Origin of the sequence: Spirosoma aerolatum, from assembly GCF_002056795.1 — a bacterium.
Classification (GTDB): domain Bacteria; phylum Bacteroidota; class Bacteroidia; order Cytophagales; family Spirosomataceae; genus Spirosoma; species Spirosoma aerolatum.
The window spans coordinates 2427476-2485146 of sequence record NZ_CP020104.1 but is presented as its reverse complement, the minus strand read 5'-3'; the positions used below and the strand labels follow the sequence as shown (position 1 = coordinate 2485146).

The 57671-nt window shown below is 49.1% G+C and carries 41 protein-coding genes (2 of these 41 running past the window's edge); 27 read left to right on the top strand and 14 right to left on the bottom strand.

What is annotated here, in order from left to right:
* Positions 1-456 carry the 5' end (the start) of an endo-1,4-beta-xylanase gene (locus B5M13_RS09945; RefSeq protein WP_080055532.1) on the bottom strand. 639 nt of this gene lie to the left of the window's left edge, so the window shows 456 of its 1095 coding nt (coding positions 1-456); its start codon is at positions 454-456; its stop codon lies beyond the left edge, outside the window.
* Positions 457-1059: 603 nt separating this feature from the next.
* Between B5M13_RS09945 and B5M13_RS09940 the strand changes: the two genes are divergently transcribed.
* The 8 genes from B5M13_RS09940 (at position 1060) to B5M13_RS09905 (ending at position 13612) form a co-directional block, all read left to right on the top strand.
* Entirely contained in the window at positions 1060-1797 is a 738-nt protein-coding gene (locus tag B5M13_RS09940; protein ID WP_080055531.1) for an IclR family transcriptional regulator, read from the top strand.
* 195 nt (positions 1798-1992) lie between these two features.
* Positions 1993-4989, top strand: coding sequence for a SusC/RagA family TonB-linked outer membrane protein (locus B5M13_RS09935; RefSeq protein ID WP_080055530.1), 2997 nt, complete (start codon positions 1993-1995; stop codon positions 4987-4989).
* A gap of 74 nt (positions 4990-5063) precedes the next feature.
* Positions 5064-6515, top strand: a complete 1452-nt coding sequence (locus B5M13_RS09930) for a RagB/SusD family nutrient uptake outer membrane protein (protein WP_080055529.1) — start codon at positions 5064-5066, stop codon at positions 6513-6515.
* 189 nt (positions 6516-6704) lie between these two features.
* Positions 6705-8612, top strand: coding sequence for a fibronectin type III domain-containing protein (locus B5M13_RS09925; protein ID WP_080055528.1), 1908 nt, complete (start codon positions 6705-6707; stop codon positions 8610-8612).
* A gap of 68 nt (positions 8613-8680) precedes the next feature.
* Positions 8681-10057, top strand: a complete 1377-nt coding sequence (locus B5M13_RS09920; RefSeq protein WP_080055527.1) for an endo-1,4-beta-xylanase — start codon at positions 8681-8683, stop codon at positions 10055-10057.
* Positions 10058-10159: 102 nt separating this feature from the next.
* Positions 10160-11500, top strand: coding sequence for an endo-1,4-beta-xylanase (locus tag B5M13_RS09915; protein WP_080059868.1), 1341 nt, complete (start codon positions 10160-10162; stop codon positions 11498-11500).
* A 27-nt stretch (positions 11501-11527) separates the two neighbouring features.
* Positions 11528-12718, top strand: coding sequence for an enolase C-terminal domain-like protein (locus tag B5M13_RS09910; protein ID WP_080055526.1), 1191 nt, complete (start codon positions 11528-11530; stop codon positions 12716-12718).
* Between the two features lie 114 nt (positions 12719-12832).
* Positions 12833-13612 carry an SDR family NAD(P)-dependent oxidoreductase gene (locus B5M13_RS09905; RefSeq protein ID WP_080055525.1) on the top strand — a complete coding sequence of 260 codons (780 nt, stop codon included), beginning with the start codon at positions 12833-12835 and terminating at the stop codon, positions 13610-13612.
* Here B5M13_RS09905 and B5M13_RS09900 read toward each other — a convergent pair.
* Together B5M13_RS09900 and B5M13_RS09895 are read right to left on the bottom strand one after the other, a co-directional pair.
* Positions 13594-13989, bottom strand: a complete 396-nt coding sequence (locus B5M13_RS09900; protein WP_245859911.1) for a PIN domain-containing protein — start codon at positions 13987-13989, stop codon at positions 13594-13596. The genes B5M13_RS09905 and B5M13_RS09900 overlap by 19 nt on opposite strands.
* Before the next feature lie 104 nt (positions 13990-14093).
* Positions 14094-14279 (bottom strand): hypothetical protein, encoded by a 186-nt coding sequence (locus tag B5M13_RS09895; protein WP_080055523.1) that lies wholly within the window; start codon positions 14277-14279, stop codon positions 14094-14096.
* 18 nt (positions 14280-14297) lie between these two features.
* On the opposite strand from B5M13_RS09895, the gene B5M13_RS09890 reads away from it, so the two are divergent.
* From B5M13_RS09890 to B5M13_RS09870, 4 genes are read left to right on the top strand one after another with little or no spacing between them, the layout of a single operon-like run.
* Positions 14298-17213, top strand: a complete 2916-nt coding sequence (locus B5M13_RS09890) for a glycoside hydrolase family 2 protein (RefSeq protein ID WP_080055522.1) — start codon at positions 14298-14300, stop codon at positions 17211-17213.
* Positions 17214-17215: 2 nt separating this feature from the next.
* Entirely contained in the window at positions 17216-18472 is a 1257-nt protein-coding gene (locus B5M13_RS09885; RefSeq protein WP_080055521.1) for a spinster family MFS transporter, read from the top strand.
* Complete coding sequence (locus tag B5M13_RS33870; RefSeq protein WP_218919487.1) at positions 18469-20124, top strand: SMP-30/gluconolactonase/LRE family protein; 1656 nt, start codon at positions 18469-18471, stop codon at positions 20122-20124. The genes B5M13_RS09885 and B5M13_RS33870 overlap by 4 nt, the downstream gene beginning before the upstream one ends.
* Positions 20125-20149: 25 nt before the next feature.
* Complete coding sequence (locus B5M13_RS09870) at positions 20150-20893, top strand: RraA family protein (protein WP_080055520.1); 744 nt, start codon at positions 20150-20152, stop codon at positions 20891-20893.
* Between the two features lie 216 nt (positions 20894-21109).
* Here the strand turns inward: B5M13_RS09870 and B5M13_RS33390 are convergent, their stop codons facing one another.
* Both B5M13_RS33390 and B5M13_RS09865 read right to left on the bottom strand, forming a co-directional pair.
* Positions 21110-21259 carry a hypothetical protein gene (locus B5M13_RS33390; RefSeq protein WP_155297224.1) on the bottom strand — a complete coding sequence of 50 codons (150 nt, stop codon included), beginning with the start codon at positions 21257-21259 and terminating at the stop codon, positions 21110-21112.
* Positions 21260-23302 (bottom strand): tetratricopeptide repeat-containing sensor histidine kinase, encoded by a 2043-nt coding sequence (locus tag B5M13_RS09865; RefSeq protein WP_170061113.1) that lies wholly within the window; start codon positions 23300-23302, stop codon positions 21260-21262. It abuts the gene before it with no gap.
* Positions 23303-23570: 268 nt separating this feature from the next.
* Here B5M13_RS09865 and B5M13_RS09860 point away from each other — a divergent pair, with 268 nt between their 5' ends.
* The 4 genes from B5M13_RS09860 to B5M13_RS09845 all read left to right on the top strand — a co-directional run bounded on the left by B5M13_RS09860 (position 23571) and on the right by B5M13_RS09845 (position 29231).
* Positions 23571-24680, top strand: a complete 1110-nt coding sequence (locus B5M13_RS09860) for an alcohol dehydrogenase catalytic domain-containing protein (protein WP_080059866.1) — start codon at positions 23571-23573, stop codon at positions 24678-24680.
* Positions 24680-25471 carry an alpha/beta hydrolase gene (locus B5M13_RS09855; protein WP_080055518.1) on the top strand — a complete coding sequence of 264 codons (792 nt, stop codon included), beginning with the start codon at positions 24680-24682 and terminating at the stop codon, positions 25469-25471. Before B5M13_RS09860 ends, B5M13_RS09855 begins: the two co-directional genes overlap by 1 nt.
* Positions 25472-25604: 133 nt before the next feature.
* Positions 25605-26837 carry a DegT/DnrJ/EryC1/StrS family aminotransferase gene (locus B5M13_RS09850; RefSeq protein WP_080055517.1) on the top strand — a complete coding sequence of 411 codons (1233 nt, stop codon included), beginning with the start codon at positions 25605-25607 and terminating at the stop codon, positions 26835-26837.
* A gap of 30 nt (positions 26838-26867) precedes the next feature.
* Complete coding sequence (locus tag B5M13_RS09845) at positions 26868-29231, top strand: hypothetical protein (protein WP_080055516.1); 2364 nt, start codon at positions 26868-26870, stop codon at positions 29229-29231.
* 182 nt (positions 29232-29413) lie between these two features.
* Here B5M13_RS09845 and B5M13_RS09840 read toward each other — a convergent pair whose 3' ends face one another.
* The 5 genes from B5M13_RS09840 to B5M13_RS09820 form a co-directional block, all read right to left on the bottom strand.
* A complete protein-coding gene (locus tag B5M13_RS09840; RefSeq protein WP_080055515.1) occupies positions 29414-31483 on the bottom strand; it encodes a caspase family protein in 2070 nt (689 codons plus the stop codon).
* Between the two features lie 101 nt (positions 31484-31584).
* Positions 31585-33696, bottom strand: a complete 2112-nt coding sequence (locus B5M13_RS09835) for a CHAT domain-containing protein (RefSeq protein ID WP_080055514.1) — start codon at positions 33694-33696, stop codon at positions 31585-31587.
* A gap of 28 nt (positions 33697-33724) precedes the next feature.
* Positions 33725-34612: an IS3 family transposase gene (locus B5M13_RS09830; protein WP_012931202.1), complete on the bottom strand. Its 888-nt coding sequence runs from the start codon at positions 34610-34612 to the stop codon at positions 33725-33727.
* Positions 34613-34617: 5 nt separating this feature from the next.
* Positions 34618-34929 (bottom strand): transposase, encoded by a 312-nt coding sequence (locus tag B5M13_RS09825; RefSeq protein WP_012931201.1) that lies wholly within the window; start codon positions 34927-34929, stop codon positions 34618-34620.
* Positions 34862-36535, bottom strand: a complete 1674-nt coding sequence (locus B5M13_RS09820; protein WP_080055513.1) for a tetratricopeptide repeat protein — start codon at positions 36533-36535, stop codon at positions 34862-34864. Before B5M13_RS09820 ends, B5M13_RS09825 begins: the two co-directional genes overlap by 68 nt.
* 66 nt (positions 36536-36601) lie before the next feature.
* Here B5M13_RS09820 and B5M13_RS09815 point away from each other — a divergent pair, with 66 nt between their 5' ends.
* The gene (locus B5M13_RS09815) at positions 36602-39385 is read left to right on the top strand and encodes a CHAT domain-containing tetratricopeptide repeat protein (RefSeq protein WP_170061112.1); all 2784 of its coding nucleotides are present in this window, start codon (positions 36602-36604) and stop codon (positions 39383-39385) included.
* Here B5M13_RS09815 and B5M13_RS09810 read toward each other — a convergent pair.
* Together B5M13_RS09810 and B5M13_RS09805 are read right to left on the bottom strand one after the other, a co-directional pair.
* Positions 39382-40077 (bottom strand): hypothetical protein, encoded by a 696-nt coding sequence (locus tag B5M13_RS09810; RefSeq protein WP_080055511.1) that lies wholly within the window; start codon positions 40075-40077, stop codon positions 39382-39384. The genes B5M13_RS09815 and B5M13_RS09810 overlap by 4 nt on opposite strands.
* Before the next feature lie 6 nt (positions 40078-40083).
* Positions 40084-40629 (bottom strand): RNA polymerase sigma factor, encoded by a 546-nt coding sequence (locus B5M13_RS09805; protein WP_170061111.1) that lies wholly within the window; start codon positions 40627-40629, stop codon positions 40084-40086.
* A gap of 190 nt (positions 40630-40819) precedes the next feature.
* Between B5M13_RS09805 and B5M13_RS09800 the strand changes: the two genes are divergently transcribed.
* The 3 genes from B5M13_RS09800 to B5M13_RS09790 all read left to right on the top strand — a co-directional run bounded on the left by B5M13_RS09800 (position 40820) and on the right by B5M13_RS09790 (position 42670).
* A complete protein-coding gene (locus B5M13_RS09800; RefSeq protein WP_080055509.1) occupies positions 40820-41014 on the top strand; it encodes a hypothetical protein in 195 nt (64 codons plus the stop codon).
* Between the two features lie 79 nt (positions 41015-41093).
* Positions 41094-42029 (top strand): RNA polymerase sigma factor, encoded by a 936-nt coding sequence (locus B5M13_RS09795; protein WP_080055508.1) that lies wholly within the window; start codon positions 41094-41096, stop codon positions 42027-42029.
* Positions 42026-42670 (top strand): hypothetical protein, encoded by a 645-nt coding sequence (locus B5M13_RS09790; protein ID WP_080055507.1) that lies wholly within the window; start codon positions 42026-42028, stop codon positions 42668-42670. The genes B5M13_RS09795 and B5M13_RS09790 overlap by 4 nt, the downstream gene beginning before the upstream one ends.
* Here B5M13_RS09790 and B5M13_RS09785 read toward each other — a convergent pair.
* Positions 42663-44237: a hypothetical protein gene (locus tag B5M13_RS09785; RefSeq protein WP_155297223.1), complete on the bottom strand. Its 1575-nt coding sequence runs from the start codon at positions 44235-44237 to the stop codon at positions 42663-42665. The two genes, B5M13_RS09790 and B5M13_RS09785, sit on opposite strands and share 8 nt — an antisense overlap.
* Positions 44238-44433: 196 nt before the next feature.
* Here B5M13_RS09785 and B5M13_RS09780 point away from each other — a divergent pair, with 196 nt between their 5' ends.
* The 7 genes from B5M13_RS09780 (at position 44434) to B5M13_RS09750 (ending at position 56935) form a co-directional block, all read left to right on the top strand.
* Positions 44434-45225, top strand: coding sequence for a hypothetical protein (locus B5M13_RS09780; protein WP_155297222.1), 792 nt, complete (start codon positions 44434-44436; stop codon positions 45223-45225).
* Positions 45226-45230: 5 nt separating this feature from the next.
* Positions 45231-48893 carry an eIF2A-related protein gene (locus B5M13_RS09775; protein ID WP_080055504.1) on the top strand — a complete coding sequence of 1221 codons (3663 nt, stop codon included), beginning with the start codon at positions 45231-45233 and terminating at the stop codon, positions 48891-48893.
* Between the two features lie 66 nt (positions 48894-48959).
* The gene (locus tag B5M13_RS09770) at positions 48960-52730 is read left to right on the top strand and encodes a caspase family protein (RefSeq protein WP_170061110.1); all 3771 of its coding nucleotides are present in this window, start codon (positions 48960-48962) and stop codon (positions 52728-52730) included.
* A 181-nt stretch (positions 52731-52911) separates the two neighbouring features.
* Positions 52912-53616, top strand: coding sequence for a hypothetical protein (locus B5M13_RS09765; protein WP_080055502.1), 705 nt, complete (start codon positions 52912-52914; stop codon positions 53614-53616).
* Positions 53617-53712: 96 nt separating this feature from the next.
* A complete protein-coding gene (locus B5M13_RS09760; protein WP_080055501.1) occupies positions 53713-54156 on the top strand; it encodes a hypothetical protein in 444 nt (147 codons plus the stop codon).
* An 85-nt stretch (positions 54157-54241) separates the two neighbouring features.
* Positions 54242-55219 carry a porin family protein gene (locus B5M13_RS09755; RefSeq protein ID WP_080055500.1) on the top strand — a complete coding sequence of 326 codons (978 nt, stop codon included), beginning with the start codon at positions 54242-54244 and terminating at the stop codon, positions 55217-55219.
* Between the two features lie 258 nt (positions 55220-55477).
* Complete coding sequence (locus B5M13_RS09750; protein WP_080055499.1) at positions 55478-56935, top strand: PKD domain-containing protein; 1458 nt, start codon at positions 55478-55480, stop codon at positions 56933-56935.
* Between the two features lie 145 nt (positions 56936-57080).
* Here B5M13_RS09750 and B5M13_RS09745 read toward each other — a convergent pair whose 3' ends face one another.
* Positions 57081-57671 carry the 3' portion of a glycoside hydrolase family protein gene (locus tag B5M13_RS09745; protein ID WP_080055498.1) on the bottom strand. The gene runs 327 nt beyond the window's last position, so 591 of the gene's 918 nt are visible here — the last part of the coding sequence; its start codon lies off the right edge, out of view; it ends in the stop codon at positions 57081-57083.

Sequence of the window (57671 nt, the reverse complement as noted above, 5' to 3'; positions counted from 1 at the left end):
GCCTTTGTAGCGGCTCACGACATCCGTAATATGCCGTTTCATACGCGCCAAAAGCACATCTTTCGTCACTTGCTTTCCTGCCGAATCGGTAAAGAACCATCTGGGCGTTTGATTATGCCAGCAGAGTGTATGGCCCCTCACCCGGATACCTTTCTGGCTGGCAAAGTCAACAATGGCGTCAGCATCGTCCCAGAAGTACCGATTCTCCTGGGGGTGAATAGGCCCCATTTTCATCGCGTTTTCAGGGGTAATGCTGCTGAATTGCTGTGTAATTAAGTCAGCTTCGGGGCCTTTAAGGTTTCGTGGGGCCACAGCGACACCCACTGGAAAATAATTTTTATAAGCCTCTTTCAAAGTCCGATCCTCAGCCGGATTCATCGGCTTGAACTGTAAACTAATCAGGCAAATACCAACCAGAATAACACTATAAAAGATTGATTCTTTGATCGATAACATAGTTTTGAATTAGCTCTGGTGTTAATACACTACTCTTTTTTCCTTCGGACTTACTTGTTTTCTCTTATCGCCCGATCGGGGCGCCTTAGTTTACTTTTTTCAGACCTCTACTCAATAACCTATAGCATTCGCTAATGAATACGTTCAGCTTAACAGAAGTGTCTTTTTGACACTTTTTCAGGTAAAAAAATTAGCTATTAAAACATAGCCAACTGCTGTAACTACTCATGTATGGAGCTTCTTATTGGTTAACTACGGCCTGGCTTTAAAATGACGAATCTGCTTACTTTGATTAATAATACAATTTTACAGCAATATAATTATAACACCCAAATAATTTCAATAAAAAACTGATGTTGTTTAACATTCCCTTAACGTTGTTCAGCCTGTGTTAGGTAAATAAGTCTTTCCATTACAACAAATCTACACTCAATGGCTGTGCCCAGCCTGCATAAAACTCATAATCACCAGCCTCATCGATCATTGCTTTGGCCTCGCCTATTATTAATTCTTTCAACTCTATGCAGTTCTGTCAATCCAACATAAGAAAAACTTTACTTTGTCAATTGTTACAATAATTTTGCATTATAAAATTATAGATCAATGATTCAAGTTATCAATCGGGCGCTGGACCTGCTGGAATTAATTGCCAATGAGCCTGAACAACCTAAATCCCTGGGCGAATTGGCCGATGGGCTCAGTCTGAATCATGGTACCTGCGCCAACATTTTAAAAACCCTCGTAGCCCGTGGTTACGTTGAGCAAATTGGTACAAAGAAAGGCTATCTATTGGGTGCAAAATCGTATACATTGACGGGGAATGAAGCCTACCAGAAAGACTTGCTCGAAGCAGCCCGCGAACCTATGGAGGTCCTAACTCAATCGATTAACGAGAACTGCTTACTAGCTGTACTCAAAGATAATCAGCGTGTTGTCATACACAGGACGTTAGCCGAGCAGGACTTACAGGTCCGTACAGCCGATCTGAAACCGGTATATGATTCAGCTTCAGGGCGGCTCCTGCTGGCTATGCTCCCCAAAGAAAAAATCCTGCGCTTTGTGGTCAAATATGGTCTTCCTGTAGGTGATTCATGGCCCGAAATTCAGTCCGAAGCTCAGTTGCATGAAGCCTTATCGTTGATAAGTCAGGAGAAGCTAGCCCTGCAAACCATTCCTAATCGGCATGTTATAGGACTTGCTGTGCCAATTTATAAAAATGAACTTGTGGTATCGAGTCTGAGCGTTTACCTGCCTGAGTATCGTTACATGACCATGGACAAACGTAAGCTGGTGCTTTCCCTTCGAAAATGCGCTGATGACATTAATAATAGACTGAAATAGAGACACATAGTTATAATTAACGGAAAGGCTTCGGCCTTTTTTTTATACCTAGCCAATAGGCTCCTTCTCAATTGAACCAGATTTTTTATGAAAAATCAAGAAAGAATTTGGAGTTAATCCATAAACACCCTTACTATTGTAATAAAATAAAATTAATTTTTATAATATAAAAATTAACCTTAAACCTTACTCCTAATGAAACAATGTATATGCAGATGGATTAGTGTCTGCTTAACCACTCTGCTTGGCTGCTCGGTCGGGTGGGCCCAGTCGGTTATAACAGGGAAGGTAACTGGAGCAGGCGATAATGCCGTTCTACCCGGTACCACCGTATCATTGAAAGGAACCACTACCGGAACGACCACCGATGCCAATGGGACTTACCGGATTTCGGTCGGGAGCCAAACCGACGGAATCCTCGTCTTTTCATCGGTAGGTTACCTGTCAAAGGAGGTATTGATCGGCAATCAGTCGACTATCAATGTTGAACTGACTACGGATAATCGACAACTGGACGAAGTGGTCGTAGTGGGTTATGGTACAATCCGTAAATCAGATTTGACGGGCTCATTAGCTCAGGTAAAAGGAAAGGAGATCGACGCCTTCCCGGCAACAAACGTGTTGCAGGCCTTATCGGGCCGGGCACCGGGTGTACAGGTGACGCAAAATACCGGGGCTCCAGGCGCTGCGATTAGTGTGCGAATTCGGGGAACCAATTCTATTCAGGGAAGTAATGAGCCTCTGTATGTGGTAGACGGTTTCCCTACGTCGGGTAGCAATCCAACTATTGTGAACAACTCGGATATTGAGAGTATTGAAATCCTGAAAGATGCGTCGGCAACAGCTATATATGGTTCACGGGGTGCCAATGGCGTAGTCATTATTACAACGAAACAGGGCAAAGCCGGTAAAATGACTGTCGATTACGAAGGAAGCTATAGCATTCAGTCACTTCGTAAAAAGCTTGACCTGATGAATGCCAAAGAATATGCAACCTTCTACAACGAGCAGGCAGCCAACGACAAAGTAGCCGCCTATTTTACGCAGGATCAGATCAACAGCTTTGGAAATGGCTACGACTGGCAGAATCTGGTTTTCCAGAAAGCACCCATGCAAACCCACAACCTGACCGTTAGTGGGGGCACCGAAAAAACGCGGTTTTCGGTCGGGGGAAGTATCTTCAATCAGGATGGTATTATCAAGGGCAGTAATTACAAACGCTACTCACTACGGGCTAATATATCGACAGATGTGAGCCGAAAGTTTAACCTGACCTATGGCGCTACGTTGACCAAAATCCTGACAGGTCGCCAGAATTCAGGCGGTGGAAACCGGGGGGGTACGCTGATATCAGCGGCTATTTCGGCCCCTCCAACACTAACCCCGTACAATAGCGATGGCTCATACCGGGTTCTGGCAACGGCCTATCCATTCATTTCCAATGTATTAATCAATCCACTAAATTATCTGGAGCAATTTTCCGACAATGTAGACGCCAATCGCATACTAGCCAATGCAGCTCTGACCTTCAAACCGTTCGAAGGCTTAGCCATCAAGATTTCGGGGGGTATTGAAAACAGTGACGACCGCACCGATACATACACTACCACCAAATTTATCAATTCGCAGGGTAGCGCCAGTGTATCCTCTACACGGGGGATGAGTCTGCTAAGTGAAAATACCATTAGCTACATTAAAACGATTGCCCAGAAACACAGTATCTCGGCAGTAGCAGGCTTTACGTATCAGAATTTCATGAATAAAACCCTGAGTGCATCGGGGGTTGGCTTTCTGAGCGACATTACCGAAACGGCTAGTCTGGGCTCGGCGGCTACCCCCGGTATCCCCGGTACAAGCTATTCGTATAGCACCCTATTGTCGTATCTGGGTCGCATCAATTATAGCTTTAACAACAAGTACCTGCTCACGGCCAGCATCCGGGCAGATGGTTCGTCAAAATATAGTGAAGGCAACAAATGGGGCTATTTCCCATCGGGTGCACTGGCCTGGCGGGTGTCGGAAGAAGATTTCATGAAAAACGTAACGTTCATGACCGATTTGAAGGCGCGGGCAAGCTGGGGCTTAACGGGTAGTCAGGCGATTGATGCCTATGCTACGCAGAATAACCTCTCGGCCGGAAAAACCGTCTTCGATGATGCCCTCTACAATACATTCGCACCGGGAACCCAGCTACCCGGCAACCTGAAATGGGAAACGACGGAGCAGCTAGATTTTGGCGTTGATGCCGGATTCCTCAATAACCGCTTCCAGCTAACGCTCGATTATTATATCAAGAACACCCGCGATCTGCTCAATACGGTGCAGTTGCCCAGTGGCTTTGGTTTCACCAGCACCATCCGCAACGTAGGCCAGATTCAGAACAAGGGGCTGGAAATCTCGCTGTCGGCCAGGGCCATCGACAAAGCATTCAAGTGGGACCTGAGCGGCAATATTGCTTTCAACCGATCGAAGGTAGTGAAGCTCAATGGTGGTCAGGATATTCTGGGGGGTAGCGTAGGGGTTACGCTGATCAGCGACGCTGCAAACCTCCTCCGCGAAGGGCAGCCTATGAGCGTATTCTACGGCTATGTGGAAGACGGCTATACCGATCAGGGTCGGGTGAAATACAAAGATCTAAACGGCGATAACGCGATAAACCAACTCGATAAAACCATTATCGGCAACCCAAACCCCGATTTCATTTATGGTCTGAACTCGGTCATGTCGTTCAAAGGGTTTACGCTTACGGCTTTCATACAGGGCACGCAGGGTAATAACCTGGTCAACGTCAGCTCGATCAACAACACACTCGACTACGGGTTTGGCCTGAATATGCCCCGTGAAGTATACCTGAATCACTGGACACCCACGAACACCAACGCCAAGTATCCGGTTATTTCCCGCGCTAATAGCTATAACTATTCGAACCGATTTGTGGAAGACGGCTCTTATCTCCGCCTGAGAACCATTCAGTTAGCGTACAATCTGCCGTTGCAGGCGCTGAAAGTGAACTGGATGCGATCGGCGCAAATCTACGCCAGCGGTCAGAATCTGTTGACCCTCACGAAATACTCCTGGTGGGACCCCGAAGTAAACTCGCAGGGAAGTGCGAACTCCATCGGTCAGGGTATCGATCACTACAGCTACCCAACGTCGAAAGCCATCACGTTTGGAATCAGAGTTGGGTTTTAATGAGCGAATTAGTGATTGAGTGAATAAAATCAGGCGTCAGCTATTCACTCCATCGCTCAACCACAATTAGAAAAATGAAAAAGATACTATTCTTCCTCCCGGTGCTTTGTCTGCTTCAATCCTGTCAGGAGGAGCTGATTGAAAAGCCCAAAGCCGTAGCTGTTGAAACATTCTATAATACAGCTAGTGAAGTAGAGTCGGCGGTTAATGCGGCCTATGCCCAGCTCCGGGCGACTAATGGCATAACAGGTCAGTTAGGCGCCCAACTTGAAGCGTACACTGATTACAGTTACGGTCGGGGTAGCTATCAGGTACTGAGCGACTTTCAGGGCCTGAACAGCACCAACATCCCACGTACCGACGAAGGCTGGCGGTTGTTTTACCTGACCATTCGGAACGCGAATCTGGTGATCCAGAATGCGCCCAAGGGGAAAAGCATTAGCCAGACCGACATAACCAAATATGTGGCCGAAGCCAAATACCTGCGGGCCTTTGCTTATTTCTGGCTCGTTCGGAACTGGGGCGGGGTTCCTATCCGTACCGAAGCGCAACTAAACGAACCCAATGTAAAACGAAGCACCGTTGAAGAGGTATATACGCTGATTCTGAACGATCTGAAGGAGGCTGAAACGAACCTGCCCGATAAAGGTGCACAAGTTGGCCGTGCTACCAAATGGGCCGCGAAAGCGGCTTTGGCCGAAGTCTATTTCACCCGAAATCAATACGCCGAAGCCCGCGACAAAGCCGATGAAATTATTAAATCCAATGCGTTTTCGCTGGTTCCGGTAACAACGGCAGCTGAGTTTGATACGAAGATTTTTGGTCCTTCGGTCGTTACATCGACTGAAGAGGTTTGGTATCTGAAAGAAACCCGACAGGCTGGGCAGGGTATGTACCTCGCTATGTTTGCCCATCATCCGGGTTCAAAACTACATGGCGCTGGCGGCTTCTATGCCCACTATAGTGATACACAAACCAATCCGGTTATCAAAAACTGGGATGATAAAGACCTGCGGAAAACGGCCTTCTGGTATAGCTGGGATATTGGTCTGGGGAAAAATACCATTTTGTGCAAGAAATTCTCCGATCCATTAGCCGCTACGCAGGATGGGGCGGGTAACGATTTCCCGATTTACCGGTATGCCGATATTCTGTTGCTCTATGCCGAAGCCGCCAGTCGGGCGGGGAATGGCCCTACGGCTGCGGCCATGGAAGCCCTGAATCAGGTGCATCGGCGGGCATATGGAAAAAATCCCACCACCGCTTCGGACGTCGACTTTAAACTGACCGATTACAATGCCACCACCTTCAACGATCTGGTACTGAAAGAGCGGGGCTACGAAACCCAGTACGAAGCGAAACGCTGGCTCGACCTGAAACGGCTGGGGATACCCAAACTGAAAGAAATCATCAAGGCCGCAACGGGCAAGGATGTAGCCGACAAACACCTCTTCTGGCCCATTCCGGTATCGGAGTTGAATTACAATACGTCGCTTGCCCCTACCGATCAAAATCCGGGGTACTAGGGTAATGGATAATGAACAATGGGAAGTTATACAGACTGAAAAAAAAAGACATTATTCATTTTCCATTTTCAAATAGGTTGGTTGGTCAGGTAGTTGACCCATGTTGGCTACCTGATTGTCATCATTTTTAGGATTGAGTACGTGATTGATAGGTAGTCGTATAGCCTTTGGCCTCAAGCTCCAGTACGTATGAACGTAAAATTTGTCAATACCATATTCTGCTTGCTTTGGGTCCTGACTAGCAAAGCAGATGCCTTTACTCATTTTATTACAAGAGAAGGCGACCAGTTAAAGGATGGCAATAAGGTATTCCGGTTCATCGCGGTAAATACGCCAAACATTACGGGTCATTACGATGGCTATAAAAACACGAATCCGGCGAGTGGCTATAGCTACGATCCTATGGAGCTATCCTATGAAATGGAGGCTCATTTTAAGGATATGGTTCAGATGGGCGTAACAACCATTCGGACCTGGGGCATTACCGTTGACGACGGCTCCGGCGAATTTGAAGCGCTGGTTAATGGCCCTCGCTCGTATAATGAGACAGCGTTCAGGCGCATTGATAAGATGCTGGAATTATGTAATAAGTATAAAATCAGGGTAATTCTTTGCCTGGTCAAAGAGAACAAGATTTTTGGATCGACTACCTCTTTCAGTACGCTTTACGGAGGGGGCGATTACTACGATACGCCGGCCGTTAAAGAGGGATTCAAAGATTTGCTGCGCGTGTTTGTTAACCGAAAAAATCAATTTACAGGACAGGTTTACAAAAACGATAAAGCGATTCTTGCCTGGGAATTTGGGAACGAAGTACCCAACAATAAGGGAGCTTGGATTGCGGAAATGGCCGATTATCTGAAACGTATTGACCCCAACCACCTGATTGCTGACCCTCGTCGGGCAAACGGTGTGGATCAGTTGAAAGAGATCATAACTGATGTACTGGCACATAACGATAAACTAGATATCGTAAAAACCCGGCAGTATCCAAACTATCGAAACAGCGTAACCGAACTCTGGAACGAATGCAAAGGGAAGCGTCCCATGATTGTCGATGAGTTTCAACGACTGGAAGGGTTAACGGATGTACTCGAACAGGTTTACAGCACGGGCACCAGTGGAGCCTTACTTTGGAGCCTGATGAAGCCGCAGTATACTGGTGGCCTGGGTAGTCATGCCCTGTTTCATGCCTATTCCTGGGGCGGCAGCCGCTGGCCTGGCTTCGATAGCGGTGACTATTTCAAAGAACGGGAAAACCTGATGCTGATCCGAACTTACGGGTATAAAATCAGAGGAGAACAAGAGCTGTCACTGCCAGCTCCAACCGATGCGCCGTATTTATATCCAAGTGTAGAGACCAATGCAGTGGCGTTAAAATGGCGCTGTTCACCAGGAGCCAGATACTATGTCGTAGAAAGAGCCACGTCGGCAAAAGGTCCCTGGCAGACTATTAGTAGTGATTTGGACATCAGTTATCACCTCTACTTTTATCCGTTGTTTACCGATACCAGCATAGTACCCGGCCAGTCATACTATTACCGGATTAAGGGCAAGAATGAGTCAGGTATTTCGCCCGCTTCGAATACAATCGGTCCATTAACCCCTGAAACCAGTATGGTCATGGATAACCTAAAGGACTTTTCAATCGCCTATTCACACACTGAAAACCTTAAAATTAGTACCGAAACCTGGCCCAGGCTCAGGCAAACAGAAGAGGATTTCTTTCAGGCGGAACGAGTCGCAGGGAGTAGGTCGGGCGAGTTAGTGTATAGGGGCGAGCGTTTAAAATGGATTGATGTTTTCGCATTTAGCGACAAGGTAGACAGTATTGAATTACTTTACTCGATTGATGGAGACTCCTGGAAGCCATTACCTGAGGGGGCAATTATCAAACGCCATCGACCAGCCTATCCAAGCCCAATTTCAAAGGAAAAAGATAATCCGATTGATAAGTATACGTACTCTGTTCCTGTACTACCGTATCGAACGATCGCAGTCAAGATCGTAACCGGAAATGCTCAGGCAGCGAATACGTATCCGTGGATTGCACGGGTTCATATCGGATTCAATGGAGCGTTAAAAACAGCAAAATAGACGCAATTCAGCAACAGATTTTTTGAGGCTAACTAATCTGTCAATTGCAGGCAGGTTGATACAGTAAGATGAAACACATTGTTACGGCTACATTACTGACCTTGTCGGCACTTCAGACGTCGGCCCAGCTTTCCGACGACTATAAAAATCAATGGAGCGATCCGGCGATTCAACAACGCATTACCGACGGTATTCGCGAAAATCGGATGGGCGCTTTTACGATTCAGTTCACCGATAAAGAGGGCAATCCGATTTCACCGGGCGAAGTTGCTATAACTCAAACCCGCCACGATTTTTATTTCGGGGCCAATGGCTTTATGACGAAAGGGTTTAAGAACCCGAAAGAAGATGCGCTCTACGAAGAGCATTTTACAAAGCTGTTCAACTTTGTGACGATTCCGTTCTACTGGCCCGAACTGGAGCCAGAACCGGGTAAACTACGCTTCGGCAAAGACAGTCCGTACAGCTACCGTCGCCCGGCCCCTGATGTTGTGCTCGAATTTGCCCGAAAAAATAACATCACCCCCAAAGGGCATACACTGGTGTGGGATAACCCACGTTGGTCGATTCCGACCTGGCTACCGAAGGACGAAAAAATCATGGAGCAGAAAATAAGTAAGCGCCTTGGAGAAATCGCGGAGCGGTATGGGCACGATATTCAGATCTGGGACGTGGTCAATGAAGTAACTGACCGCCATCCAGACGTGCTGATGCCCAAAGATTTTGCCTTCAAAGCCTTTAAGGAAAGTGAGCGCGTTTTTCCGGGTAGCAATGTATTTACGCTGAACTTTACGACCAGCATCTGGAACCGCAGCAACAAACGCGAATACAATGCGGACTACCTGCTGATCGAAAATCTGCTGCTTCGTAAGGCTAAAATCAACGCCATCGGTCTACAGTTCCACAATTTCATTGAACCCGAATACGAGCAGATTCTGAAAGGGAAAGCCATGACGCCCAGCACGTTGTTCAATACACTCGATCTGTATTCTGACTTCGATCTGCCGCTGCACATTACCGAAATTACAGTGTCGGCTTTATCCGAAAAAGGGCCTGAATACCAGGCGGTAATGACTGAAAATTACTACAAGCTGTGGTTTAGTCACCCGAAAGTTGAGGGCATTATCTGGTGGAATCTGGTCGATGGAACGGCGGCCCCAGCCGGTATCAAATCGGACGGCACAGTTGTTCCCGGTGAAGACAAATGGAAAGGTGGGCTCCTGAACCGCGATTTCACCAAAAAACCAGCCTACGATGTACTGGATCGGCTTATCAATAAAGAATGGCGTACGAACGTAACAGCCTCACCTAGAAATAATGCAGTAAGCTACCGGGGTTTTTACGGTACCTATAAAATCGTTACCCAACGAAACGGAAAGAAATACGAGAAAGAAGTTCAGTTCCCGAAAAGCGGTGCCCGTACCCAGGTCATCGTGTTAGATTAAAAAATTAATGGGCAATGAAAAATGGATAATTAATAATAGTCTAATTATCAAGTGATGGCCATTTTCAATTATCCATTGTCCATTATCCATTTCCATAAGCCTATGCGTTATCTGCTAATAGCTTTACTGTTTGTTACGGTTCAAAGTATGGCCCAATCGGCTCGCTACGATTCGTTATGGAGCGACCCGGCTATTGAAGCCCGTATTCAACAGGGTATTGAAACCCACCGGAAAGGCGATTGTACGCTTACCCTGGTTGATAAACAGGGTAAGCCGATCCGCAAAGCAACCGTCGACATCCGACAGACCAACCATGCGTTTCTGTTTGGCGCAAATATCTTTATGCTCAACGGGTTTCCGACAGCGCAGGAAAACGAAAAGTACGAGTCGTTTTTTACGTCGATGTTCAATCTGGCAACCATTCCGTTTTACTGGAAAACGCTGGAACCTGAGCAGGGAAAGCCGCGCTACACCGCCGATAGTAAACCCATTTACCGCCGACCACCCACAGATGTCGCGCTCGATTTTTGCCGTAAACACGGCATTACACCCCGAGGCCATACCCTCGTTTGGGATGAAGCTATGTTTGCCATTCCTGACTGGATGCCAACCGATACATCGAAAATGCAGCCGATCATCGATCGGCATATTCAGGAACTGGCGCAGCGCTACGGTGAAACCATCAAAACCTGGGACGTAACCAACGAGCTACTGATTTCGCGCTATAAAGTGCCCATGCCTCCCGACTATGCCAGTAAAGCCTTTCAGGCAGCACAAGCCTATTTTCCAAAAAGTACGCGATTGTTTATCAATGAAAATACACCCAGTTCATGGCAGGGATACCGACGGGAGTTTACGCCCTATTACCTGCTGATTGAGAACCTGAAACTAAAAGGAGCCCGTATCGACGGTATTGGCATGCAGTTTCACTTATTCGAACAGCCCATGTTCGATAATACCATGAAAGGCATGGCTCTCACCCCTACTGAACTGTTTCGGGCTATGGATTTGCTCGGTTCGTTCGGCGTTCCCCTGCATATATCGGAAATTACCTTCCCGACGCTGCCCAACAACGAAACGGGTTTGCAACAGCAGGCTAAAATGACCCGAAACTTCTATCGGATCTGGTTTAGCCATCCGGCAGTAGAAGCCATTATTTACTGGAATACCGTCGACGGTACGGCGGTAGCAGGTGAAGACAAATGGAACGGCGGGCTGCTCAATCGCGATTTTTCGCCCAAACCAGCGTTTACTGCGCTTACTAATCTGATTAATAGGGAATGGAAAACCGCGTTCACGACATCCCTAACCGATGGAAAACCGATCACATTTCGGGGTTTCTACGGCGACTATACCGTAAAAGTGACCGTAGGCAAGAAAACCATCGAAAAGACCTTTACACTGGCAAAGGGCCAGTCAACTACAGTACAACTTGACTTATAAACAGAAAGCCCGAAAGCTCTTTCGCTTATGAAAATTATTGACATCCGCACTCGTTGCGTCGCTATTCCCCTCAATGCGCAACTGCGCCATAACACGGGCGTGCATCCCGGTTATTTCCTGCGAACCATTCTCGAAATCTTCACCGACGAAGGAATCGTTGGATTGGGCGAGGTGGGCGGTGGCGATCAGCGAGGGACTCTGCAAAAATTAAAACCGCGTATCATCGGCGAAGATCCGTTCCATCTCGAAAAGATCAAGCTGAAAGTACTCCGGAGTATTTACTACCTGTCTAATGCCCGCTTGTATGCTGCCATCGAAATGGCCTGCCTCGATATTCAGGGCAAGGTATTGAATCGGCCCTTAAGCGACCTGTTGGGCGGGCGCATTCGCGATGAAGTACCGTTTATTGCCTACCTGTTCTGGCGGTATGACCGACCCGGTGGCGGAAACGACGAAACGCCCGAAGATATGGCCGATTTCTGCGTCGAGCTGCATGAAACCCTGGGCGTAAATTCGATGAAGCTGAAAGCGGGGGTAAAATCGCCAAAAGAAGAAGCGCGGGTGCTGGAACTCTGCCGCCAGAAATTGGGCGATGATTTCGGGCTACGCATTGACCCCAACGGGCTATGGTCGGTGCAGACCGCCGTACAGATCGGGCGTCGGCTGGAAGACCTGAACATCGAGTATTTTGAAGATCCATCCTGGGGCTTGGAAGGAAATGCAGCCGTCCGCAAACAGATACGGATTCCGATTGCCACCAACATGTATCCCGCCAAATTCGATGACCTGGCTCCCGCCATTCGCATGGGTTCGGTCGATATTATCCTGACCGACATTCATTACTGGGAAGGGCCTCGCGGGGTGAAAGAGCTGACGGCTGTTTGTAATACGTTCAATCTGGGCGTAGCCATGCACTCAGGGGCAGAATTCGGCATCGAACTGGCAGCCATGATCCATACGGCCTCAACCATTCCACAGATGAACTTCGCCGGTGACGCCCATTACCACTACCTCACCGACGATATCATTGAAGGTGGATTAATGAAGTACGAAAAGGGCTGCATCAAAGTCCCGACCGGCCCCGGTTTAGGTGTGTCGCTGGACGAAGACAAGATGAAGCATTACGAGAACTATTACGAAGAAAAAGGCGATTACTACGCCCGTTTCCATCAGGACCCTTACCGACCCGACTGGTATCCGACAGTGGGGGGCATGTGATTTTTCTTTCGACAGGATTTAGAAATTCCCTGACAGGATTTACAGAATTGACATGATTTGTTTTGAATAAATAATCCTATTCATCATGTAAATCCTGTCAGAAAAAAATACAAAATGAAAAAAGCATTAGTCACCGGCGCATCGCAGGGCATTGGACAGGCCATTGCGATTCGCCTAGCCAAACTAGGTTGCGACGTAGTGGTGCATTACCACGAAAATCGGGCAGATGCCGAATCGGTGGCGGAGACTATTCGGCAGATCGGACCTAAGGCGTATGTACTTCAGGCTGATTTGCAGGACACCGCACAGGCTATCCAACTGGGCGAACAAGCCTGGGCCGTGGCGGGAACGCTGGATATTCTGGTGAATAATGCTGGCGTATCGTACAAAAAGCACTTTCTGGACGTAACCGAAGCCGATTTCGAGCAATTCAACGCTGTCAACTTTCGAAGCACCACGTTTCTGACACAGACCGTTGCCCGAAACATGGTGAAACATGCCATAGCGGGAAATATCTGGACCATCACATCGGTAAACGGTATTCGGCCCGGGTTGGGACTGAGCCTATACGGAGCGACCAAAGGAGCACTGGAAATACTCATGAAAGGTGTGGCTATGGAATTAGGCCCGCATAACATTCGGGTCAATACCGTAGCGGTTGGGGCTATTCAAACCGACATCAATCGGGCCGTTTGGGAAAATCCAGCCTTACTTCAGGACGTAAATGAGGGTATACCTGCCGGGCGACTGGGGCAACCCGACGAAATCGCTGCCGTATTGGTCGATTTGATTGGATCGGGCACCTATATGACTGGTTCGACCATCACCATCGACGGTGGTTTGCTATTGATGCGCGGTTACGGGAAGCCGAAGCCTTACGAGACAGGGCAATGAGTATCCAAGGCGTCAAGGCTGTCAATAAGGACAACCCCCTTGCGGAAAAGTACTTGAAAACCAGAACTATAGGAACCCACAAAAGAAATATTCGCAGTCAGGCAATGAGCCAGAATAAGTACATCGTTGGGCAACATATTGTAGGTCGTCATCAATCGGATCACCTCCTCCGTTTTGGGGTATTTGTCTGTTACCTGGTCAAACAAATTGAACAACGCAAGCGGGGAGTGATTATCAAGTACTGTAGGAATGCGATTAGCCTCTTTCACAGTTCGGGGCGCCTTTTGTCCATAATGTCCGAGGGCGTGATAGATAAACTCTGTAGTAGCAATAACATTGTAAACCAGTTGGTAACTTCGGCTCAACAGCTCACTCATCAGTTCTCTTTTATTCCCTTTCGAGTATTCGATCAGACTGGAAGAGTCAAGAAAAATTCTTATTCCTGCGTATACATTTCGTCCTCAAAATCTGGTCCCGGCTCTCATTTCGGGAAAGACCTTTCGTATTTCTTTAGAATCGCCAGTTTTTCCTCGACCGTTAGTTCAGGTTTGAGTGACGGTTCTTTTTTCAAAACGATGACTTCCACCTCCTGCTCCCGGTATGATGGGGGCATAGGTAACACTAATGTATCATCCGTGACGCGCTGTATAAACTGAAGTGCTTCCATAAGCCTAGCCTTTTAACGATGAAAAGTAGACACATTTCCTTATTACTCCTAGTAACGTTGCTGAGCGCCACCGGGGTTTCAGCGCAAGGAACAACAGCGGTATCAACGCCCGATAATCCGTTCGCCGAAGAGAAAAATAAACTCTGGCAACCGTATCGTATTACGCCCCGAACCGGTGCGCAACATGTATCGCTGTCGGGCGATGGCTGGGAATTGTCGCATACCAATGCCCCCATAACCGACCTAAAGGCTCCGCGTACCGATCCGTTTCAGACCAGCATTCCGAATTCGGTGCACTGGTCCTATTACAAGGCGGGCAAATTACCGCACCCGTATTACCATAAAAACTCCGACCAGTATAAGTTCATGGACGAGAAGGCGTGGTATTACCGAAAAACCTTCCCCACGCCCGCCAGCGCAAAACCTGGCAACTACGTATTCTTGTGCTTCGATGGAGTCGATTACTTTTCAAAAGTCTGGCTGAACGGCACATTGGTAGGTGTTCACGAAGGCATGTTCGGCGGTCCCTCGGTCGAGATTAGCAAGCTGCTGAAATCTGGCGATAAAAACGAACTCCTGGTAGAAGTGCGGGCCGGAAACTGGGGCAACAAAGCCACTGATTACGAAAGCCTTCCCCGCAACAGCAACGGCGAATACATGATTGAAAAGCGGCAGGGCTACAATCCCCGCGCCAGTGGCCGGATCATCAAACCGTGGGTAATTTCGGGCAGTTCGGGTTGCGAAATGTTCTTCAGCGTGGGAATGTGGCAGGATGTCCGGCTCGAAATTGTACAGCCCTACCACCTCGAACGTCCGTATCTGACCACGACCTCGATCCAGAACGGGAAAGCGACGCTTCACTTCGCAAGTGAAATCCTGGCTGATACCCATTCATTGGGCTATCAGTTGCACCCCTGGAAAAATGCGCAGATGCACCATTACGACGGTCGCGTACCCGGTACGACACTATCCACTGCTACCCTGTCCGTTTTGGTCGAACTGGTCGATCAGGCTGGCAAGATCGCCTTCACGCAGGAAAAACCGTTTAAAGCATTCAAGGGGCGCACCTGGTTTGAAGATGATTTAACCGTAACGAATCCGAAGCTCTGGTACCCGAACGGTCTGGGCGACGCCAATCTGTACACGGTTCGGGTCGTACTCAAAAAAGACCGTCAGGTAGTCGATCAGATTCAATTCCCGTTTGGGATACGAACCATCGAGCGGATTGCGTCGGCTGGTCCGCGCTACGCCGACCGTTGGGAAAACTGGCAGTTTGTGGTCAATGGTCGGGCGTTTTTTGTGAAAGGCATGAACTTTACCCCCCAGGACGTATTGCTCGAAACCTCCAAAGAACGCTATCGCTGGACGCTTGAAGCCGCCAAGAAAATGGGGGTCCAACTGATTCGTATCTGGGGGGGTGGCCTTCTGGAATCCGAGCATTTCTATACCATCTGTAACGAACTGGGCCTCATGGTCTGGCAAGATTTCCCGATCGGCAATCAGGACACACCACTCTATCCACAAGACATCTGGGAAGCCCAAGTGGTACAGAATATTGTCCGGTTACGTAACCATCCGTCGCTGGCGGTCTGGTGTGGGGGTAATGAATTCAATCCTTACTCCTACGGCAATGCGGCTACAATGGGCATTCTGGAACGCAATCTGGATATTTTCGATAAGTCCGTGTCGACGGCCGCGCGGCTCTACGTCCGCACCACTCCCGACGACGGCAGCCTGCATACCTACCCCGATATGGACCCAACCTGGTATGGCGTTGGCTATCGCTACGAACCCTGGATTTCGGAAACGGGGATGCACTCGATGCCCGAAGCCAATCTATTCTACGAAACGGTTGACAATAAGGAATTTACCGGACTGGGACGCATGTGGGACAAGGCGTTTTATAAAGACCACCCGCAATTCATTCACCACTTCACCGAGTATGGCCCCAGCCGCGTACCCCGTATGTTGAGTCGCGCGTCGCACATAACGGATATGACTGACCCAACGATTGAAGCCGTTACCGAAGCGTCGCAGGTGGGAGCCGGGGAGTTCTACCAAGTGTTTTCCGAAAAAATGCAGGGCAATTATCCCGTTACGTCGGGGCTGATGCCCTGGGTTTTCAAACGACACTGGCCGGTTATCGCCATTCAGATGATGGACTGGTTTGGCAACGCCGGAGCACCCTATTATTTCCTCAAACGAACGTATGAGCCAACACACATAGCCATCGACCTATCCCGCCTGCTCTGGAAACCCGGCGAACGAATCAAGCTGCCTATCAAGATAACCCACTCATTAACTGGGGCCATTCCCGCTGCGACGGTTTCCGTACAGGTATTTGATGATACCTTCAAACCGCTTTGGAAGCAGGAACAAAAAATAGCCGTTGCGGCTGGCACATCGGTGAGTTCGGCTAATCTGGGCGAGTATGCGATTCCAACGGATTACCGCGACCGTTATGTGCTTTTGGTTGCCGAATTGCACGATGGTTCGGGTAAACTGTTGTCACGCTCATTTTATTACCCACGCAGCCTGTCGATGCTAGAAGACCAGGGCTTTTACCAAAAATACATCAGTGATCCCATCCCCTGGCCAACGCTGGAAAAAGGGCCGTGTCTGAAACCAACGGTAGCAAAAACGACTACATCACTGACCTCATTAGTAGTCAGTCAGAAACCGACGGGTACCGATCAAAGTCAACTTCGGGTCAAGGTAACCAACACAGGTAAAGTACCTGCCTTCATGGCCAAAATCGACATCACAGGCACCAAACGCGCCATTGTCGCTTCGGACAATTTCACCTGGATAGCGCCCGGCGAAACGCAGGTAATCGACCTGGACGTGATCTGGCGCGAGCCCTCCACCCGGCCAAACGCCAAGCTGACCGTTAGTGCCTGGAATGCCACATCCACAACCGCCAAAATCCCTTAACGATGGTTGAATCACCACCTTCGATTACCCAAAAACCGACTGGATTCCGATGGGAGTTACTGGCCCTGCTCTGGCTGGCGTTCTTTCTGAATCAGGCCGACCGACAGATTTTCAGCGTCGTATTGCCTCTCATTCGGAAAGACCTCGGCCTGACCGATGCCGAACTGGGCCTGATTGCCTCTGCACTGGTCTGGACCTATGGCCTGCTGGTGCCCATTGCAGGATTCATCGGTGATCGGTTTTCCCGCCGGAATATTCTGGGTTTCTGTCTGCTGTTCTGGTCGTGCGCTACGTTGATGACCGGTTTTTGCTCTAGTGTCCTGCAATTCATTGTATTGCGGGGAGTGGCAACGGGGGGCGGAGAGGCTTTTTACGCCCCCTCAGCCAACGCGCTGCTGGGTGAGACGTATAAAGAAAGCCGTTCGTTTGCCCTTTCCATTCACCAGACGGCTGTTTACTTTGGCATTATCCTGAGTGGCCTTATTGCCGGATACATTGGCGAACAGTACGGTTGGCAGAAGGCATTTTATGTATTTGGTAGTTTGGGCGTTGTGCTGGCATTCGTCTTTTTCAGTCGTATCCCCAGAGACTCGGTGAAAGCTACCGTTGAAACCCGCCAGCCGATACTCGCTGAAATGGGTGAAACGGCTCGTATCGTGATTCGTAAGCCAACGGTGATTATGCTTACGCTGGGCTTTGGTTGCATGGTGTTTGTCAACGTTGGCTACCTGACCTGGATGCCGTCGTTTCTGGTCGATAAGTTCGGCATGAGCCTAACCGATGCCGGGTTTTCGTCGCTCTTCTATCATCACCTCGGTGCCTTTTTGGGTGTATTGTCGGGTGCCAGAATCGCAGATCACTATGCCAAAGTCAATCCCCGAAGCCGACTCGTCGTGCAGGCACTGGGCTTATTGCTTGGTGCTCCATTCATCTACGGTATCAGCATGAGCGACACGCCGATACTTACTTATATAGCGCTGTTTTTGTTTGGTATTTTCCGAGGCTGGTACGACTCCAATATTGTTGCCTCGCTTTACGAAGTGGTGCCGCCCAAAATCCGATCGTCGGCTTATGGCCTGATGCTGGCCTGTGCTTTTCTGATTGGCTCTATTGCACCTTATCTGCTGGGCGTTCTGAAACCGACACTGGGCCTGACAATTGGCCTGGCCAGTCTGTCGGGTGTGTATGTGCTGGGAAGCCTGTTCCTCTGGGCTGGGGCCTTCCTGTTTTTTGACCGAGACAAAGAAGCAGTCCTATGAACCGACGCCATTTTATCGCGCAGTCAACCTTACTCAGTAGCCTGATGATGAACAACCTAACACACGCTTCATCCACAAAATCGGATTTACTGGCTATCCCGAATTTACTGTGCCTTTGGGATTTTGCTGGAAAGCAACCCCTGCGTTCCAAAGGCAAATACCCGTATCTATTGCAGGAGCCTACCGGGCCGATTTCGATGCTTAACGAAGGTGTTTTATCGGATCGTTCGCTCGACATTCGGGAACACGAATACCTGACCATTCCCCGCGCTGATTGTCCCGGCCTGAATATTCGCGGCAAACAGGCGCAGGTAACTGTGCTGGCCTGGGTGAAACGGCAGGTCAAAAGCCGGGACAATGCCGAGTGCGAAGCCATTGCCGGAATGTGGAACGAAACCCAGAAAAAAAGGCAGTACTGTCTGTTTCTGAATATCCGGTTACACGATAGCAAAAGTCAGGTCTGCGGACACATTTCGGGCGTAGGCGGCCCTACGCCCGGCGAAAAATGGTGTGTCGATGTATCAATTGGACAAACGCCGGTTCGGTACGATGAGTGGACATTCGTCGCCATGACCTACGACGGTCATTTTATTAAATCGTACCGCAATGGCCAGTTCGACGCCCGTACCGACCGCAACCCATACCCCTACGACGAAGGCATTTTCGATGGCGGGGAAGATGGGGCCGACTTTACGGTTGGGGCTGTTCATCGGTTAGGGGCCATCGGCAACGATTTCGTCGGGCAACTCGGTGGGTTAGCCGTGTTCGACCGGGCGTTGTCAGCCGATGAAATTGCCGGGATTCACGCGCATCATCCACTCCCCGGCTCATCGTCAGTTGCCAGCATAGCCACCGGGCTCAACTTCCCCGAAGGACCTGCTTTTGCCGCTGATGGTAGCCTATGGGCGGTTGAGCTGAAAGGCGAATGTCTGGTTCAGTACAAAAATGGGAAATTAAAACGCTACCATGTAGGCGGAGGCCCCAATGGCATTGCCATCGACAAACAAGGGCACGTCTGGTTTTGTGATTCCGCACAGCGAGCCATCCGTCGGTTTGATCCCATGGCCGAGACAACAGAAACGATCCTGGACAAACTGGACGGTGAACCCCTCAACAAGCCTAACGACCTGGCCTTCGATGCCATGGGCAATCTGCTGTTTACCTGTCCCGGCGATTCGCGTCAGGAACCTACGGGTTACGCAGTCGTTCGGATGCAGGATGGCACCGTAAAGAAATTTACAGCCGACAAATACTTCCCTAACGGACTAGCATTCGGCGCCGACGGCAAAACACTAGTACTAGCCGAAACCTACAAACATCGACTCTGGAAAGGCGAGTGGAACCCTAACACCGGCGAATGGACGAATGCGACTGTCTGGGCAACCGTTGAAGGGCCACAAGGGCCGGGCGGTCCCGACGGTATGGCATTTGGCGACGATGGCAATCTGTACGTTGCGGTGTATGGTACAGGCTACATCCACGTCATTGCTCCCGAAGGGAAGGTTATTCGTAAACTAAATACAGTCGGCCAAAACCCAACCAACTGTGCCTTCGATCCAACTGGCAAACTCGGCCTAGTTGTTACCGAAGCCGAAAAAGGGCACTTGAAAACCAGAGCGACAAACACCAAAGGAGTCACATTATTCAATTGATTATAAACTAGCTAAACGAAAAATCATGAGTGTCGATCAGTATAAGAAAGAAGTCGGATTGATGAATCTGGAGAAGTTGATCGAAAAGCGTGAAAGCGTTTCCGACACCACGTTCCCCATCCCGGAAAAAGAATTGCTAGAGCGTTTTGAACAACTTTACACGGGGGCCGTCAACGACGTCATGCGAGAGTTCTGTCTGTTGAATCAGGCATTGCCTGGCCATATTCTGCCCCTACGCGAGTATCGAACGGTGGCAGGGTTTGCCTATACCGTAAAAAGTGCTCCCAATGCCATGATTCGGGGGGAGATGGAATTCCGCACCCAAATGCTCGAAGGGATGCACGAGGATGCCTTTGTGGTTTGGGATACGACCAGCGATACTAAAGCAACACTTTGGGGAGGGGTTATGACGGCCACCGCCAAAGGCAAAAAAGTAAAAGCGGCCTGTATCGACGGAGGCATTCGGGATACGCACCAGATTCTGGAGGCCGATTTTCCGGTGTTCTACAAATACCGGATTTCGAATGGGAGTCTGGGCCGCTGCCTGATTACGCACTATCAGGTCACGATTCAGATTGGCGATGTGACCATCAAGCCGGGTGATGTTATACTGGGCGATATTGACGGCGTACTGGTGGTTCCGCGTGACATCGCTTATTCCGTATTGATGCGGGCCGAGGAAATCATTGCCAACGAGAAGATGATTTTCAACTGGGTTCACGAAGGTCAGTCAATCCACGAAATCACCGAGAAAGGCGGTTATTTCTAAACAAACGTTAAGGAATATTCGCTACTCTATGCCTTTCAACATAATGAATAATCCAGGCAGAGCCCAACTTTATGGGAACGGAGTGACACATCAGCAATAGTAAAACTAGCCATAACTTGTGTTTTGTATCCTTACTACTCAACACAAGTTATGGCGAATCGCACTTTTCCTACCTTTAGTTTCCGGTCACGATGCCCGAGATGTCGGTCTATAAAATTAGTTCGTTTGCATCGGGAAGGGTGGCTCCGACGAATTCCTTTCGCCAAACTGTACTCCTGTCAGCGATGCCGTAAACACTTTTTTACCATTTCCTTTGCCTCTTCCCAAACCGAAGCTGAGTAAACTTTCCGGCAATATGTAATTCATTCAGGCAGGTACTTCGATCCCAATGCAGGCTCCATTACCGGGCGAACTTTCCAGTTTATACCTGCCTTTTAAGGTTTCGACACGAGCGGTGATGTTCCGCATCCCAATGCCATTGGCTTGTGATGTAGGCGAAAAGCCCACGCCATTATCACGTACGGTTAAACGGATCTTTTTGGGCTGTTGCTCCAGGTCAATACGAACCTGATTGGCCTGCGAATGCTTAATGCTGTTGTTGACCAGTTCGAGAGCGATGTAGTATAACTCCGATTCAATTTTTGCCGTTGCCCGCTTTTCTGTCCCGCTGATGTTCAACAGAAATTGCATGCTGGGATTGAAATTGAGTTTATCCGTCAATTTCTGTAAGGCAGAAGCCAGGCCATGCGTCTGCAATTCGGTAGGCAGCAGGTTATGCGAGATCAACCGAACATCCGAGTACACATCTTCGAGCATCTGCACCATGCCCTCGTGCATAACCCGATCCTCCTCACTATACTCCGCCACGTCCCAGGCCTCCATCCGCCAGCGTAACGCTGCCAGTTTGGTATTGAGGTTGTCATGCAATTCGGAGGCTACCCGCTTTCGTTCAATGTATTGCCCTTTGAACAAGGCGTCTTCGATTTCCTGATTCTTTATGACTAACTCCTCGTTTTTGGATTTCAACTTCCGGTTCGACCAAAAGATCAAGCCAGCCAAAAGGGTAGTCAGTACTGAAATCGCGATCAGAAAATTACGAGCCTGGGTCAATTTATCGTTGGTTAGTGTTTGTAGATTTAGTTGGGCCTGTTGCCGCTGCTTATCAAATGTATAATTCATGGCCGAAGCGGTGGCTTTCTGAACCGATTCTCGGTTGAGCAGTGAGTCTGAATCCGCTTTGTATTTTTTATAATGCAGCAATGCCTTATCCAACTGACCGATTCCTTCGTAAGCCTGGGCCAGAATCGAATGGTATTCTGACGTTTCGGCCAGTAACGGCGGATCAGACTCATCAGCCCATGTCAACCCTTCGGTGGCATACGTAACAGCCCGCTGGTACTGGTGCTGAGCCAGGTAAATCTTCGCATAATTGATTTGAACCAGATGATCCAGGAAATCGTCTGATTCGGTCACATCCTGAAACAACTTATCGCCCAGCTGGGTATAGGTTAAGGCTTTATCGAATTGCTTCTGTTTGATATATACCCTACCCATTCGAAGGTAGGTTTTGGGTAGCCAGTAGGCGGCCTTCGTCGCTTTATGGATGGCTACAGCTTTTGCCAAAACCCCTAAAGCGGCATCGTAATGGCCCTGTTTTTCGAGTATTTCGGCCCGTTGATTCAATAAGAAAGCCTCCAGCACCTTATCGTTTCGCTGTTTAGCAACCCGTTCGGCCTCGTCGAATGTTGTCAACGCTTCCTGATACAACCCTAGCGCAGCATAGGCTACACCAAGGTTCGGCAATGTTGATCGAAGAGCCGCCAGGTCATTGGCTTCTTCCTGAAGCTGACGAGCTTTTAGAAAAAACGCAATGGCCTTGCTGAAATTCCCGGTCCGGGCGAAGAACTGCGCTTTTTCGCCATATACCGTACCCTGCCACGACTTCTCTCCCAGTTCGGTAAAGATTCTCTGCGCTTTATCGAAAAGGGGCATAATTTCCCGCTGGCGAGTCAGGTTGGTTTCCAGCAACTGCGCTTTGCGGATGTAGGCTACCGCTTCCATATGCCGGTCTCTCAACTTAGCGGCTATCTGCAGAACGGTATCAATCTGTGTAAATCCGCCGTCAAAATCGACCATTCGGTCAGCTTCAATACGCACCAATTGCAGTCGGGCTTTCCCTTCGCCGGGTAAAAAAGCAAGTTGTTTGGCCAGCTTTGCCGATTGGCTACAGTACAAAACCGCCAGCGAATCATTCCCGCTAAGCCAGTAGGTGTATCCCAGTTCATACAATACCCGTACCCGCAACGTATCGGGCCGGGCAGTTCGGAGTTGCTTTAGCAACGAATCAGTCGATTGCGCCTGAAGGTTCAGCGTAAATCCCAGAAAAAACAGCAGTAAACGGTTCGTCACAACGGTCGGAATAGTCAGATCAACGGAAAGGTTTGTGGATATTTTTTGCCGTAAGCTTAGGCACAGGCGTGGCAACAAGTTACTCATAAAGGCTCAATAAATAGCGAGCGTTCTGGCCAGACATTTTCCGAATCAATACGGCCACCTGACAACATGAACTTTCTACCTGGAACGAGAATTGAAAGCAGTATCAACCCGGTTATTCTTTCTTTATAAACCGGGAAAGGCCGATTTTTACCTCCTTTACCAGCTAGTCCCCCCTTCACCTATGACTGAATGCAAAGCCGCCATCGCTGATGGAAACGGTAGCTACTCCATCGAACCCATTTCAATTGCCGACCCACAGGGCGACGAAGTGCTCATACAAATCAAAGCGGCTGGCATCTGCCACACCGACTGGGATTCTCAATCCTGGGCCAAACCACTGGTTATGGGCCATGAAGGAGCTGGCGTAGTGGTCAAAACGGGTAGTCAGGTACGCAGCTTACAACCCGGCGATCCGGTCATGCTGAACTGGGCCATACCGTGTTATGAATGTTTCCAGTGTCAGGAAGGCAATCAGCATATCTGTGAGCGAAATTCAGCCGTAACAGCAGGCAATAAAGTGAGTGGTGGCCACGCTACGCTTGCGTCGACGCAGTATAAAGGTATGCCCATTGAACGTGCCTTTGGCCTGGGCACTATGGCCGAATACGCGCTGGTTCGCGAAGCCGCTTGTGTAAAGATTCAGGTCGAGATGCCCTTTGCATCAGCGGCCATTGTAGGCTGTGGTGTTATGACAGGCTATGGCTCGGTAGTCAATGCAGCCCAGGTCAAACCCGGCCGTTCGGTTGTGGTGCTAGGTACTGGAGGAGTTGGCCTCAATGTGATTCAGGGAGCCCGTATTGCCGGAGCCAACCCGATCATTGCCATCGATGTGAACCCATTACGGCTCGAAATGGCCCGTGTCTATGGCGCTACCGATACGGTCTTGGCCGATAAAGCCGACGAAGGGCTAGCTCAGGCAGCGTTGCAGGTCAAATCCATGACCAATGGGCGCGGGGCCGATTATGCCTTTGAATGCACGGCCATTCCGGCCTTAGGGGCTGCTCCCCTGGCTATGGTTCGTAATGCGGGGGTAGCCGTTCAAGTCAGCGGTATCGAGCAGGAAATCAAGATCGACATGAATCTGTTTGAGTGGGACAAGCTCTATATCAATCCTTTATACGGAAAATGCCGTCCCCGAATCGACTTCCCCATTTTACAGCATCTATACGCCAAAGGTGATTTATTACTCGATCAGATGGTGACCCGAACCTATCCATTGACGGATTTGCATCAGGCTTTTGCCGATATGCACGCGGGCAAAAATGCCAAAGGCGTTATTGTATTCAACTAATGAGCCGTTTTTTTACCACCGAGTTGGCCGAACAGACCGGATTGCAATTGATTACCGTCAAAAGCAATGCCCTGAAACGCCGAGCCGACCTGACCGTTTTTCAGCCGAAAGGCTCTGAACACAGCCTGAATATTCCCGTTGTTATTCTGCTGCATGGCGTATATGGTAGTCATTGGGCCTGGACAGCCAAAGGCGCTGTTCATCGAACCGCTCAGGTGCTGATCGATCAGGGAGTTATCAAACCTATGTTGCTGGTGATGCCATCGGACGGCCTTTTTGGCGATGGGTCAGGCTATGTACCGCATCGGCAGGAAGATTACGAAGCCTGGGTTATCGACGATGTAATTGGTGTTATCCGAGAACAGTTTGCTACGGTAAGCACAGCCTCTCAATTGTTCATTACGGGTTTATCGATGGGTGGTTTCGGGGCACTCCGGCTGGGAGCTAAATACCCGCATCTGTTCAGTGCCTTCAGCGGTCTGTCGTCCATTACGCATTTCACGCAACTGAGTCAGTTTGTCCAGGATTTTTCGGCCTTACAAGAGGCAGCTATCGAGCAGGATGGCGTTCTGGACTGGATGCTGACGCATAAAACAAGCCTCCCTCCTTTCCGGTTCGACTGCGGTACTGACGATAATCTGATTGATGCCAACCGGGCGTTACACCAGCAACTCCTTGCTCACCAGATACCGCATACCTACGACGAATTTACAGGCGGCCACTCCTGGGATTATTGGCAGGAACACATCGGCCAAACCCTACGCTTTTTTAATCAACACAGTAGTAATTGAGTGATTGGCGATTGAGTGAAAAACCAGTCTGCGCCAGCAATTCACTCAATCACTCAATCAAATATTCTCCCCCCGAATAGTCAGAAAGAGGCTTTATGGCGTATTATGACCGAAGTCGTCTGCCCGATACGCCATGAGTCAATCAGAAATAGCCCCCAAACTAGCCATCCATAACGGTGAAAAGAGTATCACCACAACCTTTCCCTGGCCCATATATGATGAGCAGGACGTTCAGGCTGTGGCCGATATAGTACGATCTGGCCAATGGGGAAATCCTGATTGCGCCGGGGCTGTAGCCGAGTTTGAGCAGCAATTTGCCGCCTATTGTGGTACAAAATACGCTATCAGCTGTGTAAACGGGTCGGTATCACTTCGACTGGCGCTGATGGCCTGCGGAGTCCGTCCGGGCGATGAGGTGATTGTTCCGCCCTACACGTTCATTGCGACAGCCTCCGTGGTATTGGAGGCTAATTGTGTACCCGTTTTTGTGGATATCCATCCCGATACCTATAACCTCGACCCAGCCGCTATTGAGGCCGCCATCACAGAACGAACCAAAGCCATCATACCCGTTCATTTTGCGGGCCTTCCCTGCGATATGGATGCCATTCTGGACATTGCCCGTCAACATAAGCTGCGAGTCATTGAAGATGCCGCCCACGGCCACGGAGCTGAATACAAGGGCCGGAAACTAGGTTCCATTGGCGACGCAGGCAGTTTTAGTTTTCAATCGTCCAAAAACCTGACATCGGGCGAAGGGGGCATGGTAATCACCAACGATGATGCCCTGTATGAAACCATGAACTCCCTGCGGAACGTGGGGAGGCTTCCGTCGGGGCAATGGTATGATCATTTCAATCCGGGCTGTAATTACCGAATTACCCAGCTACAGGCAGTTTTGCTGAGCGAGCAGTTAAAGCGGCTGGAGAAACAAACGCATCTCCGCAACGAAAACGGACTATATCTCGACAGTCTACTAACCGATATAGCGGGTATTACGCCACTGAGCCGAGGTCCGATCGACATCCTTCATGCCTATCATCTTTATATTTTCCGGTACGACAAATCCAGATTTAACCAGACCTCCAAACAGGAATTCGTAAAGATGCTGGTGGCTGAAGGCCTACCCTGCTCGTCGGGCTACCCACATCCGTTATATAAACAGCCTGTTTTTCAGAATAAGAACTGGATGTGTTATGCCATCCCTGATTCAGTCGACTATTCGCAGACGTACTGCCCGGTTGCCGAACGAGCCTGTGCCGATGAGGCCGTCTGGATTTTTCAGCAGGCCATGCTGGGCGACCGAACCGATATGGAATCGTTTGCTGAGGCTATTCGAAAAGTTCAGCGTGCCCTTAATCAATAAGTTATTTCCTATTCCTACCCTTACTCACTTATGAACCCGACTGTTATTTATAGTTGGCTACGCTCCGTTCTCCTGCTGGTCCTCACAGGCTTCGGCCCACTCTACGCTCAATCCACTTCGTTGCAGCGAGCGGTGGTACTGGTATCGCCATCTATATCGTTGCCAATGCGTGAGACGGCCCCGCAGATGCTTCGGGAAGAAATCGCCAAACGGACTGGGATTACGCTCCCATCGCGCTCTGGCTGGCCTTCTAACACGGTACGTATCGCTCTGGTCCTTACTGGCGATAAAGACCTGTTTGGCCATCCTGTTCCGACCAATACCGAACCCAATCGGCCAGAGGCACAGCCGGAAGGATTTCGTATTGTCAGTGAAACCGGCCCAACCGGGACTACACTGTGGGTTATCGGAGCCGATAGTCGGGGGATTCTGTTTGGAACGGGATGGCTGTTACGCAACCTGCAAATGCGTTCCAAACAGCTTGACTTGACCCTCCCCGTCAACATCGCTACGGCACCAGCTTATCCAATTCGGGGGCATCAACTGGGGTATCGAACAACCGCCAATTCCTACGATGCCTGGACCGTTGCTCAGTTTGACCAGTACATTCGGGAACTGGCTATTTTCGGCACGAATGCGATTGAAGGTATCCCGTTTCACGAAGACGAAAATCCTAGCCCCCATTTTAAAGTTCCTGCCGCAGAGATGCGAATACGGATGAGTGAAATCTGCCAGAAATACGATCTGGATTACTGGGTCTGGACACCAGCCACCTTTCCACTGACCGACGCAGCCAAACGCAGTGCCGAGCTAGACCTGCACGAAACCTTCTACCGGGCCTGCCCCCGGCTCGATCACATTTTCGTACCCGGTGGCGATCCCGGCGACAACCATCCCAAAGAGGTAATGCCGTTCCTGAAAGACCTACATACGCGGCTCATCAAATACCATCCGAAGGCCAAAGTCTGGCTGTCGCTGCAAGGTTTCAGCGTTGAACAGGTCGATTATTTTTATAGCTATCTGGCTCAGTACAAACCCGATTGGCTCGCAGGAGTTGTGTATGGCCCCAGCAGCCCTTCGCTATCGGAAACCCGCTATCGACTTCCTCAACAGTACCAGATTCGGCAATACCCCGACATCACGCATACTATTCGCTGTGAATTCCCCGTCGCCCGTTGGGACCAGGCTTATGCCCTGACGCTAGGTCGCGAAGCCACTAACCCCCGACCGTATTTCTATGCCAGCATACAGGCAGCGATGGCGCCCTTTACCAACGGGTTCGTTTCTTATTCCGACGGTTGCCACGACGATGTGAACAAAGTCATCTGGAGTATGCGCGGTTGGGAGCCCGATCGCTCTGTTCACGAGATTCTGGAGGAATACGGACGTTTCTTCTTTAAACCCGAACTGGCCGCTCCTGTTGCGGATGGTATTGGCGCTCTTGAACATAACTGGCAAGGGTCGTTAGCCGAAAATGGTGGAGTCGAAGCCACGTTTACGTTCTGGAAGCAACTGGAATCGGCTAATCCTGAGTTGGCTACGAACTGGCGCTGGCAGCTTTTTCTTCTCCGCGCCTATTACGATACCTACACCCGTCGACGGCTGCTTTATGAACAAGCGCTCGAACAGAAAGCCAATACCCAACTGGCGCTGGCGGATAAAATCGGGGCCGAGACGGCCATGAATCAGGCACTTGCGCTGGTGAACCAGGCTGATACTAAGCCGATTTCATCAGAATTACGTCAGAAAATTGAAACCTTATGCGCTGATCTGTTTACGTCGATCGGCCTTCAAACCAGCGTTCCGAAGTATAAAGCCAAAGGGTACGAACGAGGCTGTTTGCTCGATTTTGTCGATTACCCCCTGAATAACCGCTGGTGGCTGGCGGATGAATTCCCCAAAGTAAAGGCCATGAAAACACCGGATGAACAACTGGCTCGTCTGACGTTCATCGCCCATTGGGAATCACCCGGCAAAGGCAGTTTTTACGATGATGTATCCAGTATCAGCAAAGGCCCTCGCATTAAAACGATTTCTGACGATGCTACGGATATTGCCTGGTGGCAAAATGGGTCTAGCCGGGCCAGACTTTCCTCGCAAACATTTCAACGCTGCCCCGCCCTCGACTATATGAATCTTGACCCAGGGTCGCGCTACATCATTCGGGTTGTTGGATTTGGCGAAGCCCTGCTACGGGTCGATGGCCAGCGTCTGGAGCCTACCGTCTATAATCGGGAAGCAGACACGGTAAAAGAATGGATTGTGCCTTTGTGGGCTACGCAGGATGGTCGTATCAGCGTCACGTTCGACCAGCCCGAAGAATCACACTTGAACTGGCGACAGAACTCCCGCATTTCCGACATCTGGCTCCTCAAAGAAAGCCCGAAAGAGTAATCTACCAGAGCCAATTACCCTATTTTCATTTCTGCTAAATTACTTCTCTCCGTCAGCTCTCTGCTTTTAACAAACTGATGGAAAGAAGTAAATTAGCAGAATCCATTCTAGTGTGATATTACGGAATGCTTTCATGCTTGGCTTAGCCTGAAAAGCGTCGCTTTATCAAGAAAAGACAACGTTTATGGCTTTGCTGGAATTATCAGGAATGGATAGCTAAACGAGCCGATGGTCGTTTCGGGAAAACTGTCTTCGCTTGTTCCTCCCCGAGCTAATAGCTGAGCCATTCCAAAAGCCTTTGCCCATACATGCGTTATCCCTTTATCCCTTAAACCGCCACCCTGTTCACGAATTTTTATGAGGTTACGCAAGTCAAATTTTTCGAGGGAGGCCAGCAGTTTAAACGTTTCATTTCCATAAGGCGGAGAAATTTTTACCCGACTGGGAATAATCAGGCTTTTCCCTGGCTCAATCCGATAGTCGTCGGGTTTATCGTCCGATTTAGGCCTTGGAAACATAACAGACACAATACCATCGGGCTGTATGTCAATAATCGAAAAGTAAACCGGTAAATCGCCCGTATTGGAAATACGCACCGAAACCCAACCTGGAGGTAAAGCTAGGATACCGTTTTGAAGAAAGGGCTCCCGGCTGGTGGTGTCGTAAGCATTCTGGCTTTGGGGTTTGTTCGGCAGTAACTCCATTCGGAGGTTGATGCCCAGATAAGATGGGTTAAAGTTTTGTAGAAACTTCGCCTGCACATAATCCTGAACTCGGAGACTGACCTTCTCTGCGTCTGCTGGCTTATCCAGCCAGATAGGGTTGCCAAACACCGCTCCATCAGAAGTACGCCGAATCACGACCCGGGGCATACCAGCCGAGTCGCGCTGACAGACCAGTAGTTCAGGGACCTTCTGGTCAAATTTCACCAATGGCAATTTCGTCAGTACGCCTTGTACCTGTTGCCGTAAGGCGGGCTGCTTCAGACTATCGAGACTTATCAGCACACTAAGATCCCCAAAGGTTCGTTCCCGAATGAAAACCCAGTATTCGCTTTCGAGTCCTTTAGGCAGGGGCTTCGATAGGTTAATTGTGGTCTTAAATAGTGTACTCGCTGCTACGGTTCCAGAAATAGCCTTTGTTGTATTAGCTGGATCTGTAGTTCCAGACGGACAGACACTGACTGTTGTTCCCGGATAAATCATTTCCAGCTGCCCCGCCGGTATTATTAACTGTTGCCGGGTTTCAGCCAGTTCACTAATCGTATAGTAAGGTAATTGAGGTACCGCCTGTCCTCCAAACAACTGCCGATCTACCATGCCTTCAATTTCCGGATGCTGGCTTTTCCCCATCCGCTGCAATTCTGTTACAATGCGGTTAAACAAAAAGCGGTACGTCTCCCCCGAACGAATACCAGTCATTGATCGCGAAAACGCATACGAAAGCGATCCAGCCGGAAGGTTTGCAGGTGTGACACACTCCTGATTTGCTTCATCGGCTCTGGCTGCTGAAATGACCACATAGGGAGCCATGCCTGTCTGGCTGGCGGTTAAAGAAGCGATATCCGCTAAAAACGGACGTGGCCGATTCGAAACATGTTTGGCTGTTCGTTTTTGGTAGCCAGACAAATGCATGGGCTTATCTGTTCCTCTCGTTAACGACATACCCGCATTGCCCCGGGTTATAGTACCCGAATGGCAGGCATCCGCAAGCAGCAGCACATCCCCGTCAGCGCCTAGTTTCGTGCGAAGCCGATTAATAAACGAACCCAGTTCATCATCACGGAGGTGTTGATCTCCGTTATAGGTTTTGAAGTTGCCAGTCGCTTCGATAGGTGCGCCATAGCACACAATGGCTTCGTCGTAGGCATCCAGTTCATCCTTGTTGTCATCATCTATTTGCTGCCCATGGCTCGAAAAATGGATCACCACAATATCGCCTTTTTTACACCGGCTGATCAACGTATCCAAGGCAGCCTGTATTCCTCTTTTAGTAGCGGCTGCATCACGCAGAACAATGATATCGGTAAAGTTTTGTCTTCGCAGCGACTCCCGGATAAGCGGCACATCGTTAGCCGAACTAATATCTTGCCATTCGGTGGCCCCCCGGTTTTTGTTGGTTTTATTTGGGTAATCCCCAATAGCAACAATAAGCGCACGTTTAGTTTGCGCATAACCAGGCGTAATGGGCAACAGCAACATTGCCAAAAAGCCCCAGATAGTACTCAAAATAAGTTGACGCAGAATAAACATAGAAGGAGAGGAACTTAGGTTAAACAAGTATTTAGCTGGTTATCCCGAAAACCAAGCAAAAAGTAACAGGGGAACTTAATTGTTCCGTAGTATCTCATCCATTACTCAACCAACACAAAAGCCGCCCACTTGAAAGGCTCCTTTGGATACTTCAGTCGCATCTGACTTTGGGCATAGGCATAGGCATCCGGCACCGACCCTTTGACTAATAACCGCTTATAAAGCAAGGTCATGTATTCGGCTGTTTCTTTGTCGGATACCCGCCACAGGCTCATTAGCAGATAACGCGCACCGGCCATTTTTACTGCCCGTTGTAGTCCATACACACCCTCGCTACCCTTTACCTGCCCCAGTCCCGTTTCGCAGGCACTCAGCACCACCAGTTCTGTGCCACTCAGATTCAGATTGGACAACTCATAGGCTGTCAGAATACCATCGTCAACGCCCTCAATTGGAGTCCCCCCTTTCCAGACGTAGTTAGCCCCAGCCATCACCAGACCCGACCTCAATAACGGATTCTCCGAAGCCTGAAAGCGATTGCGTTCATCATTGACGATGGCTAATCCATCGGTTTTAGATTTGGGCAGATCAGGAAAGAAGAAACCGTGGGTAGCGATATGCAGGATTTTCGGTGAATGGCCTGATAACGCTTTGACACTACCTTCGGTGGCGGCTTTACCCGTCAGAAGCGTTGTATTGGAAGGCGGAATTATCTTGCTCAAATTATCGACCTCGGCTTGGGTACCAGGCAGGTAACCCCAGCTACCGGATCGAGTCGCTTCACGTAAGGCTAATCGATGTTGCACCTCTTTCAGTCGTTTCTGACGAACCAATCCCAGGCTATCAGCCTCGTAAGTAATGCCGCCATAGAGACTGGCATTAAGCGTATTTTTTGCCAGCTGATGTTCCGTTTGGGTTGAGCGAAGGGCCACCAAACGAGTACTCCCCATCTGCCGAATCTGAAAGCGGTCGGCCATGTGCTGGCTGGTATCGGCCGGATTGGGCAAAGCTGCCAGCGCAATTTGGTGCAGTCGTCCTGCCGGGGAGACATAGACGGTTTTCACATCCTGTAAAAGAGAATCAAGGGGTTGCCAGATTAATTTCGATAGTGCCAGACCACGCGCTAATTGATCATTATTTCCTTCGGCTTCCCCACCCCGGTAGAGTCCATTAATTTGAGTAGGAGACGCGACTCCGGCGATCAGTAGCGTGTCTAACTGCCGTTGCTCACCAAGGAAGATAAATCTAGGCTGCGTATAGCCTGGGCGCAATACTAAAGCTGCATAGAGTGTACTATCGGTCCAACGCTTGTGGAAGTATGGGAATGATACAAACTCAATTGCAGTTTCGTCGGGTTTGAGGGCCTGCTGGACCTGTTCCCACTCAATGCGCAGAGCGGTGAAGGCTTGACGGTATTCAGGTAACATTCGAAGTAAGGCCTGTTGTATATCTTGAGACTGTTGCTCTATCGGAGTGACTTTATCTAGGCCGGCATTATTGTTATAAAGTTGAAGAAGTTGGTAACGTAGAGCTCGCTGGCGAGTAGCCAGGGCTTGCACGAGTGTATCGGAGCTGGTTTGCAGGAGCCGTTCCAGTTGTTGGTAGGCTAGCAGCCCTGCCCCCTTATCGAGCAACGTCTGGTTGTAAGTCATACTGGCCAGTTGGGGGTCTTTTGTCCAGTAAGCAATTGAATAGCCAAACTCAGCATTATTGTACCTACGCTGATATTGACCTAGAGTCGACTCGTCAAGAATGCTTATGTCGTCCAACACATGCTGGCGGTATATAGCAGCAGTCTGTGTAATCAGCGGAGCAATAGTCATGGGGCGATTCAGGGCCTGATACAACCCGGTCAGATTGTTAAGGCTTTGGGCATAGTCAGGATGGGTTTTGCCTAATACTTGTTCCTGAACAGAGAGAGCCTGCTGGTAGTAGAGCAAGGCCTGATCATACCGACTCATCGACTTGTACAAAACCCCTAGATTGTTGAGGGTTTGGGCATAATCAGGGTGGATTTTGCCCAAAACTTGTTCCCGCATGGAGAGAGCCTGCTGGAAGTAAGTCAAGGCATCCTCGTACCGACCCATCGATAAATACAGAGCCCCTATATTGCTGAGACTGTTGGCATAGTCAGGATGGGTTTTGCCTAAGACTTGTTCCTGAATAGAGATAGCCCGTTGGCTATAGGTCAATGCATCCTCGTACCGCCCCATTAACGTATACAAATGTCTTAGCCCCCTATTAACTGGACAGATTTTCTGAAAAGATTGTGTCAAAAACTAACTCTGCTTCCTCCCACTTTTGCTGCGGTGTAATAAAACCGATCGAACGGTGCAATCGATGATGGTTGTAATGGGAAAAATAACGCCCTAACATTTCTTTGGCCTCATAGTAGCTGGCAAACTCATTTCGCTCAATCACATCATGTTCTAGAATACTGTGAAAAGCTTCAATGTACGAGTTCTCTTCAGGGGTGGCTACGTGCGTGAATTCCTGCTTGATCTCTGAGCTTTTCAAAAAGTTACGCACTGAATGAGCAATGAATTGACTGCCATTATCATTGCGCAAAATGACCCCTTTCAGTTCATGACTCCGATTTATTCGTCGAAAAAGATTGATCAAGTCGATTTGGCGAATACTGCCTTGGAATAGCCAATCCAGAATTTTGCGGCTATACACATCAATGACGCTCAACAGATAGTAATTCCGTCGTTCCCCTTGTACCCAGACGTACTTGATATCCCAACATAGGTATTCTAAGGGCTTGGTAGCTACAATTCGTCTGAATTTAACGAACTCCCGCTTACCTGTCGGCCGGAACACTTTGCCCAGAAGTAAATTATGCTCCTGCATGAGCCGATATACCTTTTTTTTATTAATCAAGTACTCTTTTTTCAACTCGTGGGTGATGTATTCGTAGCCAAGGGCATTGAACTCAACATCCAGCAGTTGCCGAATACTGAGCACGACCAGTTGATTGTCCACCCACGATCCATCCAGTTTCATGGTTACCTGGCTGGGCTTTGCCCCAGGCCTACCTGATTGAGGTTGGTAATAAGACACGCTCCGAGGCACGCTAAGCCACTGGCATAACAGGGTACGACTTACTTGATGTTCGAACTGCTTCATTAGTGCTAGTTTCTCCGAGGTTGAATAGTCGTTTTTTTTAGCAGTTCGCTTTTGATCTCCAGTTCCAAAGCTTGTTTTGCTACAATCCGCTTCAGGCGATCATTTTCTTCTTCCAGCACTCGAAGCTGGGGATCGACGCGTGCATAGGAATCTTTGAGGCCTTCTTTGCCTTTGCTTAAATATTTCAATCGCCATTTGCGCAGCAATGAAGGGGATAGATTGTATTTGCGACAGGTGTCAGCATGGCCGTCACGGATTGCTTCCTGGACGATGGAATAGCGGTCTTCGGGAGTAAAACTCCGCCTTAGTTTGCTCATGGTATCTGAATGTAAAAGGACTAAACTGTTTTTGCAATTTTGTCCAGCCATTCAGGGGGTTAAGACACAAAACCGCTAGATTGTTGAGACTGTTGGCATAGTCAGGGTGGGTTTTGCCCAAGACTTCTTCCTGAATAGAGATGGCCTGTTGGAAGTAGGATAAGGCCTGGTCATACCGACCCATTGATAAATACAATAAGGCTAGCTTGTTGAGGCTTTGGGCATAGTCTGGATGGGTTTTGCCTAAGACTTGTTCCTGAATAGAGATAGCCCGTTGGTAGTAGAGCAAGGCCTGGTCATACCGACTCATCGCCTTATACAAAGCCCCAAGATTACTGAGGCTTTGGACGTAGTCAGGGTGAGTTTTGCCCAAGGTTTGTTCATAAATACCCAATGCCTGCTGGTAGTGGGTCGATGCATCATTATATTGACCCATTGCAAAATATACTCCGGCTAGGGTGCATAGGCCTTGAGCATAGTCAGGGTGAGTTTTGCCTAGGACTTGTTCCCGGATGGAGAGAGCTTGCTGATAGTGAAATAAGGCATCCTCATACCGACCTATCACTAAATACAACCCGGCTAGGCTGTTGAGACTGTTGGCATAGTCAGGATGGGTTTTTCCCAAGACTTGTTCCTGCATGGAAAGGGCCTTTTTATAAAAGGGTAAGGCTTGCTCATGCCGACCCATTAACGAATGCAAAACCCCCAGATTGTTGAGGCTTTTAGCATAATCAGGGTTGGGGTTTCCCAAAACTTGTTCCCATATGGAGAGAGCTTGCTGGAAGTATGACAAGGCATCCTCATACCGGCCAATCGACTTGTATAAAGCCCCCATATTGTTGAGAGTGATGGCATAGTTTTTATCTTTTGTATTAACAGCATCACCGTATATGTTGAGAAACTGGCTGTAAACGAATAAGGCGGGGCCAAACTTCCCCTGCTTTTCAAACCCTTGAGCTACTAAATTCATTTGCTGAAGATAAACTATTCGTAAGTTGGCATAGAGGGGGTGGTCTTTTGATAATACCAGCTCCCGCTCCAGCAAATATGAGACAACGATGGTATGGCCGTAGCCGGCAGCCAGAGCCATTGGGTTTCCTTTCCCTACATTTAAATCAGCACCTCGCTTGACCAAATAGTTTAACACTGCCAAATGCCCATTAGCAGCGGCCCACTCCACTGGGGTCCAGCCGTCGTTCTTCCTGGTTTCGGGGTTATACTCTGGCTCATTGACAGGCAGTTTCAGCGTTTCCAGTAAGTAGCGCAGTAAGGCAAGCTTATTAAGTCCGGCAGCAAGACCAGTGAGGTTACCATAATAGGTACTAGTATCGGCACGAATCACACCCCGGCATTCGGTTTTGGCTCCGCGTTGCATCAATAATTTTACGACAGTGGTGTCGGCTTTATAGCAGGCCCACATCAGGGGAGTAGCTCCTAAGGAGTCAGTAGCATTGGGGTTGGCTCCAGCTTTGAGAGCGGCCTGCACGCCAGCAGGATTGTTCTGGCGAATGGCCGTTAGCAAACGTGAGTCAATCTGAGCCTGGGCCTGCAAGGGCATCAACAGGAAAAGCAGCCAAAGTCGGCGTGAAAGGTAACGTGTTAGCATATAGCCGATAAATTTCTTTCATATTCGCTAACTTAGATGAAAAGTAACACCAACGCCATTATTTTTTTGATACGCTCACAACCCCATCCCTATATCCAGACATGGCTCCTGTTTTGGGTCATCCTGTCAGGCGCCTTCAGCTCACGAGCACAGTCGGCAGAGGAGCTTCAGAAGCAGGGCAACAAAATCTATCTGGATAAGCCCGCTAATGCCCTTCAACTTTTTGAAAAGGCGTATCGTATGGCTCTTCAGCGCGGTCAAATTAATTTAGCAGCCAATATTCTTGCCGACAAAGCAACTGTTTATTACGTAAGAGACGACTACCACCAGGCTACCACTATATGCCGCTCGGGGCTTCAGTTAAGCCCGCTGGCTGATAGCACTCGTTTCAAGCTTTGGGCCAGCCTGGGTGAAATGTATCACCGACGTGACCGCCCCGACTCTCTGACCTGGTTCTGGCAACGGGCCGAAACACTTCTGACCACCCAACCACGCATTGAACAGGAAACCCTTGCCTATGTAGCCGCTTTCTGGGGAAATCGTGGCACCACGTTTATGGAACAGGGTGATTATCGACAGGCAGAGCGATGCTACCAGAAACGATTGCTGCTGGGCCGCTTGCAAGACCCGATCAACTTAGCCATTGCCGAAAATCAGTTTGCTCTTTTTTATCGACAGATTGGACAACTCGCTCGGGCCGACTCGCTGTATCTGGCTTCCATCCGGCATTATACTCGTCCCGACCTGATACGAGGAGGGCTATTGCTGGGTCTGATCGAATGCCGACTACACCAACTACGAACCGATTCGGTGTTACGGCTTGAGCGGGAAGCCAGACAATATATACCCAAAAAAGGAACGGATGGCATTGAACTGGCAGCTTACCTCGACCAATCCCTGGGTAAGTATTGGGAGCAAAAAAGGAAACTGGCGCTGGCAAAACACTTCTTTGTGCAATCATTGGCAAAAGGCCAACGCCTTGGGCCATCGAACCGATTGCTTTGGCGAGGACTCCTGGCAATGAGTCGTATTGCCCAGCAACAGAACGACATAACTGGCGCCCTGGCTTTCGTCCAAAAATCCATCCAGCAGGCCAGTATTCGATTTCGAAGTTCCGATCTACGTCAGAATCCAACTCCTACTGATTTCCTGAATGGACCAGACTTATTTGAGTCGTTATGCTGGAAAGCTCATTTGCTACAATTAGTACCTGACCAAGGGAGTAATTTAGCGCTTGCCAATCAAACCTATGAACGGGCTTTTGCCTTAAGTGACCTGTTACAACGAGCTTACAGCACTGAACTAACGAAGTTACTTGTACAGGAAAAACTCCGACCGGCTTATCGTGAAGCTGTCGCAGTTGCCTTCGCCTGCTATCGGCAACAACCTAATAAAACGACACTGGCAACCTTACTCCACCGACAGGAACAAGGCAACGCATCCGTATTACGTGAACTGGTCGGCGATCGACAAACTTCTTACCTTCAACTACCTAAACACCTGGCAGAGCAGCTACAACAGGCTAAAAAGCGTTTGTCCACAGCCAAAACAACCTGGGCTGAACACAATCCAAAGACGGCTCAGGGGTCCATTAATACCGAACTGATCAACGCTGAGTTAGCCTGGAATCGAACGTACCAGCAACTACTCCCCTACGATCGTTACAAACAGCTTGAACCGGATAAAATAAAGTTCCTACAAAATCACCTTGACTCGCAAACCGCCTTGCTTCAGTATACCCTCACCCCCGATTCACTACTCCTGACAGTTGTGAAGGCGAACGGGGTTCATGTACTAATGTTACCGATTACAAGCCCAGAACTACATCGAGACTGTAGCCTGCTCCGAAATGAAGTATATCGCAATCCAGATCCATTTCAATATACAGGTCAGAAGCTAGCTCAATCATTGTTCAACCGCTTAATCGGCCCTGCCTGGGGTGAATTGCAAGGGAGTAAGCGATTGATTATTGTGCGTGATGGGCCTCTACATTATATACCCTTCGAAGTGCTGGAAACAGGTCAGTACGTCAATGATTACTTGCTCCGGCACATGGCAATTACCTATACCTACTCGATGCACAGTGTGATCGATAAGTATGGAGCACTGCCGACCAACAAACCATCGGTATTGAGTATGGCCCCTTTTGCTGCCCCAAGAACGCTCCGGACGGCCGATCAGCAGGACGTTTATGATCCGTTACCAAAATCAGACATTGAAGCCGACCTATTATCTGGAACGCACTCAACGGCGGGTAATGCCAGTAAACATACATTTATAGCCCTATTGCCAAAGCGTCAATTACTGCACTTAGCAACGCATGCAGAAGCCAATGACAATGACCCAGGAAATTCGTTCATCGCTTTTTTTCCTGATGGGGCGTCGCACCGGCTTTATGCGCATGAGTTAAATTTATTCGACCTACGACACATTCGGCTGGCAGTACTCAGTGCCTGTCGAACTGGCAATGGTCTATTCCATGAGGGCGAAGGTCTACTGAGCCTAAGTCGGGCGTTTGTTTCTGCTGGTTGCCCACAGGTCATCACCTCTCTTTGGAATGCGCATGATGGAACTACGGCTACTTTAACACGATTATTTTACCATGAACTTGCACAAGGAAAGCCAACCGACATTGCCCTTCAACAGGCTAAACTTCAGTTTTTAGCTGCACAAACAGAGGGAGGTGCCTATAGCCCACCTCATTTCTGGGCTCACTTGTTGCTGATGGGCAATCCGCAACCTGTTTACCCAAAGCCGTTGAACTGGTCCTGGATTTGGGGAATTGGCGTGGCAGGTATAGTACTAGCCCTATTTACGTATATACATATCCGTCAGAAACGATATCGCTAGTCGATTAACTTCTGCCAGCGAATTTGCCACCATACTTTCAATCGGTCGGTTAAGTGAATAGGATATACAGGTGCCCCCGCCTGATCGAGTAGCAGAAGTGTAGCTTCGGCATTATCGGGTTGGTTATTGAGTAGGTAGGCGTTTATCAGGTGCCATTGTACAGCCTGGCGAAAATAAGGCCGTAAGCTGTCAACCCGCGCCAGACTCTCAAGGTTCGTGATCGCCATGTCGGGCTGGCCATTCGCTAAAAATGCCTGAGCATCAAAAAAATCCCGATAAAACGTTCGCTGCTGTGGGGTCATTACTGTCTCTTGCCCAGTATCGTCTAAATCGCGATAGCGTTGAGTCAGCATCACATCGTCACGGTAGGTTTGAAGATCAACCCGGTCGAAAGTCAGGTAAGTTATCCCCAATCCAATCACAATCAATCCCGCTGCTACTACTCGCCCCAGGCGCAATCGGCGGAATAGCCGTCCCTGAGCCAGCTCCTGCCGAATGGCTTTACGAACTGTATAGTCCAAACTTAGGTCTCTTAGCGCTCGGTCTGCTGTTTGTAATCGTAAAGCCGTCTGGCGGAATTGAGCATCCGTAGCCAGTTCCTGTTCAAAAACAAGTCGTTCATCGGTCGATAATTTATTCTGGTAATAGGCTTCAATCCATTCCCATTGCTGTAGTTGATCGGTTGGTCGCATAACAGGTTATTGTTTTTTCGTTCTTAGTATTTCCTCAAGCCGCAACATGCAGCGGAACTTTCGCATTTTGGTAGCATCCATAGAGATACCGATCCGCCTGGCAATCTCATCCAGCGTATACCCTTCCCAATAAAACAGGCGAAGCAACTGCTGACACGCCTGACCTAGTTGGGCAAACGTTTCTTCCAGACTTGAAAGCCGATAATGTTCAGGAGGCACCTCATCGGCAATTGATTCGCTAAGGTCCGTTAATGCTATCGTAGAGCGTTTATGCAGGGTTTTTAACCATTTGTTCCGCACTACGGCGGTCAGATAGGCATCTAATGGCGTATCAGGCCGAACCTCATAACGTCCCGATTTCATCTGCTGCCACACGGCCAGTACCGTATCCTGAACAAGGTCATCAACATCAGAACGGGCTCCACTATTACCCATCACAATGCGCAGCGCAATGGTTTTTACCCGACGAGTCAGCAGGCGGGTAGCGGCTTCAAGTCGGCGTGGTTCCTCAGAGCAGAGGTCTTCGTACAAGGTTAGATCTTGGCTAGTCATGCAGGAGCGGATCAGGCTTTCACACTCATATTCCGCAATAGCCGGGGAAAGTAACATTTTTTTCGAGCAGGCTGTGATTTTTTTCTCTGCCAGGGCATACACTTCTGAAACCCTGCTTCGAAAGCTTTGATGCGGACGTCCCGGAGCCGGTTTTCATCAACCATAAATACCCCGCAAACGGGTGAACGATATGCAAAAACAACCCAAAGCTACGGCTATGGTCAGGTTGGGCATGTTCGGCTTGGTGATGATGCTGGCGATGAGTAGCTGTGAATCGGTTACGGTTGAGCCCGTACCGCTGAAAACACAGCCCACTGTCCGCACAACTGTTGCCGATGATGATCCACCCCAAAAGCCAACCCGCCCTCCTGGGGTAGATGAGTAGCAGCAAACCAGTCGCCACGTTACGGGAGTGTAGCGTGGCGAATTTTTCCGTTACTTTGTGCTCCACTCGATCCTCCACCATGGCTACAAATACTCCCGAGGAAAACAATCTTTATATATCGCAGGTACTCCCCGTTGTTGCCAACCTACTGACTTCAGCTAGGAAATCAGATCCACTTCCTCAACAGGCTATCGATGAAATTACGCAACGGACGCTGGCCGCAGCTCTACACATCCGGCGAGTTGCCACCAAACAACGACTCAGACAAACGGCCTTTATTGAGCGACTAACTCGGGAACAACAGCATATCTGGTTGGCAGTAAACGGAACTCCCTCCCAGCAGGCCAAAGCCATGAGCACCATCTTGGCTGAAAACCAGGATACTGTTCGCCATTTTTTGAAGAATTTCACCTTCCGAACCACAGACATAGCTGAAGATGTGTTGAACGAGAGCTTCAGTACTTTCTTTGAGATGATCAAGAACAGAAAGCCCGTTCTGGCTCTAATGTCAACGTTGGTGAAAGGAATTGCCCGAAAAAAGGCATTGAAGCAGTTAGAGAAAAACCAAAGAAATCCGTGGCAGTGGCTCGAAACAATCTATATATCAGCCGGAGATGATGAGATCGGTACCTTCGACTATCCAATGGCTGCCAACGACGAACCCGAAACGGTTGTTGTAACCCTACCATTGATTCCGGAGACCCCTAGCCCTGGTGTTCCCAAACGCATTGAATTCGATAAGGCTAAACGCGCTATAGGCGACTGTCTTGCACAGCTACAGCAGCCCCGACAGTTGCTGATACGGTTAGTAAACACCTTTTGGACAGGATATGAAGAAGGACCACTGAGCGAAGAACAAATTCTGAGTAGCTACGAAAAACTGAGCATGGCGCAAATTGCCGGGTGGACTGGCTACAAGGATGCCCATACTGCTAGTGTACGGCTTACGGAGACGAATAAAATGCTACGCAAATGCCTGGACAAAAAACTTAACACCACCCCTCTTTCCCGATGATTACGGACGACAACAAATGGATTTTTATTGAGGCATACCTGGCCGGAAAACTTGACGAGCCTGCCCTGGAGCTCGTACGTCAAAAATTGGCCGATGATCCTACGTTTCGGAACGACGTGCTGGTTCAAAAGGCCCTCAACAGCCAGCTTGAAGAGCAACAGCAGGCCGACGACAATGAGCTAATTGCCAAATTCATGGCAAGCCAATCGGTTCTGACGGATACCAACAAAAAAGAACCCGGTCGAGTCATACCCTTCTGGCAACCAACCTGGGTTCGGGCGGCAGCTATTATCCTGCTGGTGGTCGGCCTGGCCTGGCTGGCTCTTTATGACCCACAACCGCAAACGATGGCCCTGACGATAACCTATACCCAGCGTGGCTTGGGGATGGCAGGGGATAGTTCGGTCAAACAAACGACATTTCCGGTCAAATTCAGTAGCCAGGGCCCAGCTGGGGGTGAGTATCAGAGCAGTGACGACAGCCTGCACATTTACCTGCCCGATCTGCCAAAAGATGCCCAACAATGGTCGTTAACCGACCGAATGCAAGGGGGTTATCTACTCAAGACACCGCAGGGTCAAACCTATCAACTTGACAAAGAAACATTCGGAGTCCGTAAACCATTAGTACCTGCTAAATAGGTTCGGCGGCTGTCCAACTAATTAATTGATTATCTCGGTATTCAAGAAACAACCATTGTTTAGCCTTTCGATACCCATAGAAAACAGTCCCCCGTGTTCCGGCAATGATTGTGGCTGGAGAGCCGTACTGGCTGGGTAACTTACGGCTATCCAAGCCTTGCAGGGATAGTTGACTGCTTTTCACTACCCGATACCGTACATTTTTCGTTTCGTTCGTGGTTGGTTCGCTGGTGATGCGCAATTGGTAGCTCGTCAGTGAGCCACTATGTACGACCTTTACATCACCTTGCAGTACCAGTACAGGAGGATACTTGGCTAACAACGCCCTGTCGGGCCAGGCAGGAAGGGATACCGAAGCTCCCTCTTTGAGTTGGTATCGGGCCATCATCTGATTAAACCACTGCTGCCAGCCTGGTTTCTGGCCTTCCTCGAAGTACGTTTCATTATCGACAGCCCGAAATGCCTTGTTTGCTACCGCCAGTTTGAAGGCCTTTCGGGCCTCGTTGATCCGGCCCAGATCGGCCTGAATGATTCCCATCATAAGCTGAGCATTAGCCGATAATGGGGAGAAATAGCGAAGCAAGGTTTGACGTGCCTGTTCTGAATTATCGAGTAAGTATTCCGTAATAGCTAGATTCAGGGCAGACGCCTGATGCGTGGGGTGTTTGAGCAAGGCGTTGGTAAATAGCTTTTGGGCCTCAATCAGCAATTGTTGATAGGAAGTCCCATCCCGACGTCCTGAGGCTAACAATCGATTATCGCTATCGAACTCAACCGGAAATTTGTACCGCAATCTTTGGTTATCACGGGCTAACTCCATACGTCCCAAAGCTTGATTGAGTTTTATGGCCCCCAGGTTGTTGACAGTAGTGGCGCTTGGATAGCGGCTAACCAACGCATCGAAATCGCGGCTGGCTCCGTCGAAGTCATGCAGGAGATACCGAATTTCACCGATTTCGAAAAGTTGGGCTAGTTCCTGCACACGAATAGTGGTATCGGTCACCATCTGGAGTCGCTGGTTTTTGGTCGGATAGCCTGGCAACTGATCAGGTTTCTTAAATTTATCATAGAAAGCTTTATAAATTATTGGAGCTATACCAAAGGCATCGTAGCCTGCCAGATAAGCCGTAAATACACCCGAGCGATCAGCGATAGCTTCTAGATTTTCTGAAGCATCAGCAGCAGAGCCATTTTTGCCAATAATAGGCGAAAAGAACCCTTGTTTACTTCGATGGCGATACTGAAAATGAGCCAGTTCATGCCCGAGTAAACAGGCTAAAGCGGCCTCGGCACTATCTCCAAAGGTTGCACAGAGATCCAGCACATCCTCCCCGATTTCGATCTGCGCCGGATCGGCCTGGTACACCAACTGCCCAGTCGGCTTACCGATTGTGTAGGGCAACACACGTAAAGTTGGCGCATCAACGGGATTTCCAATTGTCCGAAGCAGACGAGCATACACTCGCCGTAACGCAGTCGTTCTATCAGCTGGTTTTGGCGATGAAAATTCGAGAGAGAGTAAGCTATATGCCACCACTACATAGAGCAATAAGGAGTGTCTCATCATAAATTATCGTTTTTTTTTGATAAGCCTGTTACATTTCTTGATCCCACGGGAATAACCAAATGTAACAACCTCAGGCCAAAAGGGCTTTCCAGTTTCATCCATACCGTTCAGTTTCTACCTGGCTCCATATAACTGGAGCCAGGTTTTTCAAGAGCTTTTCTGATTTTCCAGCTTTTTATCTAGCTTAACTTTAGCCATGATTCGATCTCTATTTTTACATTTACTGAGCACAATGCTGCTTGTATGTTCACTAGCCAGTTGCCAATATATTAATCCGACGGATTCGCTAAAAAGTCACATTGACCGAACGATTGATCAATTTGAGAACGATATTGCCTTTGTTAGTTCGCTGGTCCCCTTTACTGCCTTAGATAACCAGCTCACATTGCCCAGTACAGAACATCCTGAACAAATTGCAACGTTGACCAATCAATTGAAACAGCTTGACGACCATATTCTGGCGATTGAAGCCTATGATGGCACTACTCAGTCGATAAAGCAGGAAATGTTATATATCTGCCGCCAAACCCAACAGCTAACAGCCGACGTGAGTCAGGCGATAGCGGACGCTGACGAAATCCGGGAGGATGAAGCCGACTATAGCCTGCTGGACATTATCGACATCCCTCTGAAAAAAATGGCCCTGAACGATAAAGAGACGCAACTTAACCAGCGTACCCGCGTATTGACCGACAAACTTCGGCAATGTAAGTTCAATATCAGCGCTTATACACAGTCATTAGCCCGGCGGTTCCGGCATCAGGTTCGGCAAGTCGACAGCCCGCTTCTCTTTTTAGTGACGAAATCCGATGAGCAGGCGCTGGCCGAATACGCTATGGCTCGCTTACAGGAATCGATCCAAAACCGTTACCAGCAGCACCATCGTAACGACCCAGATGCCGCCAGCTATGCCGAAGTGTTTTCCAGCAAGCTACTGACCAATTATACCGATACCAGCCTGATGGCCAACCTTCAAACCGCACACTAGCCGTTATGAGTCGTTTACTGATTGCCATAGTTTTTTTGTTTCTACTTCAATTCCCCTTCGTCCACGCACAGAAACCCGAATTAATCGTACCAATTGGGCATGCGAGTCCTGTTGAATCAGTGGCTTTCTCACCCGATGGCCGCTATGCCCTCTCGGGATCTATGGACAACACGCTTCGGTTGTGGGAGGTGAGTAGTGGGCGGGAGCTTCGCCAATTCATTGGGCATACGAGTGCGGTTTTCTCCGTGGCTTTCTCACCCGATGGCCGTTATGCCTTGTCAGGGTCGGGGGACAAAATGCTTCGATTATGGGAGATCAGTAGTGGGAAAGAACTACACCGGCTTGAGGGGCACATGAGTGCTGTTCTATCGGTAGCTTTCTCGCCGGATGGTCGCTATGTTCTATCGGGTGGAGATAACACGGTTCGGTTGTGGGAGGTGAGCAGTGGGCGGGAGATTCGCCAGTTCATTGGGCATACAAGTGGTGTTCGTTCCGTGGCTTTCTCGCCCGACGGCCGCTATGCCCTCTCGGGGTCAAATGATAACACGCTTCGGCTGTGGGAGGTGAACAGTGGGCGAGAGCTAAGCCAGTTTCTAGGGCATACGAGTGCGGTTTACTCTGTAGCTTTCTCGCCCGATGGCCGCTATGCCCTGTCAGGATCCGGGGACAATACGGTTCGGTTGTGGGAAGTGGCTAATGGACAGGAGCTTCGCCAGTTTAAAGGACATACGAGTTTTGTTTCTTCAGTGGCTTTCTCGCCCGATGGTCATTATGCCTTATCGGGGTCTTGGGACAACACGGTTCGGTTGTGGGAGGTGACTAATGGACAGGAGCTTCGCCAGTTTAAAGGACATACGGGCTTTGTTTCTTCGGTGGCTTTCTCACTCAACGGTCACTATGCTCTGTCGGGGGCCGAGGACACTCAAGACAATACGGTTCGGTTGTGGGAGGTGAGTAGTGGACGGGAGGTACGCCAGTTTAAAGGCCATACGAGCCATGGTGAATCGGTTGTATTCTCGCCCGATGGCCGCTATATTCTGTCGGGATTTGAGGACATGAAGGATAACACGGTTCGGCTGTGGGAGGTGAGCAGTGGTCAAGAACTACGCCAGTTTAAAGGACATACGTTCGGGGTTCGCTCCGTGGCTTTCTCACCCAATGGCCGCTATGCCCTCTCGGGAGCTATGGACAAAACGGTTCGGCTATGGGAGGTGAGCAGTGGTCAAGAACTACACCAGCTTAAAGGCCATACGAGCGGTGTTAGTTCAGTAGCATTTTCACCCGACAGTCGCTATGTTCTGTCAGGGTCATACGACGATGACAAAACGGTTCGGCTATGGGAGGTGAGCAGTGGTCAAGAACTACGCCAGTTTAAAGGACATACGAATGGTATTATTTCCGTGGCTTTCTCACCCAATGGCCATTATGCCCTGTCGGGGTCTAGCGATAATACGGTTAGGTTGTGGGAAACGAGCAGTGGTCAAGAACTACGCCAGTTTAGAGGGCATACAAGTAATGTTAATTCCGTGGCTTTCTCACCCGATGGTCACTATGTTCTATCAGGGTCTGGGGACAACACCCTACGGTTATGGGATGTCAGTAGTGGACGAGAGCTTCGCCAGTTTAGAGGGCATTTGAGCGTTGTTAATTCCGTGGCTTTCTCACCCGATGGCCGTTACGCCCTGTCAGGGGCTATGGATAACACGGTTCGGCTGTGGGAAGTAAGCAGTGGGCGGGAGATTCGCCAGTTCATTGGGCATACAAATTTTATTTCTTCGGTGTCTTTCTCGCCCGATGGCCGCTATGCCCTGTCGAGGTCTGGAGACACCACCACCAAACTCTGGAACACCGTCACTGGAGAGGAACTTGCTACACTTATCACCGTTGACTCTACTGATTGGGTCGTAACTACCCCTTCTGGCCTGTTCGATGCCTCACCGGGAGCCATGAAACTCATGCACTACGTGGTCAACCATCCATCCGATCAAAATAAGCCATGGAAAGTCATCGAACTTGAGCAACTCAAACAACGCTACTACCAGCCCGGCCTACTACCCATTTTGATGGGATTCAGAAATGAACCACTGCGACAGGTACCCGCCTTTGAGAACGTTTCCTTACCCCCTGATGTAACGCTTTCTATACGCAACGACAAACTCCTGGTTCAACTCACCAACCGAACTAATGGCATTGGACCTGTAGCCGTTTTTATTAACGGGGCGGAAATCGTCGAGGATTTGCGTAAAAACCCCAAAGATGATACCCAGCAGAAAACCCTCTCCCTGGAGTTGTCACTCACCTCGTTCTCCAATCATTTCTATACCAATGCGCCTAACGTCATCCGGGTGGTGGCCAAAAATGGTGAGGGATGGCTCCGCAGCCAGCCTGTAGAAATCACCTATCAGCCAACCATTACTACCCGTGGCGGTGAACCAGAGAAAGCCGTCTCGCCTGCCCCTGCCCCTACTAAAACCCCACGATTGCGGGCCGTTGTGGTCGGAACCTCCACCATTGGCCTGCGTTTTGCCCATTCCGATGCCGAACAGATTGCCAACGGGCTAAGGCTAGCCGCCAATGAACTGTTCAGTTCAGCCAATGTCAGTGTACAGGTACTTACGACCAAACCTGGTGGTCCTGCACAAACCTCCAAAGCCGCTGTTGTCAAAACACTGATAGAAGCCCAGCAAACTCGAGCCGAAGACATCTTCGTCTTGCATGTTTCGGGGCATGCTGTCAATTACGGTGGCCAGGATGGCGATTTGTATTTCCTTATGGCGGGAGCCACCTCAGCTGATGTTAGCTACCTCAATGACCCCGCCATTCGCCAGCAGTATGCCCTCTCGAGTCAGGAACTGATTGAGTACCTCAAAAAAATACCCGCCAAGAAAAAAGTGCTGATTCTGGATGTGTGTTCGGCAGGGAAAGGAGCGGAGAACCTTCTCCTGGCGGCCCGCGACGTACCCGGCAGTCAGATTCGAGCCCTGGATCGATTACAGGAGCGGATGGGCCTCTACGTGCTGGCGGGTTCGGCTGCCGATGCGTCAAGTTACGAGGCTAACGTATATGGACAAGGATTAGTCACTTATGCCCTCCTCCAAGGCATGAAAGGTGCAGCGCTGCGCCAGGATGGCAGTGAATTTCTGGATGTAGAGAAGTGGCTTAGCTATGCCGTCGAGCAGGTTCCCCTGCTGGCCAAAGGTGTGGGAGGCATTCAACAGCCGTTCTACCGAAGGGTTAGTCCGTCAGCAACTGCTCATCAGGGGCGAACGACAGAAGGTAGTTTCGACATTGGCAAAGTTACCCAATCGGTGAAAGCAGAAATTCATATCGCTGAGCCCAAGCCGATCCTGCTGGTTAAAAGTTTCCAGGAGGATAGCCAGTTCGACGATGTCCTTGACCTGAAAAACAAGGTTGAAAGTGCGCTAAATGACCTCATAGCCACGCGGGGAAGCGATGCACCCGTACTGACGATGGACGCCAAAGATTATCCCGGCGCTTATACAATCAGTGGGCGTTATACCCTGAAGGGTGAGAATGTGACGGTGACATGTAAGGTATTCCGAGCCTCGGAGTCAGTGGGCGAGTTTGTCGTAACAGGAACCAAAAGCAAACTGCCCGACCTGACTCAGTTGGTATTGACTAAAGCACAGGGCCTGGTGAAGCCCTAATAATATGCCATTGCCCAATTTTTGAGCGCATTAACCCCCATGACTTCCTTCCCAAAACTGAACACGATGAAATGGTTTATATCAATTACCCTGTTTTACTTTCTGATTTTATGTTTTTATACCCATGCACAAAATCCGGAATTAGTTGTGCCGGTTGGGCATACAGGCAGTATTACATCCGTGGCTTTTTCGCCAAATGGGAAATACGCGATATCGGGATCGAACGATAAAACGATATGTTTATGGGAAGTTGAGACAGGACGTGAACTGCATCGATTTGAGGGCCACACAGATGATGTACAATCAGTTGCGTTCTCACCTAATGGACGCTACATCGCTTCTGGCGGAAGCCTTAAGGATAAAAGCATCATCCTGTGGGATGTAACCACCGGCCGAGAAATAGATCGGCTTAGAGACGACAAAGCAAGAACTCGCAAAGAACTCCATCGTTACCTTGAAAAAGGAGACTATTTAGGAGGTGGGCCTATGAGTTACGTTTCATCGTTAGCGTTCTCCCAAGATGGAAACTATCTCTTATCAGGCTCCTGGGACAATTCATTACGCTTGTGGAAAGTTAGTAATGGCAAGCTAATCCGTAAATTTATGGGCCATGGGGGAGGGCGGTCCAAAATCAATTCTGTTGCTTTATCGCCAGATGGTCAGTATGCCCTTTCGGGAGCAGGATGTAGCAATTCAGACTGCGGAACCAACGACGACAATACGATACGGTTATGGAATTTAGCTGATGGTAAAGAAATTCGTCGGTTTGAAGGGCATACTGCCGGAATCAACTCGGTCATGTTCTCACCTGATGGCCAACAGATTCTTTCAGGCTCTGTTGATAAAACTATACGGTTGTGGGATACAAATAGCGGCCGTGAAATCCACCAATTTAAGGGACATACATATTCCGTAAACTCCGTTGCCTTTTCCTCAGATAGTAAATATATAATCTCTTCAAGCAATCACGACCAGACTATACGGTTATGGGACGTAACTAGTGGGCAAGGAATCCGCCAATTCTGGGGTAATGTGTATTCGATTGCTTTTTCGCCAGATGGCAGCCACATACTTTCAGGCTCGTCTAATGATTTAAAATTATGGGATACTAAAACAGGTCTAGTCACCCAACGTTTTCATCAAAATCCAACTGAAAAAAAGCCCCATTTTGCTTTAGCGCCTAATGGCGACTACTTTATATTATGTTCTTATCTTGAACCTCTGCAACGATGGAGCTTTATCAATAGCCAGGATTTTCGCTGTTTAGGATTTGATGATGAACTAAGATGGATAACTGGAGTCGCTTTGTCGCCTAATGAGAAGTATATTTTATCCAAAAGAACATGGAATAACACGTTCAGGCTCCACGATGCTACGACAGGTAAAGTAATTCATAGATTTTCAGTAGGCAACAGTGACTTCAGTATCAGCACTATTGGTTTTTCTCCAGACAATCGTTATGTTTTTTCGGGGGAGGGAATTGTTACATCTGGAGGTTATTTGCAGCAATGGGATCTGGTAAGCGCCAAACTAATCCGTGAGCTTAAAGGGCATAAAGGCAGGGTCAATTCTATTACCTTTTCATCGGATAGTTTATATGCTATCTCAACGGGATGGGACCAGACCATACGGTTATGGGACATACGTAGTGGCCAACAACTACACTCATTTATAGGGCATACTGGTAGCGTTGAGTCTGCGGTTTTTTCACCCGATAACAAGTACATCGTTTCTGGCTCATGGGACAAGACTGTTCGATTATGGGACGCAGTCAGCGAGCAGAAAATTTATACATTTGAAGGGCATACCGGAACCGTCAACTCGGTCGGATTTTCGCCTGATGGTCAGTATATTGTTTCAGGCTCTGATGACAATCAGATTATTGTGTGGAATATTAAGACAAAAGAAAAAAAAATATTCAAAGGACATACCAATAAGGTTACGCAAGTCAGCTTCTTACATAATGGACAAAAAATACTTTCAAGCTCATTTGACAATACGATAAAAGCCTGGGATACTAATAGTGGTAAAGAACTTGCTACACTTATCACCGTTGACTCTACTGATTGGGTCGTAACTACCCCTTCTGGCCTGTTCGATGCCTCACCAGGAGCCATGAAACTCATGCACTACGTGGTCAACCATCCATCCGATCAAAATAAGCCATGGAAAGTCATCGAACTTGAGCAACTCAAACAACGCTACTACCAGCCCGGCCTACTACCCATTTTGATGGGATTCAGAAATGAACCACTGCGACAGGTACCCGCCTTTGAGAACGTTTCCTTACCCCCTGATGTAACGCTTTCTATACGCAACGACAAACTCCTGGTTCAACTCACCAACCGAACTAATGGCATTGGACCTGTAGCCGTTTTTATTAACGGGGCGGAAATCGTCGAGGATTTGCGTAAAAACCCCAAAGATGATACCCAGCAGAAAACCCTCTCCCTGGAGTTGTCACTCACCTCGTTCTCCAATCATTTCTATACCAATGCGCCTAACGTCATCCGGGTGGTGGCCAAAAATGGTGAGGGATGGCTCCGCAGCCAGCCTGTAGAAATCACCTATCAGCCAACCATTACTACCCGTGGCGGTGAACCAGAGAAAGCCGTCTCGCCTGCCCCTGCCCCTACTAAAACCCCACGATTGCGGGCCGTTGTGGTCGGAACCTCCACCATTGGCCTGCGTTTTGCCCATTCCGATGCCGAACAGATTGCCAACGGGCTAAGGCTAGCCGCCAATGAACTGTTCAGTTCAGCCAATGTCAGTGTACAGGTACTTACGACCAAACCTGGTGGTCCTGCACAAACCTCCAAAGCCGCTGTTGTCAAAACACTGATAGAAGCCCAGCAAACTCGAGCCGAAGACATCTTCGTCTTGCATGTTTCGGGGCATGCTGTCAATTACGGTGGCCAGGATGGCGATTTGTATTTCCTTATGGCGGGAGCCACCTCAGCTGATGTTAGCTACCTCAATGACCCCGCCATTCGCCAGCAGTATGCCCTCTCGAGTCAGGAACTGATTGAGTACCTCAAAAAAATACCCGCCAAGAAAAAAGTGCTGATTCTGGATGTGTGTTCGGCAGGGAAAGGAGCGGAGAACCTTCTCCTGGCGGCCCGCGACGTACCCGGCAGTCAGATTCGAGCCCTGGATCGATTACAGGAGCGGATGGGCCTCTACGTGCTGGCGGGTTCGGCTGCCGATGCGTCAAGTTACGAGGCTAACGTATATGGACAAGGATTAGTCACTTATGCCCTCCTCCAAGGCATGAAAGGTGCAGCGCTGCGCCAGGATGGCAGTGAATTTCTGGATGTAGAGAAGTGGCTTAGCTATGCCGTCGAGCAGGTTCCCCTGCTGGCCAAAGGTGTGGGAGGCATTCAACAGCCGTTCTACCGAAGGGTTAGTCCGTCAGCAACTGCTCATCAGGGGCGAACGACAGAAGGTAGTTTCGACATTGGCAAAGTTACCCAATCGGTGAAAGCAGAAATTCATATCGCTGAGCCCAAGCCGATCCTGCTGGTTAAAAGTTTCCAGGAGGATAGCCAGTTCGACGATGTCCTTGACCTGAAAAACAAGGTTGAAAGTGCGCTAAATGACCTCATAGCCACGCGAGGAAGCGATGCACCCGTACTGACGATGGACGCCAAAGATTATCCCGGCGCTTATACAATCAGTGGCCGGTACACCCTGAAGGGTGAGAATGTGACGGTGACATGTAAGGTATTCCGAGCCTCGGAGTCAGTGGGCGAGTTTGTCGTAACAGGAACCAAAAGCAAACTGCCTGACCTGGCTCAGTTGGTATTGACCAAAGCACAGGGCCTGGTGAAGCCCTAAATTATTCTGCTGTACTGTTACATTATGACTTTTAAAAGGGATTGCACAGCTGTGCAGTCCCTTTTAGTTTTTGATGGAGAAATGCGTAAAAAAGCAAGGCAAAAAAAATTCAGGCAGGCTGTTACTTTTCTCTTCCTCTTCGGAATAACCTTTTGTAACAACCAATAATTTTTCAAATCCCATGAAAAAACAAGCCATTTTCGCTCTATTGTTTACTGCTTTTACTAGCCCATTATTTGCCCAAAATGAACCCGATACCAAGCGGGAAAACGATAGCAAGGAGTCAACCCCATCTACACCAAAGACCCAGAAAGTAGAGGATTACGCCAGTGCCGTTAATCTAGCCCGTTACGGCTACGCGAATAACTGCGCACTCTGCCTGGTTACAGCCGCCGATATGATGTACAAACTAGGTATAAAACCAATATCGGCTGATGCGAAAGCCAGTCCTGCATCCACAACGTCGACCGCTACCAAAACTGAAAAGCCCAACCCCACCGACCCGGCTAAACTACTGGTCGATGCCAGGAAAATGGCAAAAGGGGATGCCCATCTGCTTGCTCTTGCCAGCAAGGTACAACCCACCCTTTCTCGCGGGGCTGTTGGCGGTGTTCGAACTGCTTCCTCACGGGTATATTCAGGTTCGGTAGATGTATATAGGATTGCTTTCTATGGCATGGAACCTGCTGCCGTAGCAGTACAGGGCGACGGCGATACCGATCTGGATCTGTACATCTACGACAGCAATGGCTACCTGGTTACCAAAGATGATGACAATTCTGATACCTGCATTGCTCGCTGGACGCCCCGCTATACAGGTACATTTATTATTCGAGTGAAGAATCGGGGCAGCGTTTATAATCGCTATGCGATGGCAACAAACTAAACCTTCAGCACTACCGGCTCATGTGAAACCAATACATGGGCCGGAGTTAAACAGATTTCTATTTCCTCCATTTTCAAGTTCACACGTTTACTGATAATGAAATCACTCCACACAACTTCAATCCGCACGCTGCTAGTGCTATTCACATTCATCCTACTGCTCTCATCGTGTAGTAAGAACGAACCTGATCCACTCGACCAATATGTGGGAACCTGGACCGAAAGTATGACCAATGGACAGACCGGTAACGGTCTTAAACTTACGATCAGTAAATCAGGAAAAACCTTGACGTTAACCGATTTCATGCCTTATGGAAGCGCAACCGCTTCAGTTAGTGGTTCAGGTTTTCAGGCTGATAACAAAAGTATTGCCACTGGTGTACCGCAGATGTTCCCTGATAACAGCCAGGCCCAAGTTTATCTGCTGAACCTAGCAGGTAGCTTATCGGGTGGCAATCTGACGCTCACTTATACCGTCTTCAGTCAGTCTGCCACCATGTATTATAAAGCAGACGTTACGAAAGTTTTCACAAAAAAGTAAACCCCGGCCTGGCGGGAAGGCAAATCGGCCTGTCCCCAGAAGCTCTCTCTCTATATATCATCCACTTGACGACTCAAATACGATCATGCACAAGCACATACTCCCCCTTTTGTTAACCTGTTTGCTGACTGCCTTCTTAACAACAGTTCATGCGCAGCCCCGTACACGCCCTACAACCCCAAAGCTAGCCCCTACGCCTAAGCCTGACTTACTCGTTCAGCGGGATGGCACACAACTGGAAGTGCTGGTCATCGAAATCACGGATAAAGAAATTGTTTATAAGCGATTCAACAACCCCAAAGGTCCTATCTTTCGAGTACAGAAAACCAATTTTAATTATCTAAAGTATGGGACTAACGGTGAAATAGAACAGTTTACAAAAGTAGCTCAGCCGGCACCAACGCCTACCCAGCCCGTACCGACGACCGTTCAGCCAGCGCCAGTACCCACAACGGCGCCATACAAACAAAACACCCCCACCCCTGTTTCGCAGGCACGGCAGACGGACATACCACAGGGTGTGCGTTTTGGATTCAGGGGCGGTATTCAGAGTGCATCATTTTCCTTTAACCCTAACTATTATTCTACCAGTAATTTTATTGGTTTTCAGGCAGGTATAATGGTCGATAAGCCTATCGGTAAAAGTGGACGATTTCGCCCCCAACTACTGTATTCAAGTAAAGGGACCAAACTGGTTAATCCCACTACGAACGCTAGTCTAAAATTCAGCGTCAACTACCTTGAAGTACCAATTGATCTATTATTCAAAATTCCGACTTCGAGCGGACAACTGCTGCTTGGTGGCGGGCTGTATTCTGGATATGCATTGAGTGGAAAGGTCGGATCTGAGAATGCCACAATAGGTAATTCTCAAACGGATACCTTTACTCCAATCGACTTCGGGCTTCGGGCTTCTGCCTGGTACGACCTACCTTCGGGCCTGACACTGAATGTGTTCTACAGCTTTGGGCTGTCCAATACCAATCCAACGATATCCGTAAATGAGCCTACTGTTAAAAACAGAGCTTTTGGCCTTGGAATAGGCTATTTTCTATCCAGATAAGCAATTGAATCATATTCTTCATTCCAGTGAAATCGGTTGCTTTTACCATCATCGGTTGCCTGACGGCAGTCCAGCCGGGAGTATTCAGCGATTTACACCTCAATTCCTGTCCCCTCCTGGCCAATCAAGTACCTTAAGATAACGTCTCTATAAGCGAAATCCATCCTGAAAGTCAGCGGCTTCGTCCCCCAGCCAAACCACTGTGTTATCTGTGGCCCAGGTTACCCTTGCCGTTTTTTTCCAATCATCTCTACTACAATGAACCTTATTAGCACCATCAAGTCCGTAGCCGTCAATCATTTCCGGCTGATTCAAAAGCCAGTACTACTCCTGGTATGGCTGGCTTTGCCAGGTATTACCTCAGTAAGCTGCACAAAAAGCGCCGACCCACCTCCCAGCCCTAACGTATCTACTCCTGGCAAACCACCTGTCATCAGCGTAATGACCTCCATGACCGTAGAAACAGGGCAACAAACGTCCATCGATGCCAGCAAATCCATCGATCCTGATGGAGATAAGCTAGCTTACGCCTGGGCTATTAAGACGAAGCCGACCAGTAGCACCGCCGTACTGACCAACGCGCAGTCAGCCACTGCCGGGTTTACTGCCGACGTTGCTGGCGCTTATGTCTTAAGCCTAACCCTCACAGATGGGGTATGGCCTGCTGTGTTCCAGGATGTGTCCATCACAGCTACTGCACCAGCCACCCGAGTTATCAACGGAAGCTGGACAACTACCGACGGCACCAGTGGCGGCCCTGACTATACTCCTCGCAATAAGTTCTATTCATTTGATGTAGTCTCGAACAATCAACCGGTTTCACTGACGCTTACCTCCTCCGATATTAATGTTGGAGTCAGTCTTTATGACCCACAAGGCACCCGAATCCTTGACCGGGGCACGGGTCGTACGGTCATACTGGACAAGATCGTCAATGCTGGCACTTACAGCGTCATGGTCTATACCAGCCAACGGTACGATGTAGGGGCCTTCCGGCTGGTAGGGAGCGGCCTCTCATCTGGTTTTACGCTGCGCCCATCTAGCCGTGTCCAGTCGACCGATGTTAGTTTTGGTTCAGAAGGTGGAGGTGGAGGAATCAGCAATCGTCCTCCGTTTTCGCCCCGAAATCATTATTACACATTTGAGGTAACCGAAGATAACGCCCCCATTGATATTAATGTGGTCTCAGCGAACACCAGTTTGTGGCTGTATTTAAGTAACTCTGCTGGCGCTGAGGTTGCTTATACGTCGGGGACGCAACCTGCCGGTATACCACGCACTATGCTTACGAAGCTCAATAAAGGCACATACGGAATCTATGTTGGAACCGGTACTCGCGACGCAACAGGCAAGTATACCCTGGAAATTTTCGGGAAGGTGCAAAATCTAAAACAAACCTTATTCGACTCGGCTATCCAATCAGACAGCTATGTTGGCAAAAATGGATCGATCACCTACACGCTGAATGTGACGGAAGACAATTCGGTCATTGATGTCTCACTGCGTTCACCCGATATTGTCGGCAATATAGACCTCTTCGATCCAAAGGGAACACGGCTGGACTATGTTACGGCTGCCAACAACTATCTCTATCTGATTGAGAAGGTGAATAAAGGAACGCATAAACTGGTAGTCACGCCAGGTATTGGCACTAGTGGTGTTGGTAAGTATACACTATCTGTGTATGGCAAATTCAGTGACTTGAAAAAACAATAGCCCGGAATGCCGTCAAAAGGTGTTGGATACGTGGTTACCATAACCAAGGCCCTAAATCCAGGGAGATGGTTATGGTAACCACGTATCCAACACCTTATTTAAGACCATCGTACAAGCTTGTGCCAATACGTTGACTCGCAGCTGTTCACTTTTTCGGCAAAAAAACCTTCACATCAGGATGCATGGTGTAGAGCCGATACGCTCCACCATCAGGGACCAGGATACCGCTGGAGCAGTTGTTGCCGATGATCGGATTGTGCGGGTATTTTGTCCAGTGAATCAGATCGGTTGAGACAGCTACGTTTATCGACCATTCGTGCCAGTCTTTATAAGCCGATGCATGGTAATAGCCATAATATCGGCCATTATACTTGATAATCTGGTTCATGGCTACAGCATATTGGTCGTAGAGTTCAGGCCCCTTCGTTAATACGGGTTCATCCTGCACATTCGTCCACACAGCCAGGTCTTTTGAGGTTGCCAGCCAGACAGCTTCATCGTTTCGTTCGTAAAACAGATACCAGGTATTCCCTTCTTTCCAGATGGCAGGCGTTCCAAACGGGCCTTTACTCAATGGTTTGCCAGTTGCGTAACGAATATCGAGCGGACCACGCTCCTGCCACTGAATCCGGTCGGTCGAGGTCAGCAAATGGGCCACATCATCCTTACCCTCCGCAAACATGTAATAGGTATCCCCCGATTTAACGACCGACATATCCTCTACCCAGGTCTCCGT

What these genes read in the sequence shown, in the direction of transcription:
- B5M13_RS09940 (WP_080055531.1), top strand. Translation starts at nt 1,060, where the DNA reads ATGATTCAAGTTATCAATCGGGCGCTGGACCTGCTGGAATTAATTGCC.
- B5M13_RS09935 (WP_080055530.1), top strand. Translation starts at nt 1,993, where the DNA reads ATGAAACAATGTATATGCAGATGGATTAGTGTCTGCTTAACCACTCTG.
- B5M13_RS09930 (WP_080055529.1), top strand. Translation starts at nt 5,064, where the DNA reads ATGAAAAAGATACTATTCTTCCTCCCGGTGCTTTGTCTGCTTCAATCC.
- B5M13_RS09925 (WP_080055528.1), top strand. Translation starts at nt 6,705, where the DNA reads ATGAACGTAAAATTTGTCAATACCATATTCTGCTTGCTTTGGGTCCTG.
- B5M13_RS09920 (WP_080055527.1), top strand. Translation starts at nt 8,681, where the DNA reads ATGAAACACATTGTTACGGCTACATTACTGACCTTGTCGGCACTTCAG.
- B5M13_RS09915 (WP_080059868.1), top strand. Translation starts at nt 10,160, where the DNA reads ATGCGTTATCTGCTAATAGCTTTACTGTTTGTTACGGTTCAAAGTATG.
- B5M13_RS09910 (WP_080055526.1), top strand. Translation starts at nt 11,528, where the DNA reads ATGAAAATTATTGACATCCGCACTCGTTGCGTCGCTATTCCCCTCAAT.
- B5M13_RS09905 (WP_080055525.1), top strand. Translation starts at nt 12,833, where the DNA reads ATGAAAAAAGCATTAGTCACCGGCGCATCGCAGGGCATTGGACAGGCC.
- B5M13_RS09900 (WP_245859911.1), bottom strand. Translation starts at nt 13,989, where the DNA reads ATGAGTGAGCTGTTGAGCCGAAGTTACCAACTGGTTTACAATGTTATT.
- B5M13_RS09895 (WP_080055523.1), bottom strand. Translation starts at nt 14,279, where the DNA reads ATGGAAGCACTTCAGTTTATACAGCGCGTCACGGATGATACATTAGTG.
- B5M13_RS09890 (WP_080055522.1), top strand. Translation starts at nt 14,298, where the DNA reads ATGAAAAGTAGACACATTTCCTTATTACTCCTAGTAACGTTGCTGAGC.
- B5M13_RS09885 (WP_080055521.1), top strand. Translation starts at nt 17,216, where the DNA reads ATGGTTGAATCACCACCTTCGATTACCCAAAAACCGACTGGATTCCGA.
- B5M13_RS33870 (WP_218919487.1), top strand. Translation starts at nt 18,469, where the DNA reads ATGAACCGACGCCATTTTATCGCGCAGTCAACCTTACTCAGTAGCCTG.
- B5M13_RS09870 (WP_080055520.1), top strand. Translation starts at nt 20,150, where the DNA reads ATGAGTGTCGATCAGTATAAGAAAGAAGTCGGATTGATGAATCTGGAG.
- B5M13_RS33390 (WP_155297224.1), bottom strand. Translation starts at nt 21,259, where the DNA reads ATGAATTACATATTGCCGGAAAGTTTACTCAGCTTCGGTTTGGGAAGA.
- B5M13_RS09860 (WP_080059866.1), top strand. Translation starts at nt 23,571, where the DNA reads ATGACTGAATGCAAAGCCGCCATCGCTGATGGAAACGGTAGCTACTCC.
- B5M13_RS09855 (WP_080055518.1), top strand. Translation starts at nt 24,680, where the DNA reads ATGAGCCGTTTTTTTACCACCGAGTTGGCCGAACAGACCGGATTGCAA.
- B5M13_RS09850 (WP_080055517.1), top strand. Translation starts at nt 25,605, where the DNA reads ATGAGTCAATCAGAAATAGCCCCCAAACTAGCCATCCATAACGGTGAA.
- B5M13_RS09845 (WP_080055516.1), top strand. Translation starts at nt 26,868, where the DNA reads ATGAACCCGACTGTTATTTATAGTTGGCTACGCTCCGTTCTCCTGCTG.
- B5M13_RS09840 (WP_080055515.1), bottom strand. Translation starts at nt 31,483, where the DNA reads ATGTTTATTCTGCGTCAACTTATTTTGAGTACTATCTGGGGCTTTTTG.
- B5M13_RS09835 (WP_080055514.1), bottom strand. Translation starts at nt 33,696, where the DNA reads ATGGGGCGGTACGAGGATGCATTGACCTATAGCCAACGGGCTATCTCT.
- B5M13_RS09830 (WP_012931202.1), bottom strand. Translation starts at nt 34,612, where the DNA reads ATGAAGCAGTTCGAACATCAAGTAAGTCGTACCCTGTTATGCCAGTGG.
- B5M13_RS09825 (WP_012931201.1), bottom strand. Translation starts at nt 34,929, where the DNA reads ATGAGCAAACTAAGGCGGAGTTTTACTCCCGAAGACCGCTATTCCATC.
- B5M13_RS09820 (WP_080055513.1), bottom strand. Translation starts at nt 36,535, where the DNA reads ATGCTAACACGTTACCTTTCACGCCGACTTTGGCTGCTTTTCCTGTTG.
- B5M13_RS09810 (WP_080055511.1), bottom strand. Translation starts at nt 40,077, where the DNA reads ATGCGACCAACCGATCAACTACAGCAATGGGAATGGATTGAAGCCTAT.
- B5M13_RS09805 (WP_170061111.1), bottom strand. Translation starts at nt 40,629, where the DNA reads ATGACTAGCCAAGATCTAACCTTGTACGAAGACCTCTGCTCTGAGGAA.
- B5M13_RS09800 (WP_080055509.1), top strand. Translation starts at nt 40,820, where the DNA reads ATGCAAAAACAACCCAAAGCTACGGCTATGGTCAGGTTGGGCATGTTC.
- B5M13_RS09795 (WP_080055508.1), top strand. Translation starts at nt 41,094, where the DNA reads ATGGCTACAAATACTCCCGAGGAAAACAATCTTTATATATCGCAGGTA.
- B5M13_RS09790 (WP_080055507.1), top strand. Translation starts at nt 42,026, where the DNA reads ATGATTACGGACGACAACAAATGGATTTTTATTGAGGCATACCTGGCC.
- B5M13_RS09785 (WP_155297223.1), bottom strand. Translation starts at nt 44,237, where the DNA reads ATGATGAGACACTCCTTATTGCTCTATGTAGTGGTGGCATATAGCTTA.
- B5M13_RS09780 (WP_155297222.1), top strand. Translation starts at nt 44,434, where the DNA reads ATGATTCGATCTCTATTTTTACATTTACTGAGCACAATGCTGCTTGTA.
- B5M13_RS09775 (WP_080055504.1), top strand. Translation starts at nt 45,231, where the DNA reads ATGAGTCGTTTACTGATTGCCATAGTTTTTTTGTTTCTACTTCAATTC.
- B5M13_RS09770 (WP_170061110.1), top strand. Translation starts at nt 48,960, where the DNA reads ATGAAATGGTTTATATCAATTACCCTGTTTTACTTTCTGATTTTATGT.
- B5M13_RS09765 (WP_080055502.1), top strand. Translation starts at nt 52,912, where the DNA reads ATGAAAAAACAAGCCATTTTCGCTCTATTGTTTACTGCTTTTACTAGC.
- B5M13_RS09760 (WP_080055501.1), top strand. Translation starts at nt 53,713, where the DNA reads ATGAAATCACTCCACACAACTTCAATCCGCACGCTGCTAGTGCTATTC.
- B5M13_RS09755 (WP_080055500.1), top strand. Translation starts at nt 54,242, where the DNA reads ATGCACAAGCACATACTCCCCCTTTTGTTAACCTGTTTGCTGACTGCC.
- B5M13_RS09750 (WP_080055499.1), top strand. Translation starts at nt 55,478, where the DNA reads ATGAACCTTATTAGCACCATCAAGTCCGTAGCCGTCAATCATTTCCGG.